This is a genomic window from Burkholderia sp. BCC0506 (genome assembly GCF_902833145.1).
Classification (GTDB): domain Bacteria; phylum Pseudomonadota; class Gammaproteobacteria; order Burkholderiales; family Burkholderiaceae; genus Burkholderia.
Genome location: NZ_CADFEN010000007.1, coordinates 323,127 through 380,797 on the forward strand (window position 1 = coordinate 323,127; position 57,671 = coordinate 380,797).

General features: G+C 68.6%; 46 protein-coding genes (2 of these 46 cut by a window edge). 22 read left to right on the forward strand and 24 right to left on the reverse strand.

Annotated features, from left to right (window positions below; translation table 11 throughout):
- Nucleotides 1-1,465, forward strand: the 3' portion of a protein-coding gene (asnB, locus tag HWX62_RS18845) for an asparagine synthase (glutamine-hydrolyzing) (protein ID WP_175931788.1). 503 nt of this gene lie to the left of the window's left edge; the window shows 1,465 of its 1,968 coding nt (coding positions 504-1,968); its start codon lies beyond the left edge, outside the window; the stop codon is at nucleotides 1,463-1,465.
- Between the two features lie 28 nt (nucleotides 1,466-1,493).
- Here asnB and HWX62_RS18850 read toward each other — a convergent pair whose 3' ends face one another.
- The 7 genes from HWX62_RS18850 to HWX62_RS18880 form a co-directional block, all read right to left on the reverse strand.
- On the reverse strand, nucleotides 1,494-13,085 hold the full coding sequence (locus HWX62_RS18850; protein WP_175931789.1) for an LWXIA domain-containing protein: 11,592 nt from the start codon (nucleotides 13,083-13,085) through the stop codon (nucleotides 1,494-1,496).
- Nucleotides 13,086-13,295: 210 nt separating this feature from the next.
- Complete coding sequence (locus HWX62_RS18855; protein WP_175931790.1) at nucleotides 13,296-14,084, reverse strand: lytic transglycosylase domain-containing protein; 789 nt, start codon at nucleotides 14,082-14,084, stop codon at nucleotides 13,296-13,298.
- Complete coding sequence (gene sctR, locus HWX62_RS18860; RefSeq protein ID WP_006480865.1) at nucleotides 14,081-14,755, reverse strand: type III secretion system export apparatus subunit SctR; 675 nt, start codon at nucleotides 14,753-14,755, stop codon at nucleotides 14,081-14,083. Before sctR ends, HWX62_RS18855 begins: the two co-directional genes overlap by 4 nt.
- A 3-nt stretch (nucleotides 14,756-14,758) precedes the next feature.
- Nucleotides 14,759-15,913: a type III secretion system cytoplasmic ring protein SctQ gene (gene sctQ / locus HWX62_RS18865; RefSeq protein WP_175931791.1), complete on the reverse strand. Its 1,155-nt coding sequence runs from the start codon at nucleotides 15,911-15,913 to the stop codon at nucleotides 14,759-14,761.
- A gap of 391 nt (nucleotides 15,914-16,304) precedes the next feature.
- Nucleotides 16,305-16,703: a winged helix-turn-helix domain-containing protein gene (locus HWX62_RS18870; RefSeq protein ID WP_175931792.1), complete on the reverse strand. Its 399-nt coding sequence runs from the start codon at nucleotides 16,701-16,703 to the stop codon at nucleotides 16,305-16,307.
- Nucleotides 16,704-17,292: 589 nt separating this feature from the next.
- On the reverse strand, nucleotides 17,293-19,497 hold the full coding sequence (locus HWX62_RS18875) for a xanthine dehydrogenase family protein molybdopterin-binding subunit (RefSeq protein ID WP_175931793.1): 2,205 nt from the start codon (nucleotides 19,495-19,497) through the stop codon (nucleotides 17,293-17,295).
- 2 nt (nucleotides 19,498-19,499) lie between these two features.
- Nucleotides 19,500-19,961 (reverse strand): (2Fe-2S)-binding protein, encoded by a 462-nt coding sequence (locus HWX62_RS18880; RefSeq protein ID WP_175931794.1) that lies wholly within the window; start codon nucleotides 19,959-19,961, stop codon nucleotides 19,500-19,502.
- 181 nt (nucleotides 19,962-20,142) lie between these two features.
- Here HWX62_RS18880 and HWX62_RS18885 point away from each other — a divergent pair, with 181 nt between their 5' ends.
- Complete coding sequence (locus tag HWX62_RS18885) at nucleotides 20,143-21,066, forward strand: AraC family transcriptional regulator (RefSeq protein ID WP_175931795.1); 924 nt, start codon at nucleotides 20,143-20,145, stop codon at nucleotides 21,064-21,066.
- A gap of 25 nt (nucleotides 21,067-21,091) precedes the next feature.
- Here the strand turns inward: HWX62_RS18885 and HWX62_RS18890 are convergent, their stop codons facing one another.
- Genes HWX62_RS18890 through HWX62_RS33105 form a run of 5 tightly spaced genes read right to left on the reverse strand, consistent with a single transcriptional unit; the run spans nucleotide 21,092 to nucleotide 27,429 of the window.
- A complete protein-coding gene (locus tag HWX62_RS18890) occupies nucleotides 21,092-23,749 on the reverse strand; it encodes a glycosyltransferase family 2 protein (protein WP_175985207.1) in 2,658 nt (885 codons plus the stop codon).
- A gap of 26 nt (nucleotides 23,750-23,775) precedes the next feature.
- Complete coding sequence (locus HWX62_RS18895) at nucleotides 23,776-25,179, reverse strand: UDP-glucose/GDP-mannose dehydrogenase family protein (RefSeq protein ID WP_175931797.1); 1,404 nt, start codon at nucleotides 25,177-25,179, stop codon at nucleotides 23,776-23,778.
- 39 nt (nucleotides 25,180-25,218) lie between these two features.
- Complete coding sequence (galE, locus tag HWX62_RS18900; RefSeq protein ID WP_175931798.1) at nucleotides 25,219-26,208, reverse strand: UDP-glucose 4-epimerase GalE; 990 nt, start codon at nucleotides 26,206-26,208, stop codon at nucleotides 25,219-25,221.
- Nucleotides 26,205-27,212 carry a UDP-glucuronic acid decarboxylase family protein gene (locus HWX62_RS18905; protein ID WP_175931799.1) on the reverse strand — a complete coding sequence of 336 codons (1,008 nt, stop codon included), beginning with the start codon at nucleotides 27,210-27,212 and terminating at the stop codon, nucleotides 26,205-26,207. Before HWX62_RS18905 ends, galE begins: the two co-directional genes overlap by 4 nt.
- Nucleotides 27,205-27,429, reverse strand: coding sequence for a hypothetical protein (locus tag HWX62_RS33105; protein ID WP_244136062.1), 225 nt, complete (start codon nucleotides 27,427-27,429; stop codon nucleotides 27,205-27,207). Before HWX62_RS33105 ends, HWX62_RS18905 begins: the two co-directional genes overlap by 8 nt.
- A 144-nt stretch (nucleotides 27,430-27,573) precedes the next feature.
- Between HWX62_RS33105 and HWX62_RS18915 the strand changes: the two genes are divergently transcribed.
- The 8 genes from HWX62_RS18915 (at nucleotide 27,574) to HWX62_RS18950 (ending at nucleotide 35,181) form a co-directional block, all read left to right on the forward strand.
- Complete coding sequence (locus tag HWX62_RS18915) at nucleotides 27,574-28,149, forward strand: hypothetical protein (RefSeq protein ID WP_208458652.1); 576 nt, start codon at nucleotides 27,574-27,576, stop codon at nucleotides 28,147-28,149.
- A 1,125-nt stretch (nucleotides 28,150-29,274) separates the two neighbouring features.
- Nucleotides 29,275-29,598: a hypothetical protein gene (locus tag HWX62_RS18920; RefSeq protein ID WP_175931801.1), complete on the forward strand. Its 324-nt coding sequence runs from the start codon at nucleotides 29,275-29,277 to the stop codon at nucleotides 29,596-29,598.
- Between the two features lie 111 nt (nucleotides 29,599-29,709).
- Nucleotides 29,710-30,300 carry a hypothetical protein gene (locus HWX62_RS18925; protein WP_175931802.1) on the forward strand — a complete coding sequence of 197 codons (591 nt, stop codon included), beginning with the start codon at nucleotides 29,710-29,712 and terminating at the stop codon, nucleotides 30,298-30,300.
- Between the two features lie 72 nt (nucleotides 30,301-30,372).
- A complete protein-coding gene (locus HWX62_RS18930; RefSeq protein ID WP_175931803.1) occupies nucleotides 30,373-30,654 on the forward strand; it encodes a hypothetical protein in 282 nt (93 codons plus the stop codon).
- Nucleotides 30,655-30,698: 44 nt separating this feature from the next.
- Nucleotides 30,699-32,273: a chemotaxis protein CheA gene (locus HWX62_RS18935; RefSeq protein ID WP_175931804.1), complete on the forward strand. Its 1,575-nt coding sequence runs from the start codon at nucleotides 30,699-30,701 to the stop codon at nucleotides 32,271-32,273.
- A gap of 155 nt (nucleotides 32,274-32,428) precedes the next feature.
- Nucleotides 32,429-33,013 carry a hypothetical protein gene (locus HWX62_RS18940; RefSeq protein WP_175931805.1) on the forward strand — a complete coding sequence of 195 codons (585 nt, stop codon included), beginning with the start codon at nucleotides 32,429-32,431 and terminating at the stop codon, nucleotides 33,011-33,013.
- A gap of 165 nt (nucleotides 33,014-33,178) precedes the next feature.
- Entirely contained in the window at nucleotides 33,179-34,546 is a 1,368-nt protein-coding gene (locus HWX62_RS18945; protein WP_244136063.1) for a sigma-54 dependent transcriptional regulator, read from the forward strand.
- A 128-nt stretch (nucleotides 34,547-34,674) separates the two neighbouring features.
- The gene (locus HWX62_RS18950) at nucleotides 34,675-35,181 is read left to right on the forward strand and encodes a hypothetical protein (RefSeq protein ID WP_175931807.1); all 507 of its coding nucleotides are present in this window, start codon (nucleotides 34,675-34,677) and stop codon (nucleotides 35,179-35,181) included.
- An 8-nt stretch (nucleotides 35,182-35,189) separates the two neighbouring features.
- Here the strand turns inward: HWX62_RS18950 and HWX62_RS18955 are convergent, their stop codons facing one another.
- Nucleotides 35,190-35,681: a hypothetical protein gene (locus tag HWX62_RS18955; RefSeq protein WP_175931808.1), complete on the reverse strand. Its 492-nt coding sequence runs from the start codon at nucleotides 35,679-35,681 to the stop codon at nucleotides 35,190-35,192.
- A gap of 372 nt (nucleotides 35,682-36,053) precedes the next feature.
- Here HWX62_RS18955 and HWX62_RS18960 point away from each other — a divergent pair, with 372 nt between their 5' ends.
- Entirely contained in the window at nucleotides 36,054-36,731 is a 678-nt protein-coding gene (locus HWX62_RS18960; protein WP_175931809.1) for a response regulator transcription factor, read from the forward strand.
- A gap of 22 nt (nucleotides 36,732-36,753) precedes the next feature.
- Here HWX62_RS18960 and HWX62_RS18965 read toward each other — a convergent pair whose 3' ends face one another.
- Nucleotides 36,754-38,307 (reverse strand): methyl-accepting chemotaxis protein, encoded by a 1,554-nt coding sequence (locus HWX62_RS18965; RefSeq protein WP_175931810.1) that lies wholly within the window; start codon nucleotides 38,305-38,307, stop codon nucleotides 36,754-36,756.
- Between the two features lie 248 nt (nucleotides 38,308-38,555).
- On the opposite strand from HWX62_RS18965, the gene panE reads away from it, so the two are divergent.
- From panE to HWX62_RS19005, 8 genes are all read left to right on the forward strand, one after another.
- A complete protein-coding gene (gene panE / locus HWX62_RS18970) occupies nucleotides 38,556-39,503 on the forward strand; it encodes a 2-dehydropantoate 2-reductase (RefSeq protein WP_175931811.1) in 948 nt (315 codons plus the stop codon).
- A 251-nt stretch (nucleotides 39,504-39,754) separates the two neighbouring features.
- Nucleotides 39,755-40,714 (forward strand): AraC family transcriptional regulator, encoded by a 960-nt coding sequence (locus tag HWX62_RS18975; protein ID WP_175931812.1) that lies wholly within the window; start codon nucleotides 39,755-39,757, stop codon nucleotides 40,712-40,714.
- A 120-nt stretch (nucleotides 40,715-40,834) separates the two neighbouring features.
- Nucleotides 40,835-41,776, forward strand: a complete 942-nt coding sequence (locus HWX62_RS18980) for a substrate-binding domain-containing protein (RefSeq protein ID WP_006485848.1) — start codon at nucleotides 40,835-40,837, stop codon at nucleotides 41,774-41,776.
- Nucleotides 41,777-41,838: 62 nt separating this feature from the next.
- Complete coding sequence (locus HWX62_RS18985; protein WP_175931813.1) at nucleotides 41,839-43,359, forward strand: sugar ABC transporter ATP-binding protein; 1,521 nt, start codon at nucleotides 41,839-41,841, stop codon at nucleotides 43,357-43,359.
- Nucleotides 43,346-44,353 (forward strand): ABC transporter permease, encoded by a 1,008-nt coding sequence (locus tag HWX62_RS18990; RefSeq protein WP_175931814.1) that lies wholly within the window; start codon nucleotides 43,346-43,348, stop codon nucleotides 44,351-44,353. The genes HWX62_RS18985 and HWX62_RS18990 overlap by 14 nt, the downstream gene beginning before the upstream one ends.
- 46 nt (nucleotides 44,354-44,399) lie before the next feature.
- A complete protein-coding gene (locus tag HWX62_RS18995) occupies nucleotides 44,400-45,488 on the forward strand; it encodes an alcohol dehydrogenase catalytic domain-containing protein (protein ID WP_175931815.1) in 1,089 nt (362 codons plus the stop codon).
- Nucleotides 45,489-45,517: 29 nt separating this feature from the next.
- On the forward strand, nucleotides 45,518-47,065 hold the full coding sequence (locus HWX62_RS19000) for an FGGY-family carbohydrate kinase (RefSeq protein WP_175931816.1): 1,548 nt from the start codon (nucleotides 45,518-45,520) through the stop codon (nucleotides 47,063-47,065).
- A complete protein-coding gene (locus HWX62_RS19005) occupies nucleotides 47,062-47,820 on the forward strand; it encodes an SDR family oxidoreductase (protein ID WP_175931817.1) in 759 nt (252 codons plus the stop codon). The genes HWX62_RS19000 and HWX62_RS19005 overlap by 4 nt, the downstream gene beginning before the upstream one ends.
- Before the next feature lie 51 nt (nucleotides 47,821-47,871).
- Here the strand turns inward: HWX62_RS19005 and HWX62_RS19010 are convergent, their stop codons facing one another.
- From HWX62_RS19010 to HWX62_RS19040, 7 genes are all read right to left on the reverse strand, one after another.
- Nucleotides 47,872-48,012, reverse strand: coding sequence for a hypothetical protein (locus tag HWX62_RS19010; RefSeq protein ID WP_175931818.1), 141 nt, complete (start codon nucleotides 48,010-48,012; stop codon nucleotides 47,872-47,874).
- Nucleotides 48,013-48,184: 172 nt separating this feature from the next.
- Nucleotides 48,185-48,769: a nucleotidyltransferase family protein gene (locus HWX62_RS19015; protein WP_175931819.1), complete on the reverse strand. Its 585-nt coding sequence runs from the start codon at nucleotides 48,767-48,769 to the stop codon at nucleotides 48,185-48,187.
- Nucleotides 48,770-49,080: 311 nt separating this feature from the next.
- Nucleotides 49,081-49,476, reverse strand: a complete 396-nt coding sequence (locus HWX62_RS19020) for a type II toxin-antitoxin system VapC family toxin (protein WP_175931843.1) — start codon at nucleotides 49,474-49,476, stop codon at nucleotides 49,081-49,083.
- The gene (locus HWX62_RS19025) at nucleotides 49,473-49,712 is read right to left on the reverse strand and encodes a type II toxin-antitoxin system Phd/YefM family antitoxin (protein WP_021158157.1); all 240 of its coding nucleotides are present in this window, start codon (nucleotides 49,710-49,712) and stop codon (nucleotides 49,473-49,475) included. The genes HWX62_RS19020 and HWX62_RS19025 overlap by 4 nt, the downstream gene beginning before the upstream one ends.
- Before the next feature lie 83 nt (nucleotides 49,713-49,795).
- The gene (locus tag HWX62_RS19030) at nucleotides 49,796-50,479 is read right to left on the reverse strand and encodes a Fe2+-dependent dioxygenase (RefSeq protein WP_175931820.1); all 684 of its coding nucleotides are present in this window, start codon (nucleotides 50,477-50,479) and stop codon (nucleotides 49,796-49,798) included.
- Nucleotides 50,476-51,231, reverse strand: coding sequence for a tetratricopeptide repeat protein (locus HWX62_RS19035; RefSeq protein WP_175931821.1), 756 nt, complete (start codon nucleotides 51,229-51,231; stop codon nucleotides 50,476-50,478). The genes HWX62_RS19030 and HWX62_RS19035 overlap by 4 nt, the downstream gene beginning before the upstream one ends.
- A 3-nt stretch (nucleotides 51,232-51,234) precedes the next feature.
- Entirely contained in the window at nucleotides 51,235-53,478 is a 2,244-nt protein-coding gene (locus HWX62_RS19040) for a TonB-dependent siderophore receptor (protein WP_175931822.1), read from the reverse strand.
- 321 nt (nucleotides 53,479-53,799) lie between these two features.
- On the opposite strand from HWX62_RS19040, the gene HWX62_RS19045 reads away from it, so the two are divergent.
- Nucleotides 53,800-54,039: an Arc family DNA-binding protein gene (locus HWX62_RS19045; protein ID WP_175931844.1), complete on the forward strand. Its 240-nt coding sequence runs from the start codon at nucleotides 53,800-53,802 to the stop codon at nucleotides 54,037-54,039.
- A complete protein-coding gene (locus HWX62_RS19050; protein ID WP_175931823.1) occupies nucleotides 54,036-54,455 on the forward strand; it encodes a type II toxin-antitoxin system VapC family toxin in 420 nt (139 codons plus the stop codon). Before HWX62_RS19045 ends, HWX62_RS19050 begins: the two co-directional genes overlap by 4 nt.
- Nucleotides 54,456-54,588: 133 nt before the next feature.
- Here HWX62_RS19050 and HWX62_RS19055 read toward each other — a convergent pair whose 3' ends face one another.
- Nucleotides 54,589-55,884: an aspartate carbamoyltransferase gene (locus HWX62_RS19055; protein ID WP_175931824.1), complete on the reverse strand. Its 1,296-nt coding sequence runs from the start codon at nucleotides 55,882-55,884 to the stop codon at nucleotides 54,589-54,591.
- A 233-nt stretch (nucleotides 55,885-56,117) separates the two neighbouring features.
- Here HWX62_RS19055 and HWX62_RS19060 point away from each other — a divergent pair, with 233 nt between their 5' ends.
- Entirely contained in the window at nucleotides 56,118-56,252 is a 135-nt protein-coding gene (locus HWX62_RS19060; protein ID WP_034204471.1) for an entericidin A/B family lipoprotein, read from the forward strand.
- A gap of 94 nt (nucleotides 56,253-56,346) precedes the next feature.
- Here the strand turns inward: HWX62_RS19060 and HWX62_RS19065 are convergent, their stop codons facing one another.
- Nucleotides 56,347-56,895: a permease gene (locus tag HWX62_RS19065; protein ID WP_175931825.1), complete on the reverse strand. Its 549-nt coding sequence runs from the start codon at nucleotides 56,893-56,895 to the stop codon at nucleotides 56,347-56,349.
- A 202-nt stretch (nucleotides 56,896-57,097) separates the two neighbouring features.
- Nucleotides 57,098-57,671: the 3' portion of a DMT family transporter gene (locus tag HWX62_RS19070; RefSeq protein ID WP_175931826.1), read on the reverse strand. It continues 359 nt past the right edge of the window; the window shows 574 of its 933 coding nt (coding positions 360-933); the start codon falls outside the window, past its right edge; the stop codon is at nucleotides 57,098-57,100.

The window sequence follows — 57,671 nt, forward strand, 5'->3', positions numbered from 1 at the left end:
GCTGAAGGCGCTGCGCGGCTATCCGGGCTTCGACGGCACGATCGACCGCGACGCGCTGTGCCTGTACCTGCGCCAGTCGAGCGTGCCCGCGCCTTACACGATCTACCGCGGCATCCGCAAGCTGCCGCCCGGCACGTACATCCAGTTCGAACATGCGCGCGACACGCCGCGCGTGCGGGCCTACTGGACGCTCGAGCAGGCGATCGAGGCGGGCCGCGCGCAGCCGTTCGAGGGCAGCCCCGACGAAGCCGTCGGCCAGCTCGACGCGATCCTGCGCCAGGCCGTCGCGCGGCAGATGGAGGCCGACGTGCCGCTCGGCGCGTTCCTGTCGGGCGGCATCGATTCGTCGACGATCGTCGCGCTGATGCAGGCGCAATCGGCGACGCCGGTCGACACGTTCACGATCGGCTTCCACGAGGCCGGCTACGACGAAGCCGGTTACGCGAAGGCCGTCGCGCGTCATCTCGGCACGCGTCATACCGAGCTTTACGTGACGGCCGACCATGCGCTCGGCGTCGTGCCGAAGCTGCCGACGATCTACGACGAGCCGTTCTCCGATGCGTCGCAGATCCCGACCTTTCTCGTCGCCGAACTGACGCGCCGGCACGTGAAGGTGAGCCTGTCCGGCGACGGCGGCGACGAGCTGTTCGGCGGCTACACGCGCTACTTCCTCACGCCGCGCCTGTGGCGCAAGCTGCATCGCGTGCCGGCGGCGGTGCGCGCGCGGATCGCGGCCGCGTTGCATGCGTTGCGGCCCGATCACGCCGACCAGCTCGCGGCCGTCGCGCAGGGGGCGTTCGGCGGCGTGGAGGCACGCGAATCCACGACGCGCATCGGCGATCGCCTGCACAAGCTCGGCCATGTGATGACGGCCGAGAGCCGCATCGGGCTGTACCGGCTGCTGATGTCGTCGGTCCATCATCCGGAGCGCATCGCGCTGTCGGGGCAGGAGCCGCCGACGCCGCTCGACACGGTGTCCGCGTGGCCCGCGAATCTGAGCTTCGCCGAGCAGGCGATGGCGATCGACACGCTCACGTACCTGCCGACCGACATCCTCGCGAAGGTCGATCGCGCGGCGATGGCCGTGAGCCTCGAGACGCGCATGCCGTTCCTCGATCATCACGTCGTCGAATTCGCGTGGCGCGTGCCGGCGGCGGTGCGCTTGCCGGAAGGGCAGTCGAAGGCGCTGCTGCGCCGGCTGCTCGACCGGTACGTGCCGTCCGCGCTGATCGACCGGCCGAAGCAGGGTTTCTGCGCGCCCGTCGACCACTGGCTGCGCGGCGCGCTGCGCGACTGGGCCGACGCGTTGCTGCGGCCGTCGCGCTTGCGCGAGGAGGGCTTCTTCGACGCGGCGGCGGTCGAGCGGCTGTGGCGCCAGCACCAGACGGGCCGGATGAACTGGCAGCACCAGCTGTGGACGGTGCTGATGTTCCAGGCGTGGCTGGAACATCAGCGGACGGCGTGACGCCGGCGGCGCGCGGCGTGCCGGCGCATCACCCGACGATCAGCGGGGTGCCGATCGTCAGGTTGCCGGGATCGCGCGCGACCGACGGATTGAGCTGCACGATCTCCTTCAGCGCACGCGCATCCTGTTCGCCGCGCGTCATCGCCTGCTGGTCCGCACGCGATACGTGCGCGGCGTCGAGCAGCGACTGGCGATGCTGGTCCGCGATCACCCACAGCGAATCGCCGTCGACGACGATGTAGGGCTGCGGGGTGTTCGACGGTGACGGCGGGTTCGACGGCATGCCTGGCGACGGCTGCGGCTGCGACGGCGACGCGCTCGCCGAAGGCGATGGCGGGGCGCTCGGCGACGCACTCGGCGAAGCATTCGGCGACGCACCCGGCGCGACGTTCGACTGCGACGATCCACCGCCGAAAAGCCAGTTGAAGAAACCGCCGACCACCGGCGCGATGCCGATGGCGAACTTGTAGCCGTAGGCGGCGACCGGAATCATGACGACCGCGGTCGGAATCTTCTTGACGAACGACGTCGCGTTCGGGAAGTGCGTATTGAGCCGGCCGGCGAGCAGCAGCGAGGTCATGGTGCCGGTCGCGATCGCGAGATCGTAGTCGCCTTGTCGCCACTGGGACACCGCGGAGAGCCCGCCGAGCGCGACCGACGCCAAGTCGCCCGTCGAATCGAGCAGGCGCACGACGCGACTGCGCTTGTCCGCGTTCACGCGTCGCGACACCATCAGGAGCGACGTACCGGCGTAGGCGGTGCCGATCACGCCGCTGGCGATGGCCGTCCAGCCCGTCGCGACGTCGAGTGCCGTGAGCGGGTGGGTCGGATAGAAGGTCTTGAGGACGCCGCTCGCGACGGTCGCCACCGACGCGACGGTCATGCCTGCGCGCGCCGTGATGCCCAGCCTGCTGCGCGGATTGCCGGCATGCAGTTGCTGCAGCGACGTGCCGCCGACGAACCCCTGCATTTGCGTGAGCACGTCCTCGGCGAGCGCGGTGATGTTCGTCTTCGCGTCGTCGAAGCTCATCGTTCCCTGCCGGTATTGCTCGACGTATTGCGTCGCCTTCGCCTGCGCATGGCGTACCGCGGCCTCCAGCTGGGCGAGCCGATGCGCGCCGTAGTCGTGCGTCGTGGAGTTGAACTGGCGCGCGAGCGTCGTGCCGAGGCTCGTGAGGGCGGCCACCGCGGCCCTCGGGTCGCCCGACTGCAGGCTGCGGATGGCGCCCTGGTGCATCACCTGGAACACGCGTCCGAGGCGCGACGCGAGCAGGAACGACGCCGATGTGTTGCCCAGTGCGGTCGTATCCAGCCGATGCACCCAGGCGCCCAGCCCGATCGCGCCGGATGCGCCCAGGACGATCCCGCCCGCGATCTTCGCCTTGCGCAGGTCGGCCGGGTCTTTCGACAGCCGGTGCACGCGCAGCGCGTTGACCCGTGCGCTGGCCTCGTCCATCGTGGCGCTCGGCGTATCGGGCTGCGCGATGGCCTTGCGGGCGGCGCCGATCGGCAGCGACGCGTCGTACTGCAACGCTTTCCGGCCGGTGACGGATGCCCAGTATTCGTGACTGTCGGCCGCCGACACCGATGCAAGCGGCGGTCGTTCGGGAACGCTGTCGCGATAGCGGTCGAGCCATTGCCGGCCGGCTTCGTGCGCGCGCTCGGCGAGCCGGTTGTGGGGCGCCTTGTCGTTCCAGTGCGTTTGCGACGCCTCGTTCGTCGCCCGGCGTGCCAGATTCAGCAGCGTCGACGTGTTGCCTTCGTACAGCGCGTCGCGCAATTCCGCGATCTCGGCGTCGGACATCCGGTGCGCCTGTTTCGCGATGCGCTCGATTTCCGAGAACAGGAAGCGCTGCTGGTTCGCGAAATCCTGCGCGCCGACCGGTTCGAACACACGTGTCAGCGCATCGCCGCCGTGCAGTCTCGCGAATTTTTCAGGGGCGTTTTTCCTGTAGTCGGCGATCTTCGCCGCCAATGCGCGCGTCAGGTCCGCATTCGCGATGAAGTCGTCGCCGTGCGTGCCCCACGACAGGCCGACATGCACCCAGTCGAGCTGCTCGCGGCTCAGGATCGCGTCGAGCAACGCGGCGTGGCCTTCGCCCGGCACCGGCTCGAGCACGGCGTCCGACCCGTGGAAGGTCAGCAGCACGAGCGGTGACGGTTTGCCGCCGTTGTGCTCCGCCCACTGTTCGAGCGCCTCGCCGATGCGCCGCATTTCCGCGTAGCCGTTGTTCGTGCCGGCCATCGCATGCCCGTCTTCCAGCGACACGCGCGGCCGCGACGGCGCCGCTTCGATGCGCAGCAGGAAGCCGTATTCGGAGGCCGCCGTGAGCCACTTGTGCAAGTGGGCGAGATCGTCGAGTTCGAGCGTGTGCTGCGTGCCGTCGGCGGCCGTGCGCGTGAGCGTCGCCGTCTCGTCGTCGTAGCGCGCGCCGGCCGGATCGCCGAAGCGCTTGGCGCGCTGGATGAACCCCGGATCCTGCAGCGCGCCCATCGCGGCGGCGAGCGAATACGGATCGACCTGCAGCGCGACCGCCGGCAGCGCGCCGCCGTACCGCTTGATGTAGCGCTTCATCTGCTCGGGATCGTCGCGCAGCGAGAACGAGCGCGACATCGGGACGAAGCGGTCGGAGAGGTCGGTCAGCGCGGCATGCGCGGCCAGCTTCACGTATTGCCTGATCAGCTTTCTGTCCGTGCTGCGCGCCGCGCCGATCCACTGCGCGCCCCGCATGAACAGGTTGTGGCGGGCGGGGACCCGGGTGAACGCGCCGTGCGGGTGCAGGCTCGATGCTTCGCGCCACATGTGCAGCGTCCCGAAGATCTTCTTGGCCAGCACCGCATCGGCGAGGATGGCCTTCGGCGGATCGGTGAACGTGAGGCCGTTGCCTTCCTTGCGCCCGACGTCGCGCTTGCCCCATTCGGTGAGGCGCTCGAGCGTCGACGCGAAATCGGCGATCTTCGCGTTGCCGTAGCGCGTGACCGCTTCGACGATCGAGCCCGACACGTACGCGGGCTGGTACGGCGCGAGTGCGATCGGTTTGGGCGGCGGCGCGGCAGGCGCGGCGGCGGCCCTGGCCGGTGCGCCGGCGGCCGGCTGCGTTCGCTGGGTGCCGCGCGCGGCCTGCCTGCCTTTGCGACCTTTTCGGCCAGCCTTGCCGCCTTTGCCCGCTTGCGGGCCGGCGCCGCTTGGGGGCGCGGCGGGCGGGGACGCCGCCGCTGCCGGCTGCGCGGCTTGCAGCGCGGCCGCCTTGAGCGCGGCCGCGCGCGGCTCGAATACGTCGGGGGCGAGCCTCGACAGCAGGAAATGCTGATTGCCGCCATACGGCCCGCGGCCGATCGTCGCCCGCTCCAGCGGCAGGCCGGCGTTGTCCGGGTCGCGAAACTGGCCGACGTCGTCGTACCAGCGCACCGTGCCGTTCTCCACCGCGATGAGGCCGGTCAGCGACCCGGTCAGCACATCGGTGACCGTGCCTTCGTGGTCGTACACGTACACGTAGTGCCCGTCGGGAATCTTGCCCATCTCGAGCGCGCGTTTCAGCTCGTCCGCGTGGTGCGCGTTGAAGTCGAGCGCGCTGTCCGCCGTCGTCGGGAGGATGTCGGGCAGGTCGGCCTCGGCTGCCGCGCGGTTCTGGCGCCGCAGCGACGGATGCAGGCTCCCGAGCCAGCGCTGCACGTACGCGTCCGGCTTCGACAGCGGTGCCTTCGGCTTGCCGATCGGGCGGCGCATCTTCGCGGGCGCGAAGCCGCCGTAGCTTTCGACGACGTCGTGCGCGACCCTCGTGACGAAGAACTTCACGCCGCGCCGCCCGCCGGGCAGCGCCCGGAAGCGGCGCCGGAACGCGGCGGCGAGCTCGCGCGATTCGATCGTGGCGTCGCCGAGCGACGTCGTTTCGACGTAGGTCCATTTCCCCGCGGCGTCGCGTGTCGCGTAGCCGAGCACGGTGCCGGTCTCGCATTCGACCGCATAGACCGTCGTTCCCGCATCGGGATCGTGTCGCGCCGCCGGCTTCGGTCGGTAGAAGCGCGGCGCGCTGTCGAGCTGGTGCACGTTGTCGACGACCTGCGCGTCGACACCCGCATCCGACGGCTCGACGTCCCACGCGCGGCGTTCGCCGAAATACGCGTCGATGCGCGCGGCGCCGCCGAACTTGCGCAACTCGGCGAGCGCGACGGGCGACACGTAGTAGTCGTACTTCGCGCGGCTCGCGGCGCCTTTGTCCTTCAGCGCGAGAAACGCGTCCTGCAACAGGTGCGGATCGACGTCGTCCGATGCCCCCGTCTTGTCGACGAACTTGCCCTGCGCGTTGGTCCGGAAGCTCGCGATGAATTCGGGCTGCGGGTGGATCGCGTCGCGCCGGTCGGCGGGGCGGTCGGTGCGCAGCGCGATCAGCACGTGCGCGTCGGGGCCGAACGCCGCCTTCATCGCGTCGATGCTGTCGAGCTGGTCGCCGTCGACGCGCAGCAGGTCGCGCTTGCCGTGCGACGCGAGCAGGTCGAGCGCGCGCTGTTCGCGCTTGGCGGCCCGGCGCGCGGCGAGCCCGCGCGCGGGCCGCGGCGCGGGGGCAGCCGGCGCGGCCATTTCGCGCGGTACGCCGCCGGCCTGCATGCGCGCGATCCGGCTCGCGTAGTAGTCGCGATAGGTCGCGTAGCCGGGCACCGACGGCTCGGCGTCGCCGAACGCATCCGCGAGCCGGCGCAGGCCGGCTTCGTCGCCGGGCATCACGCGATCGGCTTCGCGCGCGATCGCGTCGGGCAGGCGCACATCCTTCGAGATGTCGATGCCCGTGTCGTCGATCAGCTCGCGGCGCACCGCGAACGCGTTCGCCTGCGCACGCGCTTCGGCCGTCAGCGCGCGGTCGACCAGCGTATCGCCGGGCGCGCCGTCGAGCAGCAGGCGTCCGGCGATCGCGTCCACCGCGTGCTGCGCTTCGTGCGCGAGCGCATACACGAGCGTACCGGTGTGACGCATGCGGCCGTCGAGCACGATGCGCTGCTTGTCCGTGTCGATCCGGCTGCCGCGCCCGGGCCGAACGACCACGACGGTCCAGCCGGCGGCCTGCGCGTGCGCCAGTTGGCCGCTCAGCAGCGTCGAGCGGTCCACCAGCGCGAGCGCTTCCTTCGACAGCGGCGCGCCGCCGAACCACATCCGTATCTGCGTGATGACGGACGGTTTCTGCACGAACGCGTCGGGCGGCAGCGTGTCGGCGATGAGCGGGCGCGCGACGGCGATGTCGCCCTGTTCGAGGCCGTGCGCGAGCAGCCGTTCGAGTTCGGCGAGCTTGTCGAGCGTGCTCAGGTGTTCGACCGGGTCGCGCGAGACCGGGCCGGGATCGCTCAGCAGGAAGTCGCCCTTGCGCGTGAAGATCCCCTGCAGGTCGAATGCGAGGCCTTCGCGTTCGACGACCGCGCGAATCGTGCGGATGTGCTCCAGCGCGGCCCGCGTGACGACGCGCGGCAGCGTGCCGGTCTCGACCATCGTGTGCGTATGCAGGACGCCGAGCGGGCGGTACAGGACGCCGACGCGGCCGAGCGCCGAAAACGGGCCGCTCATCGTGACCGTCTGCAATCCATACGAACGCAGGTCGTCGAGCGCGAGCCGTTCGTCGACGGCCGCGCGTACGTGACCGTCTGCCGACTGCGCATGGCGATCGTAGAGGCCGAGCGCGGCGTCGTCGCCGAGCGCGAAGACGGTCTTTTCGCCGCCGGCGCCGAGCAGCTCGCCGGCTTCGCGCGCGACGTCGACACGCGCGTTGCGGTCGCCGCGCGCATAGACGCCGAGCGGGTCCGCATGCAGCGGGCCGAGATCGTGCGGCGCGGCGGGCGCGGGATCGAGACGCTGAAACGTGCCGGTATCGAGCAACGCGCCGTGTTCGCCGACCGCCTCCGCGGGCGCGGCATACACGGGCCGTTGCCACAGGTTCGCGAGCCGCGCCGCATGCGCGGCGCCGTCGTGCCGCGCGGCGAGCACGATCGCATAGCCTTCCTGCACGACGAACGGCGGCGCCATCTCGAGCAGGTATTCGTGCGCGCCGACCGGCTGGCCGTCGACGAGCAGGGTGCCGTCCGCGCGCGTGTCGGCGTGCAGCACGACCACGCGGCGCACCGGGTCGATCGTGAAATGACGCGTGCGCGCGGCGGCCAGCTCGGCGGCATCGGGGCGCTCGCCGGCGCGGTACGGCGACGCAATCTCGGCATGCGCGCGACTCCAGGCGACGCGCGCATCGAAGCGGGCGACGCCGCGCGGCGCGGCAGCGGTTTCGTCCATCCGCGGCGCGGGCATCCGGCGCGGCATGCCGCCGCGCCCCTTCTGGCGCGACCACGCGTCGTTGTAGAACGCGCGATAGGTCGGGCCGTCCGCGCCCGACGTCGGCACGCTGCCCAGCGTGCTCGCCAGCCGGTCGACCGTGCCTGCGTAGTCGTGCGACCGGCCACGCCAGTTCGCGCCTTCGCGCGCGATTGCGTCCGGATGAACGAGGTGCGCGGCAATGTCGATGCCGGTTGCCAGCTTGATTTCGTAGCGGGCCTCGAACGCGCTGATCTGCGCGCGTGCCTCGGCCTCGAGCGCCTTGCGCGTGAAGCCGCCGCGCGGCCCGTAGTCGTGATCCAGCACGCCGGCCATCGCCTCGACGGCCTTGCGCGATTCGCGCGCGAGCGCGTACGTGATGCTGCCGGCATCGCGCAGGCCGCCGTCGATCGTCACGCGGCGCTTGCGCGTATCGACGTGGCTGCCGCGGCCGCGTTTGCCGATCGTCACGCGCCAGCCGGCGTCCTGCAGCATGCGCAACTGCGTCGCGAGCGTGCCCGACTGCAGCGCGAGCGCCTGTACGGCTTCCGGCAGCGACGCGCCGCCCAGACGCATCTGCATCCGCGTGATCCAGCCGGGATGCGGGGCGGCGTAATCGGGCGGCGCGGTGCCGGGCGCTTCCGCGGGCGCCGGATCGTCGGTCGTCACCAGCGGGCGCTCGTCCCCGGCATGCGTGCGGACGGTCTTGTCGCCGGTGGCTTCGGCAGGCGTCTCGTCGCGTGGAGTGGATGCGGCCGACCCGCGATCGGCTGCGGATTCGCCCGCTGCCTCGGCAATGGCGGGGTGGTCGGGCTTGACCACCACGAGCACGCGGTTCGGCGCGCTGAAGATGCCGTCGTGCGCGGTGACGGGTTCGGGCGTCGCGACCGCGCGCGGCATCGCCGGCTCGTTCGGGCCGCGCTTGCCGGCGAGTATGACCACCGTTTCGTCGGGCGCAGCGGGGCGCGACGAGGCCGGTGGTGCTGCTTCGGCCGCGGCGGCGGCAGGGCCGCGTTCCGCCGCCGCCGTTTCCGGCGCCGGATCGAAGCGCAGCACCCGCGCATCGGCGCGCAACTGTCCATCGGCGCCGAATGCGTCGGGCGTGGCCGCGTAGACGGGTTTCCGCCAGCGGTTCGCCAGCTCGGGCGCGAGTGCCGCGTCGTGCTCGCCGGCGACGACGATCACGGGCTCGTCGAGATCCTGCGGACGCGGCGCAGGCGCGGCCGGATCGCGGTGCGCGCCGTTGCGCACGAGATAGACCGTGCGCTCGCCGACCTGCATCGGCTCGATACCCGGCCCGCGCGGTACCGCGATGCCGGCCGGGGCGGATGTCGCGGGCCGCGTCGCGGGCGCTTCGTTCGTCAGGTCGACGACGCGCACATTGACGCGCGGCGGCGTGCCGTCCGGCTGCTTGCGCGTGCCGGCGCCGGCCGGTTCGTCGATATCGGCGACGCGTGCCGCGGCGCCGCGGGTGGCCGTCGTGCGGTCCGCGTCGATGTCGTCGTGCTGCCGGTCGGCCTGCGCGCGCGCCTCGCTCGTGCGCTGCGTGCTGCGGGCATCGTGGGCCGCATTCGCGCCTTCGCCTTCGGCGGCGGCCCGCTGGACGCGGCGCGCCTCCCTCGCGGCGGTGTCGCGCAACTGGCGGTGCAGGTCCTTGCCCTGGTCGATGACCTCGTCCAGCCGGTCGAGCCGCGATTTCGCGACGATGTTCGACGTCGTGCCGATGGCGCCGTCGGGGCCGAACGTCATGCGCTCGCCGGTGTCCGTCACGCTGTCGATCCGCGTGCCGTGGGTCCAGGCCTTCGGTGAGGCCGACACGACGGACAGCGTGCCGTCCTGGCCCAGCACCACCGACTTGCCGGGCGGCATTTGCCTGGCCGATACCTTGTCGAGCACGCGGATCGGCTGGTCTTCGTAGGTCAGCACCTTGTCGCCGACCATCAGGGTCCCGTCGGGCGCGACCTTCACGGCCTCGCCGTCGAGCGTCGCGCGCGTGCGGTCGGCCGACAGCGACGCGGCGCCGTCCCTGTTCAGGATTTGCCCGATCGTCCGGTCGTCGACCTTGACGACGTTGCCGTCCGTCGTATGCGCGGCGATCGGCCGTCCGGTGCGGGTGCGGATGCCCGTGACCGCGCGTTGCTTCGCGACGCCCGCGCCCATCAGCGCGGTATTGATGACGCCGGACTCGAACGCTTCGCCGGCCGCCTTCGTATTGCCTTGCAACAGGTCGACACCGGATTCGACGAATGCCTCGCCGGCGCCGGCGACCCCGGTCACGAACGCCGTGCGTTGCGCACCCTTGGCGACGACCGACGCGACCCGGGTCGTGACCGCGCGCTCGAACAGCTTCGTGCCGGCGAGTTTTGCGGCGCCGCCGGCCGCCATCGGCACGAGGTTGATGTAGTCGGCGCGGGCGCCGGCGTCGAACGGACTGATGCTCTGGTCGTGCTCGACGCGGTTGGCGAGATCGAGGCCGGCCTTCGTCATCGCGGAACCGATCGCCGTATACGTCATGCCCGCGCCGAGAATGTTCAGCGGCACGCCGATCGCCGCGCCGATCACCGTGCCGTCGAGCGCCGTGCCGATCACCTCGAGCGCCATCCCGCCGAGCAGCATCCCCACGTTGACGCCGGTGCCCGTGAAGAAATTCAGCACGGAGTCGGCTGCGCTGTCGTGGTGCGCGGCCTTCTGCACGAGCTGCGGCGAGCCGTCCGCGTTGTGGCCGGTCAGGATGTCGACGGTGCCGTCCGACGACAGCTGGTTGCTGTCGAGATAATCGTCGATGCTGTCGTAGTTGCCGGCCGATTCGTCGATGTAGTGCGTTTTGCCGTCCTGGTCCGTGACCTTGAACAGCGCGCTCGTCATCGTCCCGGTTTCCTTCGCGGCATACACCATCGGCAGCACGCTGATCTTCGTGTCCTTGCCGCCGCCGACCGACAGCAGCTTGTCGCGCACGCTGTCGATCGCCGACAGCTTGTCCTTGTCGACGAAGCGCGCGGTCGAATCGTCGGCGGCCGACAGGGCGGGCGACGAGGGATCGGCCGGCACGTCCGGCTGTTGCCCGAGCGCGATGCCGATCAGGTTGCGCTGCTGGTTCTCGTTGAGCGAGCCGAACGCGATCGTGCCGCCGTTCTGCGTACTCAGGCTCGCCGCGTCGAGCATCGAGTTCGACATTTCGGTGCGATGCGCTTCGTAGAAGTCGTGCATCGCCTTCTTGTAGTCGTCCGCCGCGTTGGACTTCTCGTCGACATAGCGCAGCCGCTCGTCGAGGCTCGCGTCGAACTGGTCGAGCAGGACCTGCTGGCGCGACGTGTCGCGCAGCAGCTGCAGTTGCGGCACGGCGTTCTCCGCCTTCGTGACGGCGGCCCGCGCGTCGTTCAGCTCGGATTGGTACGGGTTCGCGCGATACGACGGCGCCGGTATCACGTCGCCGTCCGGCAACGTGCGCAGCCGTACCGGCGGCGGATTGGCGGCGGCCCATGCGTCGTACTGCTGCTGTTTGGCGGCGAGCGCGCTCCTGGCGTGATCGACGTCTTCCTGCGCGTTGCTCAGTGCGACGCCGGCTGCGCGCGAATTGACGTCGTCCGCCAGCCGGTTGCTGGCCATCCGCAGCGCGCCGGCGACCACCTGCAGGCGCGTGGCGTCGAGTTGCGTGGGGCCGCTCGGCGCGGCGGGCAGCGGCAACGTCGAGCGCGACGGGGCGGTCAGCGGGAAGATCGGCGGCGACGACGCGGCAGGCTGGCCGGCCGGTAGAGGGGCCGCGAACGCCGAGGGCAGCGACGGGCTCGTGCCCGGCGCGGCGCCGGCGGCCGTCGACAGCGACGATGACGGGGCCGGCTGCGCGGCGTTCCACGTCGATTGCGGCGGTGGCTGGAAAAACGGCTTCAGCAGCGGCTGCCGCGCCTTCACCTGCGCGCTGATCTTCGCCGCCTGATCGTCGTACTGTTGCGCGAGCGTCGCACCGTACGCGGCGACGAAGCCGTCGTGCGCGATGCTCGCCTGCTGCTTCGCGTTGGAGAGCTTCCCGTACGCGGCGGCGAGATCGAGATCGACCTGCGCGTCGACGGGCGGCAGGTGCGGCGGCCGCGGATTCTCCCGGTGCCACTTGTCGGACGCCTGCTGGGCGGCCGTGCAGTCGGCCTGCGCCTGGTCGACCTGTTGCTGCGCGGCCAGCATCTGCAGATAGCCGCCGCTCGTGTTGGCGGCCGTCTGCGCGCGCTTGAGCGCGGCGTTCGCGTCCGACACCGAATTCGGCGCGACGATCACCGTTCCCTGCCTGCCGGCGACCACGTCGAATTTCTGCTGCGCCTGCGCGAGCGCGATGGCATCGTTGGCCGCGGCGAGCGCCGCGTTCGTGGTGTTCGCCGCTTTCGCCGCGGCCGTGACGGCCTTTTGCGCGGCGTCCGGCGAGTCGGGCGCCTCCGGCAGGTTCACCTGCAGATCCTGCTCTGCCAACGCGTCGTTCAGCCGGCCGATGCCCGCGTCGAGCGCCGCCTTGTAGTCTGGATCGACGAGGTATGACTGGAGCTGCGTACGGGCCAGGTACGCATTCGACAGATCCGAAAAGTATTTCGCGGTACCGGCGGCCGCGTGCGCGTCGGCGCTTCGCCACTCGTCGTAAAGCTTCGATTGCGCCGCGGTCTTGCAGTCGCCCGGCTTCGGTATCCACGTCGGATCGTTCGCGTGGTCGGGAAACGCGGCCTGCAGCGTCTTGAGCTTGTCGTTGGCCGCGTTCTGCGCGTCGCCCGGATTCGTCACCTTGCCGTCGGCGTCGATCTGGATGCCTGACGGCTTGTCGGCGTCGGCCTGTTCGCCGTACAGGATCGTGTAGCCGGCGTCGGTCGTCACGTTCAGCTCGCGCTGGGCCGTGTCGGCCGCCGTGCGCGCCTTCGCGTAATCGGCCTGCGCGGCCTGGCGGGCCTCCGGCGTCGATTCGGGATCGCGGTTGACCACGTGCAGCACGTTCTGCGCGCCCTGCAGCGATTTCGACGCGTCGTCGTATTTCGTCTGCGCGTCCTGGATGGCCTGCCGCACGGCCTGTGTCGTCTTGTTTTCGACGGTGATGTCGGGCGGCGGCGCCGTGTATTGCGCGGCCATGCGCTGCATCAGCGACGTCGCGTCGGCGATCTCCGCGTTGGTCGGCTTCGACGGATCGGTGAACGACGACGCGTTGACGGGAATCGGCGGGGCGACGACCGGGTTCGCGGGGCCGGCTGCCGGATCGTCCTGTTTCGGCGGCGGAGGCGGAGGGGGCGGCGGCGCGACGACGGGATTGAGCGTTTCCGACAGGAAGCGCTGCCAGTTGACGCCCAGTCCCATTCCGTCGATCAACAGCATGCTCGTCTCCGTTGAGCCGCGCGACGCGCGGGGCACCCGGCGCACGGGATGCCGCGCCGCGAGCTTTCAAGTGTAAGGAGGCGCATCGCGGCTGGCATGCCGCTGTTTCGTAGCGTGGCGGCGCGGCGAGGACGCGCGCGCGACGCGTGCTACGAGGCGTGAGCGGCCGCGCGTTCGAGCGGCGCGCCGCGGCCCGTGCACGTCGTCACGTCACTGATCGAGACACCGCACGCACAGCCGCTTCGCCTGGTTCGCCGGCAGCCCGCGGCACATCATCACGACCGGCCGCGCATGGCACGACGGCGCATCCGCGGACGCGGCGGGCAACGGCAGGCGGCGCGCGCGTTCGGGCGGCGTCGTGGCGGCCGCGGCCATGCGCCGCTCGCGCGCCTGCGGCGGCGTGTCGGTCACGACGGGAATCGGCTCGATGCCGCCTTCGCGCGCGTTGCGCTGCGCGCTCGCGACGACGCGGCTCACGTAGCCGCTCGAAAAGCCGGTCGTGAAGTTGCCGCTGTAGTAGCACGACAGCGCCGCGCGCAACGCGGCCTGCGTCGCGCGGCCGGTGCCCGACGAGCGCGCGAAGCATTCGGTCAGGATCGCGCCGCCGGCCCGCAGGTTGCGGCACGGCTCGAACATCGTCGCATCGTCGAGCCCGTATTTCGCGAAATTGCGTTCGTTCACCTGCGCGAGGCCGACGCTGTAGCTGAAACCGCGCGACGCCAGCTCGCGCGCGGTCGCGCGTGCTTCGTCGAGCGACGCGGGCTGGCGCGCCAGGTGCCCCCCGACCACGCCGATCGCATACGGATTGAAGCCCGACTCGGTGCGCACGAGCGCGGCGAGCGTCGCCGGGTCGACGTTCGGCGCGCAGGCGCGCGCCAGTTGCGCGAAAGCGGCGCCGCCGCCGGCCGCCAGCGCGACGCGCGGCGGCAGGCACGCGAGCGCGAGCAGGGCCAGTGCGCCCAGGCACGCGGCGAGTGTTCGCAGGCGGCGCGCGTTCATCCCGCACCCGCCACGCGGTACGACAGCACGAGCCCGTGCACGAGCAGCGACCAGCCGTCGAGCGCGACGAACAGGAGCAGCTTGAACGGCACCGAGATCGTCGTCGGCGAGATCATCTGCATGCCGAGCGCCAGCAGGATGTTCGCGACCAGCAGGTCGACGACGATGAACACGATGTAGATCACGAAGCCGATCTGGAACGCCTTCGTCAACTCGGCGAGCGTGAAGCTCGGCACCAGCACGAGCAGGTCGTCGTCCTTGATGCCGTCCGCGCGGTTCTTCGGCCACACCGACGTCGCGGTGCGCACGAAGAACTCGCGGTCGCGCTGGCGCGTATGCGACACGAGGAAATCCTTGATCGGCGGCAGCGCGGCATCGGCGAGCGCGCCGATGTCCGAGGTCGACAATTGCCCCGACGCATCGAAGTGGCGCGCCTGCAGCGCGTCGCGGATCGACATCCCGACGGGCGCCATGATGAACAGCGACAGGATCAGCGCGATGCCGTTCAGCACGAGGTTCGGCGGCACCTGCTGGATCCCGAGCGCGGAGCGCAGCAGGCCGAGCACGACCACCAGCTTCGTGTAGCTCGTCACCATCAGCGCCGCGAACGGCGCGATGCCGAGCGCGGCGATCACCGCGATCAGCGCGACCGGATTCGGCAGGTTGCCCATCGTTCAGCGCTCGCGCGGCGCGGGCTGCGTCAGCGTGACGACGCGCACGCCGAGCTTCTGGCCGACCGCGATCAGGTGGCCGGTGCCGATCAGCATCCCGTTCGCGACGAGATGGATCACGCTCTGGTTGATCCCCTGCTGCAGCTCGATCACGGCGCCCGGCTGCAGCGCGCTCAGCTCGCCCAACGGCATCGACGTGGGCGGCAGCTCGAAGCGCAGGTCGACCGCGAGGCCGTCGAGCGAGCGCGGTGCGTCGGCGGCCGGCGCGTCGTGCGTCGTCGGCGGGGCGGAGTCGGTGCGGGTCGGTTCCAAAGGCATCTCCCTGATTCGTTCGACGGTCAGCCGGTTGCCCGACGGCCGTCCGGTGATCTCCCACGCCGGCGCGGCCGGCAGCCGCGCGACGCACAGCAGGTTCTGCTCGTGCGCCTGCCAGCGCTCGATCGCGATGATGTCGCCGGCGACGACGTCGGCCAGCTCGGCTGTCGTCAGCTCGGTGCGGCCGATCTCGAACACGAGCGGCACGGGCAGGCTCGCGTAGGCCGCGCGCGCGTCGGCGAGTGCGGGCGGTGCGGCCGCGAAGAACACGGCCAGCGCATCCGGCGCGTCGAACAGCAGCGCGCCGTGGCAGCGCCATGCGGCGTCGGCGCGCCGCAGCTCGAAGCGCAGCGCGGCCGGCGATGCGTGCCAGGCGCGTGCGCCGTCGGGGGGCGGCAGCAGTTCCACGCGCTGCCGCGTCGCCGCCCGCAGCACGGCCGCGAGCGGCGCGCACAGATCGGCGAGCAGCGCCGCGCGGATCACGGCCGGAACCGCCGGGTCGGCCGCGTCGCCGAGCCATTCGGTTTCCGCGACCGGGTCGATCCACAGCGTGCCGGCGGCCGGGCCGACGACGAAGCGGTACGCGTGCGCATCGGCGGCCGGTTCGGCGTCGACGCGCCAGCGCACCTCGTACGCGTGTTCGCCGAGCGTGATCGGGACGGCGGCCGTCGCGCCGTACGCATGCGACAGCCCGCGCGCGGCGGCGGCGGACAGGCGCGGCAGGTAGGGCGACGCGTCGAGCGCGACCGCGGCCGGCGCGGCGGCGGGCGGTTCGGAAGCGGCGGGCATGGCCCGGTTCGCGGCGTCGCCGGCGTCGGCATTCGTCAGGAACAGCGCAGGCACGGCGGGATCGGGGCGGATTCGGCGTTGGTTCGACGGGTTGTTCCGGGGCCGGCGGCGCCGAGGGGCGCGCGGCTGCTGCGTCGATTGTAGGGACGGCGATGGCCGCGTGCCGCGCCGGAATCCGTAGTCGCGGCCACCGCCCGGAGGCGGCGGAAGCGGGGCGCTACGAAGCGTGCCGCAGTGCGGCGCAGCGGCGGCGGGCGCGACGCGACGCCCGGCGGTCAAAAGCAACCGCCGCCCGGAGGCGGCGGTTGGAGCGCGACTGACTGGCGGGCCGGGCGGTGTGCAGGCCGCATCCGGCTGGCAGGTCGCGAGGGGCTGCGAATCCGCGCAGCGCGGCGAGGGGGCGCGTGGCCGGCGTGCCGCGAACGGGCGGCGCGCCGGCGCAGCGTTACGCGTAGTCGGCGGCCACCGCGGCGTGCGGCGCCGTGCGCGGCATCGGCGCCGCGTCGTGGCGCTCGACGTGCGTCATCGCGGCGCCGAACAGGACCAGCCGATAGCCGACCGCGTAGATCGGGATGATTCGCAGGTTCTTGTCGTGTTCGAGCTGCAGCTTCGAGCGGATCCGCGAGATATGGGTGTCGAGCGTGCGCGACGACACGCCGAGCTCGCGGCCCCACACGGCTTCCTGGATGGCCTGCCGTGTCACGATCTTGTTCATGTTGTCGAGCAGGAATTCGACCACGTCGAATTCGCGCGGCGTAACGTCGACGACCTTGTTGTCGATTTCGATCGTGCGGCGCACGAAGTTGATTTTTATGTTGTCGATGTACAGGTATTTGCAATCCATGGTGGCCCTCGCATGTCCGTAAAGGATTGGTTGCGGGCCCTGTGCTGCAACTTCCGGGCCAAGGGGGCGGTTGTCAGGTAGCAATAGCGGGCGGTAGGGGGGGCGGACGGCGTGACAGCCTTGAATTCAAAAGAATTTTTAATGGGAACCGCCGGACGATCGATGAAAGGGCCCGACCAATATTGAAGGATTGTTACGTAGCATCGAATGGCGACGTTACGGGACGTTACGTCCGACGTAACGTGAGGCAAGGCGCCGGTAACAGCGCTCGCCCCGGACTGCCGGCGGGCGGTGGAAACGCTACATGGAACCGTACAACGAAGCATGACGACCGTCACTGCCTTCGAACCTCGGGTTGCGCGCTGCCGATCCGACCCACGGTCTCTGGTCGCCGCTTCGAGGGTTGGCGCGCGAGCGTGAGCAGTGTTACGCGAGGCGGGGCGAGGCCGATCAACGAAACCGTGCTCATGATGGTCCCCAAAAAGAACAATCCCCACTCAGCGTAGTCCGCTAAGAGGGGATCGGGCTGACCATCTCGTTAACGCCGGCCGCCGGGTACCCGTCGCCCCGCAGCCGGCGTCCCGCCGCATCAAGCCTTCGCGCTATCCGCCGAATCGAACGGCAGCACGTAATGCCGCTTGCCCGTCGCCGCGAAGATCGCGTTCGCGACGGCCGGCCCGACCGGCGCGACGCCCGGCTCGCCGACGCCGGTCGGCGCTTCGGCCGACGGCACGATATGCACCTCGACCTTCGGCATCTCGGCCATCCGCAGCACGTGGTAGCCGTCGAAGTTGCGCTGCTCGACCTGCCCGCCCTTCAGCGTGATCGCGCTGTGCATCGCCGCGCCGAGCCCGAAGCCGATGCCGCCCTCCATCTGCGCGGCGACGATGTCGGGATTGATCGCGATCCCGCAGTCGACCGCGCACACCACGCGCTCGACCTTCACCTTGCCGTCCGCATCGACCGAGACCTCGGCCACCTGCGCGACATAGCTCTTGAACGCCTCGGCCACCGCGATCCCGCGCCCGCGGCCCTTCGGCAGCGGCTTGGCCGGATCCCAGCCGGCCTTCTGCGCGGCCAGATCCAGTACCGCGCGCATGCGCGGCTCCTTCGCGAGCAGGTCGCGGCGGAACGCGTACGGGTCCTTGCCGGCCGCGTGCGCAGCTTCGTCGATGAACGCCTCGACCGCGTAGGCCGTGTGCGAGCTGCCGACCACGCGCCACCACAGCACCGGCAGGCCGACCTTGGTCGTCGTGAGTTCGACCGACACGTTCGGTACCGCGTACGGCAGATTCGCCGCGCCCTCGACCGACGTCGCGTCGATGCCGTTCTTGACCATGAACGCCTCGAACGGCGTGCCGGCGAGGATCGACTGACCGACGATCCGGTGGCGCCAGCCCACGAGCCGGCCGTCCGCGCTCAGGCCCGCGTCGAGCTTGTGGAAGTACATCGGCCGGTAGAAGCCGCCCTGGATGTCGTCCTCGCGGGTCCATTGCAGCTTGACGGGCGTGCCGTCCGCGCCGAGCGCCTTCGCGATCGACACGGCCTCGACCACGTAGTCCGACCACGCGTTCGCGCGCCGGCCGAAGCTGCCGCCTGCGTACAGCGTATGGATCTTCACCTGTTCCGGCTTCAGCCCGGCCGTCCTGGCCGCGTTGCCCTGGTCGACCGTCTGGAACTGGTCGCCGGCCCAGATCTCGCAGCTGTCCGCGGTCAGCTTGACGACCGCGTCGAGCGGCTCCATCGGCGCATGCGCGAGATACGGGAATTCGTACGTCGCGCTGATCTTGCGCGCCGCGCCGGCGATCGCCGCATCGGCGTCGCCGTCCTTGCGCGCGGATGCGCCCGGCTTCTCGGCGAGCTGCCGGTATTCGCGCATCAGTTCGGCCGAGCCGCGCTTTTCCGCCTGCGTTTCGTCCCAGTCGACCTTCAGCGCGTCGCGGCCCTGTTTCGCGGCCCAGAAGCCCGTCGCGACGACCGCGACGCCGCCCGGCACCTGCACGACCGAGACGACGCCCGGCACGGCCTTCGCGGCCGTCGCGTCGAACGATTTCACCGTCGCGCCGAAGCGCGGCGGCCGCTGCAGCAGCGCGACGCGCATGCCGGGGAAGGTCGTGTCCAGCGTGAAATGCGCGGTGCCGTCCGATTTCGACGACGCGTCGACGCGAGGAATCCGGTGCCCGATCAGCTTGAAATCGGCCGGCTGCTTCAGCGTGACCTTGTCGGGCACGGGCAGCTTCGACGCATCGGCGACGAGCGTGCCGTATGCGGCCGTCCTGCCGCTCTTCGCATGCGAGACGACGCCGTCGGCGGTGGTCAGCTCGCCGGCCGGCACCTTCCAGCGGGCCGCCGCGGCCGACACGAGCATCGCGCGCGCCTTGCCGCCCGCTTCGCGCAGTTGCTGCCACGAGTTCGACATGGCCGAGCTGCCGCCCGTGCCCTGCATCGTGCCGAACGCGAGGTTCGCATAGCGTTTCGCATCGGCCGGCGCGCTTTCGACGCGCACGCTCGACCAGTCGGCGTCGAGCTCCTCGGCGACGATCGTCGCGATGCCCGTATACGCGCCCTGGCCCATTTCGACGTGCTTCGCGATGACCGTGACGGCGCCGTCGGGCGTGATGCGCAGGAATGCGTTCGGCGCGAAATCGCCGGCCGGCGCGGTCGCGGCGAGCGCGCGGCGGCCGAGGCCGGCCCAGTCGAAGCCGATGGTCAGGCTGACGGCGGCCGCGGCCCCCGCGGCTTTCAGGAACGTGCGGCGCGACGGGCGCACCGTGTTGTCGAGTTCGATCGTCATGGTCAGGCTCCCAGCGTCGCGGCCGCGTCGTGGATCGCGGCCCGGATGCGGGCGTAGGTCGCACAGCGGCACAGGTTGCCGTTCATCGCGGCGTCGATGTCCGCGTCGGTCGGCTTCGGGTTCTGTTCGAGCAAGGCCGTGGCCGACATGATCTGGCCGGACTGGCAATAGCCGCATTGCGGCACCTGCAGCTTGACCCACGCGGCCTGCACGGCCTGCGCGGGCTTGCTCCGTAGGCCTTCGATCGTCGTGACGTGCTTGCCCGCGATGCCGGCGAGCGGCAGCACGCACGAGCGGACGGCCTGGCCTTCGAGATGCACCGTGCACGCGCCGCACTGCGCCATGCCGCAGCCGAATTTCGTGCCGGTCAGTCCCGCGTGTTCGCGAATCGCCCAGAGGACGGGCATCGACGGATCGGCGTCGAGCGTGACGTTCTTGCCGTTCAGGACAAACGAGGTAGGCATGTTGGTTGTCTCCGTGGGGAAAACCCGCCACACGGGCAGGTTAGCCGGGAGTGTGCGCGAGCCGCCGGTTTTTGCGTCTACCCAATCCTGCAAATTTATTGAACAATCCTGCAAATTCCCCGCACGCGGCAAGCCGTTTCGCTATGCTCGCGCGACACGGGAAATCATTCGAGGATGCGTCATGGACATGACCGATATCGTCGCGTCGCGCGAATCCGGGCGGCGCGAGCTGGCGTCGCTGATCGGCCGTTTCGCGCCGACGGACGGCTCGCATTCGACGGCCGTGCCGGGCCTGATGCTGCATCGGCACACGCGGCCGGTCGATCTCGGCTGCGCGGTATCGCGCGCCGCGCTGGTGATCGCCGCGCAGGGCGCGAAGCGCGTGATCGTGGCCGGCCACGCTTACGAATACGACGCCCACAATTGCCTGATTACGTCGATCGACTTGCCGATCCTCTCTCGCGTGACGCGCGCGTCGGCGGACGAGCCGTACCTGTGCCTGTCGCTGACGCTCGACCCGCAGCGCATCGTCGAGCTGGCGGCCGAGATGCGGCTGCCCGAGCCCGACGCGGGCCCGGAAGGCGAGGGGATCGCGCTCGCCGAGCTGACGCCGCCGCTGCTCGATGCGGCGTTGCGCCTGCTGCGCCTGCTCGATACGCCGGCCGACATCGCGGTCGTCGCGCCGCTGATCGAGAAGGAGGTGCTGTACCGGCTGATGACGAGCGGGCAGGGCACGCGGCTGCGGCACATGGCGATCGCCGGCAGCCAGACGCACCGGATCGCGCGCGCGATCGAATGGATCCGCGATCATTTCGCGGAGCCGATGCGCGTCGAGTCGCTCGCGCAGGCGGTCAACATGAGCGTGTCGTCGCTGCACCATCATTTCAAGCACGTGACGACGCTGAGCCCGTTGCAGTACCAGAAGCAGCTGCGGCTGCACGAGGCGCGGCGGCTGTTGCTGCGGCAGGGCGGCGACGTCGGGTCGGTGGCGGCCGTCGTCGGCTACGAAAGCGCGTCGCAATTCAGCCGCGAATACAGCCGGCTGTTCGGCGCGCCGCCGATGCGCGACGTCGTGCATCTGCGCAAGAAGGAACTGCTCGGCTGACGGGCGGCCGGCCGCCGGCCGCGCATCATTTCGCGACGACCGTCGTCTGCAGGAACGCGGGCGCGATCCGCCAGTCCGGCACATAGTGCGCGGGCCACGCGCCGGGCGTATCGACGGCGTTGAAATAGACCACCGCGTTCAGCAGCGGATAGCGCCACAGCGAGCGCTGGAATTCGTCGAGTTCCGCACGCTTGCGCGCATTCGAGCCGTCGACGCCGAGCTCCGCGACCATCACCGGCAATCCGTAGTCGGCTACCCGTTCGTATTTGGCGCGCAGGATGTTCGCGGCCGAGAACGGGCCGCCGAGCGGCCAGATCGCGCAGCGCGGACAGTCGAACACCGACAGGCCCACTTCGTCCACATAGCCGCGCCCCGGGAAATAGTCGTCGAGATTCCGGTTGCCGGCCGGCGACCACACGAAGCGGATCCGGTCGGTCATCGCGCGGCACGCGGTGACGACGCGCCGGTACGCGGCGACGTAAGCCGACGCGTCGCCGACGGCCCACGGATAGCGTCCGGTGTCCGTCTCCATCTCGTGGCCCCATCGCACGAACACGGGCCCTTTCAACGCGGCGAGCGCTGAACAGGTCGCGGCGATTCGCGCGTCGTAGCGCCCGTGCGCGATATCGTCGAGCAGCGCGCCCGGGCGCGTGCCGTCCGCCGCCCACGGCTCGACGGTCAGCAGCAGCGAGCGGTTGTGCGCTTGCGAGGCACGGTACGCGTCGCCGATTTCCGCGTCGATATCGGGTGCGTTCCACGACACGAACACGTGGTCGAACGCGATGCCCGGCATGGCCGTGAACACCTTGCCGGGATCGTACGCGCCGAGCGCGGGCTGCTTCACCGCCGCGCCCGGCGCGGGTTCGGCCACCGCGACGGCCGGCACGCCCGAGCGCCACACCATCGCCTGCCAGCCTTTCGGCGCGCGCAGCCCGATGCCCGTCAGCAGCATCGCCAGCGCGAAGACGAACAGCGCGTTGCGCACGGGCAGGCGGCTCGCGAACATCTGCCTGAACGTCGACGCGCCGAGCCCTTGCTCCTTGCCGTGCTGCACGGCGATGACGGCTGCGATCACCAGATACAGGATGCTCGTGAGCGTCGAGAACAGATAGAAGCCGGCCGCGTTGCGCGGGTTGTCGATCGCGACCACCGGCAGGCTGCAGAACAGCGAGATCAGCAGGTAAGGCGCGACGACGCGCAGCGGCGCGTCCAGCTCGACCGTGCCGCCCTTCGGCGTGACCTTGAACGGAAATTCCCGGCCGCGCACGCAATCGAGCAGCGCCGACACGCAGCCGAGCACGACCCACGGCCAGCGCGCGAACACGAACGTGAGCCCTTCCCACGACAGCAGCTTCGTGTTCAGCGGCCGGCACGACTGCGTCGCCTGCGTGGCCCAGGTCACGACGCAGAGGATCAGCACGGAGAGCGGCAACGCGTAGGTGAGGTACGTGAGGTAGTCGACGTGCGCCCACACGCGGCCGGTCAGCAACGCGACGACCGGAATCGCGACGCTGCCGGCCATCGCGAGCGCGCACAGCGGGTACCACAGCTGGCAGAACAGGAACTGCGCCTTGAGCTTCGGCGGCAAGCCCATGAAATAGCGGCGCGTGTAGCGCAGCATGATGATCATCACGCTCCTGGACCACTGGAATTCCTGCGTGGCGAGGTCGCCGAACGTGCGCGGCCCTTCGCCGTTCGCGATCGCGTTCAGCGCGTGCATGCCGCGCCAGCCTTTCGCGTTGAAGATCATCGTGGTCGAGTGATCCTCGGCGAGTTCCGGCCCGAGCCCGCCGATCTCGCGCAGCGCGCGGCAGCGCACCGCGTAGTGCGAGCCGATGCAGAGCGGCGCGAGGCCGCCCGCGTAGCCGGCCTGCATCGTGCCGTGCAGCGGCCCCTCGACGTTCACGCGGCCGCGCGCGCTCCAGCTCCCGGCCGCGTTGCTGTCGCAGATGCTCGGGGCCGACACGTAGCCGATGCCCGGATCGACGAACGGCCGCAGCATCTCCTCGAGATAGGTGCGGGTCGGCACATGGTCGGCGTCGAGCTGCGACACGAAATCGTAGTGGTCGTAGCCGACCGTGTCGTAGAAGTACGCGAGGTTGCCTTCCTTGCAACGGGTCCGGCGCGGCCAGCTCGCGCGGTGATACGCGGCAATGCCGCGCCGCGTCGACACGAACACGCCGTGCGCGCGGCACCAGTCGAGCGTGGCGGGCGACGGGTCTTCATCGGCGAGCCACGTGTCGTGCGGATAGGTCTGGTCGAGCATTGCGAGCAGCGTCGTGCGCACGATGTCGAACGGCTCGGACGGCGCCTTGGTGACGACCATCGCGACGCGCCAGTCGCGCGGCACGGGCAGGGCGGGGTTCGGCACCACCGCCGAGCGGATGATGAAGATGAAATAGCCGGGGATGAAGGTGGTCCAGAACAGCACGAAGCCGTTGACGCCGAAGCGGAACGCGTCGACATAGTGCTCGTCGCGCAGCCACCAGCGCCAGAAGATGCCGAGCGCGACGAACCAGCCCAGCGCGAGGATCTGGAAGACGATCCGCGTGCCGCTGTCCATCAGCGGGACGACGAACGGAATCGCCGCTTGCCGCGCATCGCTGCGATCGGCTTCGGCGTCCGCGGTGTCGGCGGTAGCCGGCGCGTGCGCGCCGGCAAGCGATGCAACCAGCTTCTCCATGGTGCTCTCCCGTCGAGGTCGGACCGTCAGTTCTGAAGCAGGCCGCGGAGCAGCGGGGTGTCCTCGCTCGCGTCCGGCGGTGTCGTCGGCGGCTCTGCCGGCGCGCGTTCGCCGCACGAGCGGCCCACGCGTTCGTAACGGCGAAAGCCGCTGTCGGCGGCCAGCCGTTCGCTGAACAGGTTGCGCATGTCGAGCATCACGGGGTCGGCCATGTGATCGGCGAGGTCGGCGAGATCGAGCGTCTCGAACGCCTTCCATTCGGTCATCACGACGACGGCGTCCGCGCTGCGCACCGCGTCGACCGCGGAGCCTTCCATGAAGACCTGCGGCAGCAGCCGCGACGCCTCGTGCGGACGCGCGGGGTCGTACGCACGGATATGCGCGCCCGCGCCGACGAGCAACTGGATCACGTCGATGCTCGGGCTTTCGCGCACGTCGTCGGTCTGGCCTTTGAAGGTGAGGCCGAGCACCGCGATGCGCTTGCCCTTGATCGAGCCGCCGCACGCGTGCTCGATGCGTCGGAGGATCCGTTCCTTGCGCAGCGCGTTCGATTCGATCGCCGCGCTGACGATGCGCAGCGGCACCGCATGCTCGGAAGCCGTCGCCTTCAGCGCGCGCGTGTCCTTCGGGAAGCATGAGCCGCCCCAGCCGGGGCCGGCCTTCAGGAACGACGCGCCGATGCGCCGGTCGAGGCCCATTCCGTTCGCGACCAGCTCGACATCGGCGCCGACCGCTTCGCACAGGTCGGAGATCTCGTTGATGTAGCTGATCTTCACCGCGAGGAACGCGTTCGCCGCGTATTTGACGAGTTCGGCCGTCTCGATCTCGGTCGCGAGCACGAGATGGCCGGCCGCTTCCAGCGGCGCGTAGATCGCCTTCATGATCGCGATCGCACGCGGATGCTCGGCGCCGAACACGATGCGATCCGGATGCATGAAATCGTCGATCGCCGAGCCTTCGCGCAGGAATTCCGGATTCGACGCGATCGCCGCTTCGATGCCGTCCGGCGCGCAGCGCTCGACGATCCGCGCGACGATCCGGTTGGTGCCGACCGGCACCGTCGACTTGGTGACGATCACCGCGAAGCCGGCCAGGTTCGCCGCGATTTCCCGCGCGGCCGCCTCGACGTATTGCAGGTCCGCGCGATCGGTGCCCGGCAGCGTCGGCGTGCCGACCGCGATGAACACCGCGTCGCGGTCGCGCACGCTGGCGGCCAGGTCGCTGCTGAAGCGCAGCGCGCCGCGTTCGACGTTGCGGGCGACGACGGCGTCGAGGCCCGGTTCGTAGATCGGCATGCGGCCTTCGTTCAGCGCGTCGATCTTGCCGCGATTGTTGTCGATGCAGACGACGTCATGCCCGAGATCGGCAAAGCATGCGCCGCTGACCAGGCCGACGTAGCCCGTACCGACGATGGCGATCCGCACATTCATGGTTGTTCCCCTGGGTGGCTTGCGATGACGCTTGTGTCGTTACCTGCTTGATTCGAGTTGCCGCGCCTGCTGAAACCACGCCGCCGCGTGTTCGACCATCGGCTCGATCGCGGTGAAGCGCGGTCGCCAGCCGAGCACCCGCGCGGCCATCGTCGCGTCGGCATACAGGGCCGGTGGATCGCCCGGGCGGCGCGCGGCCAGCACCGTCGGCACGCGACGGCCCGTCACGGCCTCGACCGCGCGCAGCGCGGCGAGCACCGACGTCCCGTTGCCGGTGCCGAGATTCAGCGCGACGCTCGGGCCGCCGCCGCACAGATAGGCGGTCGCCTTCAGGTGGGCGTCGGCGAGATCGCTCACGTGCACGTAGTCGCGAATCGCGGAGCCGTCGGGCGTCGGGTAGTCGGTGCCCATCACGCGGAACGCGTCGCCGGTGCGCAGCGCCGCGCGGATCGCCAGCGGCAGCGCATGCGTTTCCGGCGCGTGACATTCGCCGATCTCGCCGTCCGGGTCCGCGCCCGCCGCGTTGAAGTAGCGCAGGGCGACCCATTTCAATCCGTAGGCGCGGTCGAAATCGGCGGCCATCCGTTCCATCGCGTATTTCGTGAAGCCATACGGATTGATCGGCCGCTGCGGCGTGCGCTCCGAGATCGGCAGCGCATCGGGAATGCCGTACGTCGCGCACGACGACGACATCACGATCCGACCGACGCCGGCCGCGTGCATCGCGCTCAGCAGCGTGCAGGTGCCTGTCAGGTTGACCGTGTAGTAGCGCTCGGGCGCGAGCACCGATTCGCCGACGTACGCGAGCGCGGCGAAATGGATCACGACGTCGGGCCGGTGCACGGCGAGCGCTTTCGACAGCGCGGTGCGGTCGAGGATGTCGGCCGCGACGAGCGGCCCCCAGCGGACCGCGTCGCGATGGCCGGTCGACAGGTTGTCGTACGCGACCGGCTCGTGTCCCGCTTGCGCGAGCGCCTTGCACGTATGGCTGCCGATGTAGCCCGCGCCCCCTGTCACGAGCACCTTCATGCGATCGCTCCGGTCCCGTGCAGCACCGGCGCGAGCCACAGTTCGCGGCTGAAATGGTCGACCGTGCGGCGCAGGCCTTCGTCGAGATCGATCGCGGGCCGCCAGCCGAGCTCCGTCGCGGCGACCGAGATGTCGGGTTTGCGCTGGTGCGGATCGTCGATCGGCAGCGGCCGGAACACGATCTCCGACGTCGAGCCGGTCAGCGCGAGGACTTGCTCCGCCAGCTCGATCATCGTGAATTCGCCGGGATTGCCGAGATTGACCGGCGTGCCGACGTTGCGCGGGGCATCCATCAGGCTGAAGAAGCCGTCGATCAGGTCGCTGACGAAGCAGAACGAACGCGTCTGCCGGCCGTCGCCGTAGATCTCGAGCGCGGCGCCGTTGAGCGCGGCGACGATGAAGTTCGACACGACGCGGCCGTCGCGCGGCGACATGCGCGGGCCATAGGTATTGAAGATGCGCGCGACGCGCACGTCGACACCGTGCAAACGGTAGTAGTCGTAGCACAGCGCCTCGGCCGCACGCTTGCCCTCGTCGTAGCACGCGCGCGGGCCGATCGTGTTGACGTTGCCGCGATAGGTTTCCATCTGCGGATGGACGCCCGGGTCGCCGTAGATCTCGCTGGTCGACGCCTGGAACACGCGCGCACCGGTCTTGCGCGCGAGCGCGAGACAATGGTTCATGCCGAGCACGTTCGTCATCATCGTGTGGACGGGATCGATCTGGTAGGTGGGCGGCGACGCCGCGCACGCGAGATTCCAGATTTCGTCCACCTGCAGTTGCGGCAGGCCGAGCGACACGTCGCCGTTCACGAATTCGAAACGGCCGGACGCCTTCAGATCGGCGACGTTGAGCTTGCGTCCGGTCAGCAGGCTGTCGACGCAGGTGACGAACGCGCCTTCCATCACGAGGCGCTCGCACACGTAGCTGCCGAGAAAGCCCGCGCCGCCCGTGACCAGTGCGTGCCGGCCGGCGCGCGCGTCGATCGCGACCCGGTCATTCATGGCTTTCTCCTTCGTCGAGCATCTGCAGGAACCACACGTCGATTGGCTCGACGGCGTCGCGCACGCGTGCCATCCCGCTGCACGGGTATCGCGTCGGCAGGCGCCGGTCCGCCTGTGCCGATGTCGACGAAGCGCCGCGACAGGCGCTCCGGTTTCGCTGACAACCCCGTTGATGCTTGAACGACGCAAGCGTCGATCGATCGGTGGTGATCTTCATCGCCTTTTCCCCGACACGCTGATTGACGAGCGGCCGCCGCTTGGTTTTCGTGTGCCTGGGCGTGCCGCTCGGTGAGAGCCGGACATCAGGCAATCGGCATGCCATGACCGACGCAGTCCCGCTGCATGCGGGCGTGGCCGTGCAATGGCCGTTCGGCCCGCGCATTTGTGTTTCACGCGTGAATCGTGGGGACAGGGAAGCGCCCGTGGCGAGCGCGGGATCGATACGGTTCGATACGACGAAATGCGCGATAAATCAGGCTTTTACAGGATTGAAGGTGTAAAAACCGTTTTTAATCGGCATGTTTCAGTGATGAGAATTGGGCAGGTAAAGGATCGAACATGTCTCTTCAATGAATTGATCGTCCGTGGCTCATGGATGAGGCGTGAATCGAGTGAAAACGAAAAGAAACGATGCGCTCGCTTGCGACAGGATCGCGTTTACATTTGTTTTAATTATTACGTCCGCAGAGCGCCGGATGACAAGGCTTTTTACCGCGTGATCGTGTCGGTATTTTCACGGATGAATCAAATTCGTTTCGAGTTTTGGGGTGAATCGGTGTTCCGGCCTTGTCGGCAGCCGTGCGACGTGGGGCAACGGACGCCAGGAACCTCGTTCGCCGGGGGAATGGACGGCATGCCGGCATGCGGTAACCCGCTGTTTGTCAGCGGAAACGCGCGAACCGCGGGCCATGCGACGAGGAACGCTTCTCAAGTTTGAAACACCGGTTCGCACGGGCGTCCGGCGGGCTTCGGCGGGCCGGATTCGTCCGTCAAATCACGGGATTGCGTCGCAATGTTCAATGATCGCCCCGAAGTGCCCCTCGTTATCGCGATACATTCCTGAAACAAAAAATGTCGTTCCAGGCGAAATGATCAGGCCACGCGGGCGCATGCCGCGCGCAGCGTCCGGTGGAATATCGCATGGCATGTGGTTTGCGACATTGGACGCACCGGCGAGCGGTCGACACGATGCAACAACGATGTGGGGGCGGCCAGTTCGTCATGAGCCAGTCGGGGAAGCGGCGATGAACACTATAAGCAGTGGCTTGATCCGCGCGTTTCTTGCGCACCATAGGGGTAGTCGGCACGATCGGGGTGTGGCTTGCGGCGCAGTGCCAGCGTCGCCGGTTGCGCCTTGCCCATTTCCCGCCCTCCGCGCGCGCCGCGTGCTGGAGCGACTGTCATTTCGCGCGACGACCGGTCGACAGCGGTGCTCGACTGCGTTCAGCGTGCGCGGAAGGGCTAGGTTGTTCGTGCTGGACAGCGTGGCGCCGATTCCGCTTCAACCGTGCAGAGCCGTTTCGATCGCGCCGGACCAGTGCCGGCGCCGGCCGGATTAGATCGAACGCGCATCGGCCGGATTATCCGGAAGGCCTTTCTTCGATCGCTCAGGGAGCAGACATGCCGTCTGGCTGCAATGCACGCCAGTTATCGCCCGGCTGACGGGCGCGTGACGAACGGCCGCTGCATTTTGCGGTAACGAAACCATTCGCGAATTTTCGATTCCGGAAATGGACGCCGGTGCCGGCGCCCGTTTTAGAAGGGGTATTGAAAATCGCGAAATGGAAGGCTGCATGCAGCATTTCGGTTGATTTTATTTGGGTGTTTTTAAATTGGCTCAATGTTCATAAAAATAATAGAAAACACCTACCAATAAATTTTGGACAACTTAAAAACATAAAACTAGACTTCGGCTGGCCAAAAGCAGAAGCGACAGTTCTAGATCCGGAAATAATTTCTCTATTTGATAGTGATCCTTATTTTTAAGGATTGCTCGAGGCAGGAAGATCGATGGCGTGCGGTCTTCCATGCTCATTCTGTCCACGCCGTTTTGGAGTCGACCATGAAGAAGCTTCTGATTGCAGCAGCAGTTCTGGCGGTTTCGGGTGCAGCGTTTGCCGGCAGCGGCACGGTGTCGAGCAGCAACTCGTCGAGCGGTGGCCAGACGATGGCCGGGGTCGTCGGGTTCGGCCACTTCTCCGCGACCGATTCGGGCTCGGCACTCGGCGCAGCCGGCGCAACGGCCGGTGGCGGCAGCAGCGGTTCGATCTCGTACACGAACCACACTCAAACGTCGACGGTCGGCGGCTTCGGCTTCGGCGGCGCACAAGCGGGCGGCAGCAGCGGTGCGAACGCCGGCTCGATCGGCTGGACGTATCACCACTAAGCCGCGACGCGTAGCGTTCGTCATTGGCTGGCGGTGCGGATGCCGGGCCTTGCCCCGTGCGGGCAGGCCCGGCTCCGCCGCCGTCGAACTTCCTCACAGCAAGGAATTGCTATGAAAGCCAAAGTCATTTTAGCGACAGCGCTCACCGTCATTTCGTCCGCTGCGTTGGCGGCCGGTTCGTCCACGACCAACCAGACGCAATCCGTTGCGGCGGGTGTTTCCGGTTCGGTGCTGGTCGGCTCGGGCAGCTATACCAGCAATTCGACCTCGACGGCCGGCGCGAATGCAGGCAGTACCGTGACACCCGCCGGCTCCGCCGGCACGGCGTCCGCGTATCACAACTCGACTTCGACGGCCAGCGGTTCGGGCACGAACGGAGGCGCGTTCGCGGCAGGCGGCGGTATCGGCGCCGCAGGCTCGTTCGCCGGCAACAGCAAGACGAACGAGAACGCGAATGCGCTGTCGGGAGGGGTGACTGCCACGATCGTACTCGGCGCGAACCACTACACCGCCACGGGTGCGAACGACAACGGCAATGCCAACGCGGGTGCCGTGGGACTGACGGGCAGTGGCGGGTCGGGCGCGATCGCGGGCTCGAATCACTACAACGCGTCGACCGTGTGGAGTACCGGTCCGGCCGGTTCGCCGTCCGCATCGGGCGGAAGCCAGGCCGACTCGAGCGCGACCGGGAGCAGTCATTAGTCAGGTGTGGGGGGACCAGTATCCCAGCGACGCTGGTCTCTTTTCCGCATTGTTGTCACGTAAGGAGTTGGCATGAAGCAGAACCTGATTGCCGCCGCTCTGATGCTCGCGTCTCTGACGGCGTATGGCGCCGACCGTGCCGCCGATGGTGGGCAATCGACTATGCAGACGTCAAACAACCCTGACCAGACAACCAAACCGTCAGAACAACACACGCTTTCGTCGGGCAGTGCCATCGGCGGACCGGACGCCCAGCAGTGGCAGGGCATGTCGGCCGGCTCGTGGTCCCAGCTGGGCAGCGGCTGGAAGCAGTTCGGGGAAGCAGCGAAAACTGAAGGCATTCAGGGGAATTAGTACGGTTGCCTGGGTGGGAGGTCAAACCTCGTCCGGAGAGTGAAATGAACAGCAACAGGATCAAGGTGGCATGTGCGGCGATGTTCGCGATGACCACGATCGGTGCCCAGGCGCAAACCGCCGATTCGACGTCGAGCGCGCAGTCGTCGACTTCGTCGACGGCGATCAGCCAGGGCGGCGGCTCGAGCATGAACACGAACACCACGAGCTCGCGCGGCGGCAATGCCACCAGCAGCAGCGGCGTGCGCGGCAGCGGCAATTCGAGCGTGAATGTCAACGTGACGATGCCGTCCGGCACGGCCGGCGGCAACGTGACGCCGCAGAGCGTGAACTCGCTGCAGTCCGCCGGTGCGCCCGGCACCAATCCGTACAACACCCAGATTTCGGAAAACGTCAACTACTCGGGCACGCAAACGATCAAGACGAATCCGTCGATCCAGGCGCCGGGCCTCACGACCACGCTGTCCGATACCTGCATGGGCTCGGTGAGCGTCGGCGTGTCGTTCCCGGGGTTCGGCGCGACGGGCGGCACGACGCTGGTCGACCAGGCCTGCGTGCGGCGTCTCGATGCGCGCGAATTCCGGGCGATGGGGCTGACCGACGTGGCGCTCGCGCTGCTGTGCCAGAGCGACGCGAACCGGCGCGCGGTCGAAGCGACCGGGCACCTGTGCCCGGGCACGACCGCGCCGCTCGCGCGTTCGAACGTGGCGCCCAGCGTCGAAGCGACCGTCGCGGACGACATCAAGTATCGCGATCCGATCGTGCGCGACCGGATGGGCCTGCCGCCGCTCGGCTCGGCGGCGCCGGTATCCGCCCCGACGCGCCCGATCGAGACGGCGTCGATGCGTGCCGCGCCCGTTTCGGTGCCGGTGCCCGTTCCGGTTCCGGCGCCCGCGCCGGTCGCCGTCGCGCCGGCAGTCGCGACGCCGACCGTTGCCGCGGCCGCACCGGCTGTCGCGGCGCCGGCCGCTGCCGCCGCCGTCCCGGCCGCCGCGGCACCTGCGGCGTCGGTCGCACCGGCCGCCGCGATGGCTGCCGTGCCGGCGGCAGCGGTCATCGCCGCGCCGGCCGTGGCGGACAAGGCATCGCCGGCGCCTGCCTCACCGATCGCCGATACGAAGGCGCCGGAGCCCGCTCAGCCGGTCGCCGACAAGGCGCCCGAGCCCGCGCCTGCCGTTGCCGACAAGGCGCCCGAGCCTGTCCAGCCCGTTGCCGACAAGGCACCGGAGCCGATGCCGGCCGCGACCGACACCGCGCAGGCCGCCGGCGAGCCGGTTGCCGAACCGATGCCGGCGGCGGCCGTCGTCGCGGCACCGGCATCGGCACCGGTAGCCGACGCGAAGGCAACCGAGCCGGCGCCGCAGGCAACGGCCGTAGCGCCCGCACCGGAAGCCGCGCAGCCTGCCGTTGCCGCGGCGCCGGCCGACGTGCCGGCAGCCGAGGCGAAAGTGCCCGACGCGGTCGAGCCCGCGGCCGCGGCCGCTGCGCCGCCCGCCGACATGCCGGCGTTGACCGATCCGGCGCAAGCATTGCCGCCGGCCACGGTCGACCAGCAGGCCGCCCCGGCCGCACCGGTCGCGCCGGCGCCTACCGTCATCTCGACGAGTACCTCGTCGTAGGCATGCGGACCGGTCTGCCGTGCGACCGGCGCGCCGGTCGAACGGCAGGCGGTCGGCCCGATGCCCGACAGTCTTTTCCTGTTTGACGGGTGTTGCTCCCATCCCCGAGGTCAACACCTCTTTTTGCGTGACGAGGATGCAAGGAGGCCTCAATCATGAGGATCTTTTTGGTCGCTTTGCTGCTGGTCGGCGTGCAAGCCGCCGCGCAGTCGGTTTTCCAGAATCCCGCGGTCTTCGTCATCCTGAACGAGCAGACGCTCGCGAACGCCGCGAGCGTGCAGCAGGCGCTGTCGACGCTCGGCCGTCCCGACAACACCGCGTGCGCGCCGATGATGATGATCGGCGACCCGCAGATGGTCTACATGATGCCGGAAGCGGGACACGCGCCGTCGTGGCAATCGCCGGCGTACGGCCGCGGTGCGCCGTTCGACGCGCAGAGCGGGCCGAAGCCGACCGGCAAGACGGTCGGCGCGATGCAGCACACCGAGGACATGCGGACGCAGCCGTGGAGCGACGGCAGCGCGATCACGCAGAAGATCGCCGGCGAGTCGAGCATCGCGGCGTCGGACCGGGTGAACGAATGGCGGCACGCCGGGCTCGACAGGATCGAGACGGCCCGCGCGTCCGACGTGACGGTGAACGGCAAGACCTACCGCGCCTATCGCGACGATCTCAACGGATCGGCGCAGCCCGTCGTCGAGCCGCAGATCTACACGCAGCGCGTCGTGTTCTGCCGATGACGCAGCATCGATTCGAGGACGGAGCGGCGGCGTGCCGCGCGGCCACGGGCCCCGCCACGCGCGACCGGACAACGGCCGCTCCGATGGACAACCTTATGCGGCGAGGCGAACGTGAACCATTGCTGTCAGCTCGGCATGTCGGGCCCGCAGGATGTGGAACGGGAGATGAGCGCGCTGCCGCTCCTCGCGGTCCGGCGCAATCATGTCGCACCGTCGCGGCCGCTCGTCTATCTGTCGCAGCAGCACGATGCCGCGCTCGTCGATGTGCTCGCGTCGCGCGGCTGGGAGGTTTGGCGTGCGAAAACCGTCGCGGACGCGCTGAATCTCGTCAAGGTGAACCGTCCGCATGCGGGCATCGTCGATTTCGGCAGCTTCGCGTCGCCGGACGTCGCGTCGTTCGAGGCGCTGCTGCGTGACCCGCGCGTCGGCTGGGTCGCGCTCGCCGACGGCGAGCGGCTGCGCAATATCACGATCGCGCGCCTGATCCGCCATTGCTGCTTCGACTACGTGCGCAACGCGACGGCCTACACGACGATCGGCTATCTCGTCGGCCATGCCTACGGGATGCTCGAGCTCGCGGACGACGACCCGGCCGCGGATGCTGCGCCGCCCGGCGGCGCGATGATCGGCGCGTGCGACGCGATGCGCCGGCTGTTCGCGACGATCCGCAAGGTCGCGAACACCGAGGCGGCCGTGTTCATCGCCGGCGAATCCGGCACCGGCAAGGAGCTGACGGCGGCGGCGATTCACCGGCAGTCGTCGCGTGCCGACGCACCGTTCGTCGCGGTGAACTGCGCGGCCATCCCGACGACGCTGCTGCAGGCCGAGCTGTTCGGCCACGAGCGCGGCGCGTTCACGGGCGCGCACCAGCGCAAGATCGGCCGCATCGAGGCCGCGCACGGCGGCACGCTGTTTCTCGACGAAATCGGCGACATGCCGTTCGAAAGCCAGGCGAGCCTGCTGCGGTTCCTGCAGGAAGGCAAGATCGAGCGGCTCGGCGGACATGCGTCGGTTCCGGTCGACGTGCGGATCGTGTCGGCGACCCACGTCGATCTCGAGGCCGCGATGCAGGCCGGGCGATTTCGCGCCGACCTGTACTACCGCCTGTGCGTGCTGCGGATCGACGAGCCGCCGCTGCGCATGCGCGGCCGCGACATCATGCTGCTCGCCGATGACGTGCTGCGGCGCTATCGCGGCGACGGCTCGTACCGGATTCGCGGCTTCACGCCGTGCGCGATCGAGGCGATCCACAACTATCCGTGGCCCGGCAACGTGCGCGAGCTGATCAACCGGATCCGCTTCGCGGTCGTGATGACGAACGGCCCGCTGATCTCGGCCGCCGATCTCGAATTGCATCCGTACACGTCGCTGCGGCCGCCGACGCTCGCGCAGGCGCGCCGGCAGGCCGAGCGGCACGCGATCGAGGAAACGCTGCTGCGTCACCGCCACCAGCATGCGGACGTCGCGGCGGAGCTCGGTATTTCGCGGGCGACGCTGTACCGTCTGATGATCGCGCACGGACTGCACGGCTGACGCGCCGCGGCGCGCGCCCGCTCAAGACCGCGCGGCGGCTGCCGTTAAAGCACGCAAAGGCCCGGCCGGAACGCGCGATCGATGCGCGCGCAACCGGCACGCGGCGCATCACGCTAATCGAGGTCATCGTGGCAGAGTGCAGTCAGTGCGGCAGGACGTTCCTGGTCGGCGGGCAGTCGATCGACGGCCGCCGCTATTGCAGCCCGGTGTGCGCAGAGGCGCATCCGGTCGTCGTCGAGGCGGAACGGATGCCTGACGCGAAGGTGCGGCAGTACGTCGACGACTGGCGCTACGGGCCCTGTCCGATCTGCTTGCGCGAAGGGCAGCCGGTCGACGTCCATGCGTCGCATCGCATCGTGTCGCTCGTGTTCGTCACGCGCTGGGCGACGCGGCGCCACGTGTGCTGCCGCCGGTGCGGCCGCAGGAAGCAGGCGCTCGCGCTGCTCGCGTCGGCCACGCTCGGCTGGTGGGGGCTGCCGTGGGGCATCGTGCTGACGCCGATCCAGCTCGCGCGCAATCTGCTGGGCCTGGCCGCGCGCGACCCGGAGGTCGCGACGCGGCAGTTCGAGGAACTCGTGCGGCGCAAACTGGCCGCCCGCCGGCTCGCACGCGCGCAGCGGGGCGCCGGCGCCTGACGCGGCCGTTAAGCCGGCCGTTCGAAGCCCGATGCGACCCAGCGCTCGGCGCTGGCCTTGTTGAGCTTGAAGCCGGCCGACACCTTCGCTTCGGCCAGCAGCTCGCCATACGGATCGCATGCCTTGAGCTGCGCATACGGCTCGAACTCGTCCGGCACGATGTCGAGCGTCACCGACACATCCTGCCCGGCTTCGTCCTGCACCGTCACTTCCTTGTGCAGCATCGCGCGCCGCTGCTGCTCGTGCCGCATCAGCACTTCGGTCGCGGTTTTCACGAGCGTGCGGAACGCGTTCGCGTCCATCGGCTTCGGGTTCTTCTTGTCGCGGCCCATGGTCCACGGCCCGACGAGCGCGGGCTCGGACTCGCCGTCCTTGACCATCTCGACGGCCCAGCCGTCGTCGTCTTCGTTCTTGATGATGCGGGCCGTCCAGCCGTTGTCGCGCCAGAGGCCGTCTTCGTGGATGGAGGTGTCGTCGGATTGCAGGTCGGAATCGGTCATGAGGAAAGCGGGCAGTACGGGCAAGCCGGCGAAGGGCGGGGCGCGCGGCCGGCAGCGGCGCGTCGCTCGCCGCCGGCGGGCCGGGATGGCATGCAAAGGCGCAATTTTACCTGCTGGCCGGCCGCGCGGCGCGCCACGCTGGCCGTCCGGCCGATGCCGCTGCACTCGAGCGCCGGCCGCCGGACGTCGAACCGGTGCAAATATCAAACCCGTATTACGGCTCCGGCAGCCAATTCGTACGCTGTCCGATATCGCGCTCGCACAGACGTTCATAGAATCGATATTCAGGCTAAAAATAGCCTGAGCATCCTTTCAACGCCCAACCGGCCGCCCCATTTCGCAGGATGGCCGGTGAACCACCAGGAACCGCGCATGAGGAAATTCAATGTTCGCATCGTCTTCGCATACGACTGGCCGCTGACGCTGGCCGGTATCGAGCAGATCGCCGGCAGCCGCTGCGCGATCGAGCTCGTCGCGGTCTACCGGAGCGCGGCCGAACTGGTTGCGTCGCTCGGCGGCGTCGACTGCGACATCGTGCTGGTCGACTATGCGATTCGCGGCGACGAGCAGATGGACGGCCTCGCGCTGTTCGACTGGCTGCGCCGCACGCGGCCGAACGTCGGGATCGTCGCGCTGGTCGCGAACGAAAACCCGCTGATCTTCCGGTCGATCCTTGCGAGCGGCGGCGTGAGCGTCGTCAGCAAGTACGACGAGGTCGGCCATATCGTCACCGCGATCCATTCGAGCTACAGCGGCGGGACCTACCTGTCGCCGTCCGTCCGGCGCGCGGTCGATGCACTCGGCTCGCGCGGCGACGCGCCCGTGAAGCTGTCGGCGCGCGAGATCGAGGTGATTCGCCTGTATCTGTCGGGCGTGCCGATCAAGACCATCGCGCAGCGCCTGAGCAAGGGCAAGCAGACGGTCAGCGCGCAGAAGATCAGTGCGATGAAGAAGCTCGGCGCGAGCAACGACGTCGAGCTGATTCACCGGGCGGCGGGGCTGGGGCTCGGCAGCGGCGAGGCCGCGCTGCGGGCGGGCGGCGCGGCGTGAGTGCGGGACAGGCGGGGCGGCGTCAGGCCGGCAATGCGAATCGCGTCACCGCGTCGCGCAGCGCCTCGGCCTGATCGCGCAGCGAATGCGCGGCCGCCGCGGCCTGTTCGACGAGCGCCGCGTTTTGCTGCGTGACCTGATCCATCTCGCCTACCGCGCGGTTGACCTGCTCGATTCCGGCGCTCTGCTCGCGCGATGCGTGGCTGATTTCGTCGAGGATCTCGTTCACGCGCCGCACCGACTGCACGATTTCGGCCATCGTCTCGCCCGCATGCGTGACGAGCGTCGCGCCGTGCTGGACCGTCTCGTTCGACGACACGATCAGCGACTTGATCTCCTTGGCCGCTGTCGCCGAGCGTTGCGCGAGCGAGCGCACTTCGGCCGCGACGACCGCGAAGCCGCGGCCCTGTTCGCCCGCGCGGGCCGCCTCGACGGCCGCGTTCAGCGCGAGGATGTTGGTCTGGAACGCGATTCCGTCGATCACGCCGATGATGTCGCCGATCTTGTGCGAACGGTCGGTGATTTCATTCATCGTGCGCACGACGTCGTCGACCACCGCGCTGCCGCGCGTCGCGACTTGCGCGGCTTGATCGGCGAGCGACGCGGCCTGCGCGGCGCTGTCCGCGTTCTGCTTCACGTTCGCGGTCATCTGGTCCATGCTCGACGCGGTCTGCACGAGCGCGGCCGCCTGTTCCTCGGTGCGCTGCGACAGATCCGTGTTGCCGGACGCGATCTCGCTCGCGCCGACGTTGATGTTCTCGGTGCCGGTCCGGACACGCGACACCATGTCGATCAACCCGCTCTGCATCGTGTGCAGCGCATGCAGCAGGCTGCCGCGATCGTCGTGCTTCACGACCACGCGCGCGGTCAGGTCGCCCTGCGCGATGCGTTGCGCGGCGTCGAGCGCCACTTCGAGCTCGCCGCCGAGGTTCGCGCGCACGCTTTTCAGCACCAGCACCATCACGGCGGTCGCGAGCGCGCCGAGCACGGCCGTCATCGCCAGCCAGCGGCCGACGCTCGCGAGCACCGCCGAGCGCACGTCGTTCATGTACATGCCGGTCACGAGATACCAGTCCCACGGCGCGAAGCGCTGCACCGCGCTGGTTTTTTCCTGCGGCTTGTCCGCGCCCGGCTTCGGCCACAAATATTCGACGAAACCCTTGCCGCCTTCCGCGTTGCCGGCCTTCACGATCTCGATGAACAGGTGCTTGCCGTCCGGGTCGGTGAAATTCGACACGTCCTTGCCGTTGAGGTCGGATTTGATCGGATGCATCACGATCACCGGCTTCGAATCGTTGATCGAGATGTAGCCGTCGGCACCGTGGCGCATCGCGGCGATCGCCTCGATTGCCTTCTGCTTCGCATCGGCTTCAGGCATCACGTTCTGCTGCGACAGCTTGTAGTAGTGGTCGGTCACGCTCGCGGCCTGCGCGACCAGCGACGCGAGCTGGTCGCGGCGGTCCGCGATCATCGACGCGCGGGTCTGCCATGCGCCGAGCCCGGCGATCACGAGCAGGCCGAGCCACAGGATGACGATCATCGAGGCGAGTTTCTGATTCAGGGAAAGATTGCGCATGGTATGAGATCGGTCAGTCGAGAAAGCTTGCCGGGACGGCGTGACGGGATATGTGTCTTGACGGCGCGCCATGCGCGGCGCCGTAGACGGGAAATCCCTTAGAAGCCGCCAGGTCCCTATGCCCGCGACACGGGCACGGCCATCTATGCATATGCATAACAGCGGCCGCTATACTGTCGGGCGATGGTCGGCGTCGCGCCCGCACGGGCGGCAGCGCGAGCACCGAACGAAACCGAAAGGAGGCAACGATGCGGATTCTGGTGGTAGGGGCCGGCGCGGTCGGCGGATACTTCGGCGGCCGGCTGGCCGCGGCGGGGCGCGACGTGACGTTCCTGGTGCGCGACGGCCGCGCCGCCGCGCTCGCGCGCGACGGGCTGCTGATCCGCAGCCCGCGCGGCGACCTGACGCTCGCGAACGTGCAGACCGTGCGCGCGGCCGACGCGGGCGCCGGCGCCGCGCCGTTCGATCTCGTGCTGCTGAGCTGCAAGGCGTACAGCCTCGACGATGCGATTCTGTCATTCGCGCCGTTCGTCAGGCCGCGGACGCTGATCCTGCCGATGCTCAACGGGATGCGCCACCTCGACGTGCTGCGCGAGCGCTTCGGCGCCGCGCAGGTGCTCGGCGGGTTGTGCGTGATCGCGGCGACGCTCGATCGCGAGCAACGCATCGTGCACCTGAACGACACGCACGGCGTGTCGTTCGGCGAGCTGGCCGGCGGCGAATCGCCGCGCGTGCGCGCGGTGGCCGACGTGCTCGGCGGCGCGGGTTTCGACGCGACGCTCAGCGACGACATCGCCGCGCGGATGTGGGACAAGTGGGTGTTCCTCGCGACGCTCGCCGCGAGCACGTCGCTGTTTCGCGGGTCGATCGGCGACATTCTCGCCGCGCCGGACGGCCGCCGCCTGCTCGAAACGATGCTCGCCGAATGCAGCGCGATCGCCGAATACAACGGCCACCGGCCCGACGCGGCGGCCAGCGAGCGGATGCAGCGGATGGTGCTGACGCCGTCGCCGCTGACCGCGTCGATGCTGCGCGACGTCGAAAACCACGCGCGCGTCGAAGCCGATCACGTGATCGGCGACCTGCTCGCGCGACGCGACCCGCAGGCGGCCGATACGCTGTCGCTGCTGCGGATCGCGTACAACCACCTGAAGACGTACGAGGTGCGCACGGCGCGCGAGCACGCGGTGGCGTAAGCCGGCACGGGCGACCGGCGCGGGCGGCCCCCGCGCCCGTTCCGCGCTGCAACAAATTTGCCATCCGGCGCCATTTCGGCCCACGGGCGGCAAAAAAGTATCGAAAATCAGGCGTAAAGTTGGTGGAGCCGCGCGCTCGATCGACCTACATTGCTTCCCATGCGACCGGTCGCGGTGCCGCGCGAAATATGCGGCGCACGCGCGCACAGCCGAACAGGCCGCAAGAGAACCATGGGAATGGAGACGCCAACATGATGCACCCCGATCTCGAAGTGGTCGACGTGCGACGCGACGAGTCGTTCAAGGTCTGGTCGCACGGCTACCCGTATCGCACGATCCGCTGGCATTTCCATCCCGAATTCGAATTGCACCTGATCGTGGCGACGCACGGCAAGTATTTCGTCGGCGATCACATCGGCTCGTTCGGCCCCGGCCATCTCGTGCTGCTCGGCCCGAACCTGCCGCACAACTGGGTCAGCGACATGGCCGAAGGCGAAACCGTCGAGCGCCGCAATCTCGTGATCCAGTTCGATCCGTCGTTCGTGCGCCGCTGCATGGACGCGTTTCCCGAATGCCGCGATGCGCAGGCGCTGCTCGACGATGCGCGGCGCGGGGTCGGCTTCGATGCCGCGACGAGCGCCGCGATCGCGCCGCTGTTCGACGAACTGCTGACCGCGCGGGGGATGCGCCGCATCGCGCTGTTCATGACGATCCTCGAGCGGCTGTGCGGCGCGGCCGAACGCACGCTGCTCGCGAGCCCCGCGTACGACCAGGCCGACGTCACGCCGACGCGGCTCAGCCACGCGCTGTCGTATATCGGCAAGAACCTCGCGTCAGAGCTGCGCGAATCCGATCTCGCGCAACTGACCGGGCAGAGCGTGAGCGCGTTCTCGCGCGCATTCCATCGCCATACGGGCATGCCGTTCGTGCAGTACGTGAATCGTCTGCGGATCGAGTCCGCCTGCCAGATGCTGCTCGCCGACGACGCGAGCATCACCGACATCTGCTTCCAGGCCGGCTTCAACAACGTGTCGAACTTCAACCGCCAGTTCCGCGCGGTGAAGGGGATGGCGCCGTCCGAATTCCGCGCGCTGCAGCGCCTGAACGCACGCAGCCGCGAGCTGGCGCTGCATGCGGCGCCTACCGGCAATCCGCTGCCGCCGCGCGTGCTGACGCCCGGGGCGCCCGAGCTCGCACCGCAGCCCGGATGACCGCCGGGCCGTTGCCCGCCTGAGTTTTTCCAACCGTTTTACCCAGCCGATCGCGTCGTTTACGTCGCGAGGGGCGCATTCACCCACGAAAAAGCCGCACACAATTCCGGAGACACCGTCATGACGCACGCATCGCCCGCTTCATCCCCCCGTCGCGCCGCCCGCCTGGCGGCCGTTGCCGCGCTCGCCGTCGCGGCCCTGCTGCCCGCTGCCGCGCACGCCGCGCCGCTGCGGATCGGCATGACGTTCCAGGAACTGAACAACCCGTACTTCGTGACGATGCAGAAGGCGCTGAACGACGCGGCCGCATCGATCGGCGCGCAGGTCGTCGTCACCGACGCGCATCACGACGTCAGCAAGCAGGTGAGCGACGTGGAGGACATGCTGCAGAAGAAGATCGACATCCTGCTCGTGAACCCGACCGATTCGACCGGCATCCAGTCCGCGATCACGCAGGCGAAGAAGGCCGGCGCGGTGGTCGTCGCGGTCGACGCGAACGCGAACGGCCCGGTCGATTCGTTCGTCGGCTCGAAGAACTACGACGCGGGCGTGATGTCGTGCGAATACCTCGCGAAGGCGATCGGCGGCAGCGGCGAGGTCGCGATCCTCGACGGCATTCCGGTCGTGCCGATTCTCGAACGCGTGCGCGGCTGCAAGGCCGGCCTCGCGAAATTCCCGAACGTGAAGCTCGTCGATACGCAGAACGGCAAGCAGGAGCGCGCGACCGCGCTGTCGGTCACCGAGAACATGATCTCCGCGCATCCGAACCTGAAGGGTCTCTTCAGCGTGAACGACGGCGGCTCGATGGGCGCGCTCGCCGCGATCGAGGGTTCCGGCAAGGATATCAAGCTGACGAGCGTCGACGGCGCACCGGAGGCGATCGCCGCGATCCAGAAGCCGAACTCGAAGTTCATCGAGACGACCGCGCAGTTCCCGGCCGACCAGGTGCGCATCGCGCTCGGCATCGCGATCGCGCGCAAGTGGGGCGCGACGGTGCCGAAGGCGATTCCCGTCGACGTGAAGGTCGTCGATCGCGGTAACGCGAAGGGTTTCAGCTGGTGAACGACGTGCGACGCGACGCGAAGGGCGGCGGCGCGACCGATGCCCTTCGCACGGAGAAGCCGATGGACACGATACTCAGGCTCAGCCACATCACGAAAAGCTTTCCCGGCGTGAAGGCGTTGTCCGACATCGATCTGGAGATCGCGCGCGGCGAGATCCATGCACTGCTCGGCGAGAACGGCGCCGGCAAGTCGACGCTGATGAAGATCCTGTGCGGCATCCACCAGCCGGATGCCGGCACGATCGAGATCGACGGCACCGCACGCCGTTTCGCGGACTATCACGACGCGGTCGCGGCGGGCGTCGGCATCGTGTTCCAGGAGTTCAGCCTGATTCCGCACCTCGATGCCGTCGACAATCTGTTCCTCGGCCGCGAGCTGCGCAACCGCTGGGGCGCGCGCGACCGCACGCGAATGCGCGCCGCGGCGGCCGCCATCTTCGCGCGGCTCGGCGTGGCGATCGATCTCGATGCGCCGATCCGCACGCTGTCGGTCGCGCAGCAGCAGTTCGTCGAGATCGGCAAGGCGCTGTCGCTCGACGCGCGCATCCTGATCCTCGACGAGCCGACCGCCACGCTCACGCCGGCCGAGGCCGAGCACCTGTTCGCGATCATGCGCGAGCTGAAGCGGCAGGGCGTCGCGATGATCTTCATCTCGCATCACCTCGACGAGATCTTCGCGGTGTGCGACCGCATCACGGTGCTGCGCGACGGCCAGTACGTCGCGACGACCGATGTCGCGCGCACCGACGTCGAGCAACTGGTGCGCATGATGGTCGGCCGCCGGATCGAAAGCAGCTTTCCGCCGAAGCCGGCGCGTGCGGCCGATGCGCCGGCCGTGCTCGAGGTCGATGCGCTGCAGATCGAGCGCGACGGCCCGGTGAACCGCTTCGCGTTGCATGAAGGCGAGATTCTCGGCTTCGCCGGCCTGGTCGGTTCGGGCCGCACCGAGACCGCGCTCGCGGTGATCGGCGCGACGCGGGCGCACCGCAAGGAACTGCGCGTGCGCGGCACGGCGGCGAAGCTGGCCGATCCGGCCGACGCGCTGCGCGCGGGCATCGGCATCCTGCCGGAAAGCCGCAAGACGGAAGGGCTTGTCACGTCGTTTTCGATCCGCGACAACATCTCGCTGAACAACCTCGGCAAGTACCGGTCGATGCGCTGGCTGATCGACCGGCGCGGCGAGGCGCGCACCACGCTCGACGTGATGCGGCGCGTCGGTGTGAAGGCGCCGTCGATCCACACCGAGGTCGCGACGCTGTCCGGCGGCAACCAGCAGAAGGTCGTGATCGCGCGCTGGCTGAACCATCACACGTCGGTGCTGATCTTCGACGAGCCGACGCGCGGCATCGACGTCGGCGCGAAAGCCGAAATCTACGGGCTGATGCGCGAACTCACCGCGCGCGGCTACGCCATCATCATGATCTCTTCCGAATTGCCGGAAATCGTCGGCATGTGCGATCGCGTCGCCGTGTTCCGGCAGGGCCGCATCGAGGCGACGCTCGCCGGCGACGAGATCGATCCCGACACGGTCATGACTTACGCCACGGCCGGCACGCGAGGAGCGACCCATGAACCTGCCTGATTCTTCTTCCACGCCTTCCACGACGCTCGCGGCCACGGCCGGCGACGCGCCGCCGCCGCGCGCGATGTGGGCGCAGTTGCGCCGCTCGACGCTGTTCTATCCGCTCGTCGGCCTCGTCGTCGTGTGCATCGCGATGATGATCGCGAGCCCGAGCTTCCTGTCCGCCGCGAACCTCGAGAACGTGCTGCGCCAGGTCTCGATCAACGCGATCATCGCGGTCGGCATGACCTGCGTGATCCTGACCGGCGGGATCGACCTGTCGGTCGGCTCGGTGATGGCGCTGTCGGGCACGCTCGCGGCCGGGCTGATGGTCGCGGGCGTCAATGCGGTCGCCGCGCTGGCGATCGGCATCGCGGTCGGCGTCGGGTTCGGCTTCCTGAACGGCGTGTTTGTCGCGTTCGCCGGGATGCCGCCGATCATCGTCACGCTCGCGACGATGGGCATCGCGCGCGGCCTGGCGCTGATCTACACGGGCGGCTATCCGATCGACGGGCTGCCCGACTGGGTCGCGTTCTTCGGCAGCGGCAAGGTGCTCGGCATCCAGGCGCCGGTGCTGATCATGCTGGCGGTCTATGCGATCGCGTGGCTGCTGCTCGACCGGATGCCGTTCGGCCGCTACGTGTACGCGATCGGCGGCAACGAGCAGGCGACGCGGCTCACCGGCGTGCGCGTCGCGCGCGTGAAGCTGATCGTCTACACGCTGGCCGGGCTCACGTCGGCGCTCGCGGCGATCGTGCTGACCGGGCGCCTGATGAGCGGGCAGCCGAACGCGGGCGTGGGCTTCGAGCTCGACGCGATCGCGGCCGTCGTGATGGGCGGCACGTCGATCTCCGGCGGGCGCGGCGCGATCCTCGGCACGCTGGTCGGCGCGCTGCTGCTCGGCGTGCTCAACAACGGGCTCAACATGATCGGCGTGAACCCGTACGTGCAGAACGTGATCAAGGGCGGAATCATCCTGCTCGCGATCTACATCAGCCGCGAGCGATCGCGGTAACGGTCTATTCATCAGTGATCCAGATTAATCAGGAAAGAGACAACTCATGACGACACCCGAAAACCGGCCGCACATGACCGCGGTCGTCTGCCACGGCCCGGAGGACTATCGCGTCGAACAGGTCGCGAAGCCGCTCGCCGGTCCGAACGAGCTCGTGATCCAGATCGCCGCGTGCGGGATCTGCGCGAGCGACTGCAAGTGTTACACCGGCGCCAAGATGTTCTGGGGCGGACCGAGCCCGTGGGTGAAGGCGCCGGTAATTCCCGGCCACGAATTCTTCGGCTACGTCGAGGCGCTCGGCGACGGCGCGGCCGAGCATTTCGGCGTGGCGATGGGCGACCGCGTGATCGCCGAGCAGATCGTGCCGTGCGGCAAGTGCCGCTATTGCAAGTCGGGCCAGTACTGGATGTGCGAAGTGCACAACATCTTCGGCTTCCAGCGCGAGGTTGCCGACGGTGGGATGGCCGAGTACATGCGCATTCCGCCGACCGCGATCGTCCACAAGATTCCGCTTGGCGTATCGCTCGAGGATGCCGCGATCATCGAGCCGCTGTCGTGCGCGATCCATACGGTGAACCGCGGCGACATCCAGCTCGACGACGTCGTCGTGATCGCAGGCGCGGGCCCGCTCGGGCTGATGATGACGCAGGTCGCGCATCTCAAGACGCCGAAGCAGCTCGTCGTGATCGACCTGATCGACGAACGGCTCGAACTCGCGCGGCAGTACGGCGCCGACGTGACGATCAACCCGAAACGCGACGACGCGCGCGGAATCGTCCGCGCGCTCACCGACGGCTACGGCTGCGACGTGTACATCGAGACGACCGGCGCGCCGGTCGGCGTGAACCAGGGGCTCGACCTGATCCGCAAGCTCGGCCGCTTCGTCGAATTCAGCGTGTTCGGCGAGGATGCGACCGTCGACTGGTCGATCATCGGCGACCGCAAGGAGCTCGACGTACGCGGCGCGCACCTCGGGCCGTACTGCTATCCGGTCGCGATCGACCTGCTCGCGCGCGGGCTCGTCACGTCGAAGGGCATCGTCACGCACGGCTTCGCGCTCGAGGACTGGGACGACGCGATCCGCGTCGCGAAGTCGGCCGAATCGATCAAGGTGCTGCTGAAGCCGGCCCGCTGACGGCCGGCGTGCGCCTCACCGGAGACATCATGGAATACGTCATAGGCGTCGACATCGGCACGCAGAGCACCAAGGCGCTGCTGGTCGACCGGCACGGCACGATCGTCGCGCGGCGCTCGGCCGGCTACCAGCCCGATACGCCGCGCCCGCTGTGGGCCGAGCAGTGGCCGCAGGTGTGGTTCGATGCGGTGCTCGACTGCATCGCGGGCTGCGTGAGCGATGCGCGCGCGCAGGGCGTGCCGGCCGATGCGATCCGTGCGGTGTGCGTGAGCAGCCTGTACGGCGGCTCGGGCATCCCGGTCGACATCGACATGCGGCCGCTGCATCCGTGCCTGATCTGGATGGACCGGCGCGCGACCGCCGAAGTCGACTGGGTCAACGAACACGTGAACGTCGAGCGGCTGCGCGTGATCACCGGCAACGGCGTCGACAGCTACTACGGCTTCACCAAGATGCTGTGGCTGCGCGACCAGCGGCCGGACGTGTGGGCGAACGTGCGCTATTTCCTGCCGCCGAACGCGTACGTGATCTACCTGCTGACCGGCGAAGTCGCGGTCGATCACAGTTCGGCCGGCAATATCGGCGGCGTGTACGACGTGGCGCGCCGCGAGTGGTCCGACGCCGCGCTCGACATGCTCGGCATTCCGGCGACGATGATGCCCGAGCGCCTCGTCGATTCGACGGATATCGTCGGCGGCCTGCTGTCGCAATGGACCGCTCCGCTCGGGCTGCCGGCCGGCACGCCCGTCGTCGCGGGCGGCGTCGATGCGGCGGTGGCGACCTTCGCGGCCGGCGCGACGCGGGCCGGGCAGCATGTCGCGATGATCGGCACCAGCATGTGCTGGGGTTACGTGAACCGGCACGTCGATGCGCGCCACGCCCTCGTCAGCATGCCGCACGTGTTCGACGGCCAACGCGACCTGTACGTGTTCGGCGGTGCGATCACGGCCGGCGCATCGGTCGCGTGGTTTCGCGACCAGTTCTGTCACGCGGAAACCGATGCGGCCCGCCTGCTGCCGCACGGCGATCCGCACGTGCTGCTCGAGGAGGCGGCCGAGCGCGTGCCGGCCGGTGCCGACGGCGTGTTGTTCCTGCCGTATCTGATGGGCGAGCGCAGCCCCGTGTGGGATGCGAAGGCGAGCGGCGCGTTCGTCGGGCTGAGTCTCGCGCATACGCGTGCGCATCTATATCGTGCGGTGCTCGAAGGCGTCGCGTTCGCGTTGCGCCACAACATCGAGGCCGGCCGCCGCGGCGCGGTGGCGCTGGACGACCGGCTGATCGTCGTCGGCGGCGCCGCGCATTCGGCGCTGTGGATGCAGATCATCGCGGACGTGACGGGTTTTCCGGTGTGGACGATCGAGCAGGATGTCGAAGCGGCGATGGGTGCCGCGCTGCTCGCCGGTGTCGGCGCAGGGCTCGTGTCGCGCGACGACGCGCAGGGCGGCTGGGTTACGCTCGCCGAGCGCGCACGGCCCGATGCCGATCGCGCGAAAACCTACGACGCGCGCTTCTCGCTCTACACGGCGCTGTACCCGGCACTCAAACCGATCATGCACAGGCTCGGATCATCATCATGAACACACGATTCGATTTCGGCGGAGCAACGGTGCTCGTCACGGGCGCGTCGAGCGGAATCGGCCGCGCGTGCGCGGTCGCGCTGGCGCAGGCGGGGGCGCGCGTCGTCGCGGCAGCGCGCGACGGGGTCGCGCTCGATGCGCTCGCCGGCGAGATCGCGTGCGATACGGTGCGCATGGACGTCGGCGGCGACGAACACGCGATCGATGCCGCGCTCGCCGCCTACGATGCGTTCGACGGCCTCGTCAATTGCGCGGGGATCGCGTCGCTCGAACCGGCGCTCGATGTCGGCGCCGCGCAGTTCGATCGCGTGATGGCCGTCAATGCACGCGGCGCGGCGCTCGTCGCGCGGGCCGTGGCGCGCAAGATGATCGATCGCGACGGGCGCGGTGCCGTGCACGCACGGGGCAGCATCGTCAACGTGTCGAGTCAGGCCGCGCTCGTCGGCCTGCCCGCGCATCTGAGCTATTGCGCGTCGAAGGCGGCGATGGACGCGATCACGCGCGTGCTGTGCATCGAACTCGGGCCGTACGGCATTCGTGTGAACAGCGTGAACCCGACCGTCACGTTGACGCCGATGGCGCAGTTCGCGTGGAGCGAACCGGAGAAGCGCGAGCCGATGCTCGCTGCGATCCCGCTCGGCCGATTCGCGCAGCCGGACGAAGTCGTCGAGCCGATCCTGTTTCTGCTCAGCGATGCGGCGTCGATGATCAGCGGCGTGTCGTTGCCGATCGACGGGGGATACACGGCGCGCTAGACCGCCATCGCGGAAGTAGCGGGTCGAATTCGCGCAGCGGCCGGCGCGCGGCTAGACCGGATCCTTGCTCGGCGGTCCGTCCGGCTGCTGCGGGTTGTCGTGATGACCGGGCGGCGACGAGAACGGATCGTCTTCCGGATCGCGGTTCGGATCGGCTGGTGGCTCGGGCGTCGGGATCGTATGGTCGCTCATGGAGAACTCGCGCGGTGCGTGACGGCGGTGGCGCGGCGAACGCGCCTCGTCTCCGTTATAGCCAATCGGGCGCGCGTTTGCAGCCGGATTCTTGCGGCAGGGTTGCCGATCGTCGGCGAAATTCGTCCATTGGCGATGTTCGCGCGCGATCTCGCGGGCCGCGCAGTCGACGTCAGCGCAAGTCCGCCGGCGTATCGACGTCGCGCAGGATGCCGGGATCGTCGACGTCGAGCAGGGTGACCGGCGCGCGGGCGAACAGCGCGCGGGCGCCTGTGTCGCCGTCGAGCGCGGCGAGTGCATCGAAGTGGTGCGCGGCGAAACCGACCGGATGGCCGCGCCCGCCGCGATACGCGGGCGCGACGATCGATGCGTTCTCCGCTTCGAGCGCGCGTGCGACCGTTTCGTACGTGGAAGCGGCGATCCACGGCATGTCGCCGAGCGCGACGAGCCAGCCGCTCGCGTCGGGCGTGGTGCGCACGCCGGCCGCGAGGCTCGCGCCCATGCCGCGCAACGCATCGGGCGCATAGACGACCTGACAGCCGGCTTCGTTCAGCAGAATCGCAAGTTTTTCGGCGCCGGGACGCACGACGGCGATCACGTCGGCGGTGGCTGCCGCGAGACGGCGGGCGGCGGCGACCGCCACCGGCGTGCCGTCGGGAAGCCGGGCGAGCAGCTTGCTGTGCAGGCCGCTCGGGTCGAAGCGTTGACCAAGGCCGCCGGCGAGCAGGACGCCGGTGGCGAGTGACGCATAGGACATCGGCGCGCAGGGGAGTGAGGCAGGTGCTGCGATTGTGCGGGAGCCCGCGGGGATCGGCAAGTGAGGATGTTACCGGGTCACGCGTGCGCGATCGGGAAATCCGTCATCGCGACGCTACGTCGAGCAGGCTTTCCTCGACGGGACCGTAAATTGCATGCGATTCGTTCTGCATGACGGCCCCATAGCGATCGCCGAACCTTGCGGGCCGCTGGCCAATGTAGAACGGGGCGGTCGCTTTGGTCAGACGAATCGCCAATCTGCCGGAGTCCGGGGAAGGTGCGCCGCGGTTCGATCCGACGGGCGGGCCACGCTTACCAGAGCGTCTTGACGTGCGCGTACGCGCGGATTTTTTCGTCGCGCGTGACGAGCGGCGCGCCGAGCCGCCGCGCGGTCGCGACGATCATGCGGTCGGCCGGATCCTTGTGGAACGCGCCGGGCAGGTCGGTGGACTTCGCGGCGATGTCGGCATCGACAGGAACGAAACGCATGCCGTCGATCTGCGCGACGGTGGCGAGCCACGCGTCGACATCCATCGTCAGGGCGAGGCGGTCGTTGCGCACCAGCATCGCGATTTCCCACGCGGAAATCGCGGAGGCGGCGAGCGCGCCTTCGCTCCGTGCGCGCTCGATCGCGCTTCGCGCCTTCTTGCTGAGCGCAGGGTCGCCCGCTACCCACCACACCAATGCATGCGTATCCAGCACGATCACCGCGACGCCTCCCAATCATCTTCCGCAATCGGATCGAGAGGATTGTCGTAGCGCATGACCGACCCGCGCAATATGTCCAACGGCTGAGCTTCGCGCGAGCGATAGGGCCGGATCTCGAGCGTCGGCTTGCCGTGGTCGGTGACGATCAGGCTTTCGCCCGACGCCTCGACGAGCCGGAAGTATTCGAGTGCGCGAGCCTTGAATTCGGATTTCGATACGGGAGCGTGCGGCATCATGATATGAGCATGGTCATTTGACGCTGGTCATTTTAGACTCGTCTTTCGACACGGCGCAAGCGCCGGGGCATGACCGACGCACGCTACGCATCCGCCCACTTCCTCAACAGGTTGTGATAAATCCCGGTGAGCGCAATGACCATCGGATCCTTCGCGCCTTTCTCCGCCGACAACGCCTGAATCTGCGTATCGAGCTGAAACAGCAGCGTGCGATCGCCATCGTCGCGCACCATGCTCTGAATCCAGAAGAACGACGCCACGCGCTCGCCGCGCGTCACCGGCGTCACGTGATGCAGGCTCGATGCCGGATACAGCACGAGATCGCCCGCCGGCAGCTTCGCGCGATGCACGCCGTACGTATCCTCGACGCATAGTTCGCCACCGTCGTACGCTTCGGGTTCCTCGAGGAACAGCGTCGCCGACAGGTCGCTGCGCACGCGGAAATCCGTGCCGCGCAGCAGCCGGATCGCATTGTCGACGTGCGTGCCGAACGTCTCGCCGCCTGCATAGCGATTGAACAGCGGCGGAAACACCTTCAGCGGCAGTGCCGCCGAAAAGAACAGCGGATGGCGGGCGAGCGCATCCTGGATCGCGTCTCCCACCGCGCGCGCGGCTGGCGAACCTTCCGGCAATTGCCGATTGCGTTTCGCGAGCGCCGATTGCGCGCCGGACGTTGCGTTGCCGTCGACCCATTCCGCGGCATCGAGCAGCTCGCGGCATTGCGCGACCTGCGCCTGGGTCAGTACGCCGGGGATATGAAGCATCATGATGCGGATTCCGTTACGTGCGGCGCCAGTTGCATGGCCGCCGCACGAAACGCGTCGAGCGGCGACGACGCGAGATACGCGCGCATCTTCGCGATGAACGCGGGTGTCGCGGTGGCCGGCACGCGGGCGAGCCAGACGAGCGCTTCGTCGACGCGTCCGCGCTCGGCAAGCAGCCTTGCATAGTTGAACTGGCCGCGAAAATCGCCGGCCTCGGCTGCGCGGCGATAGTGGTCGAACGCGGCGTCGGTGTCGACCGATACGACCCAGCCGTCCTCGTAGAAGCCGCCGATCAGGTTGATCGATTTCGCGTGGCCGAGCGCGGCCGCGCGGCGGAACCAGTCGAGCGCGTCGGCACGGTTCTCGTCGACGCCGTGGCCGAGGGCAAGGGCAGTCGCGTAGTTGTACATGCCCCAGTCGAGGCCTGCCTGCGCGGCGAGCCGGTACCAGTACACGGCGACCGGTGCGCACGCGGCCGTGCCCCAGCCGAACTCGTAGCAGCGCCCGAGCATGTTCATCGCCATCGCGTGGCCGGCCCGCGCCGCGTGCCGGAACCAGTTGAACGCGGCGGCCGGATCGCGTGCGACGCCGTGTCCGTCGAGCAGGTATTGCCCGTAGACGGCCTGCGCGTCGACGATGCCGTTGCCGGCCGCCGCCGCGACCCACGCGGCGGCGCGCTCGGGCGGCCCGGCCAGGATGTCGGCGAATTCGCGCGGCGATACCGACGCGAGCGCCTTCAGCGACACGGCCTCCATCGATCAGTAGCGCGCGTTCAGCGTGACGAACGCCGAGCGGCCCGGCGCGATCGACGCATAGTGCGCGGGATACGCCTGATCGAAGTACGTGCGGTTGAACAGGTTGTTCACGTTCAGCTGCAGGTCGAGCTTCTTGTTGATCCGGTACTGCGCCATCGCGTCGAAGCGCCAGTACGACGGCACGGCGCGCAGGTTCGCGGGATCGCCGAACACTTCCGACATGTAGAACGCGCCGCCGCCGACCGTGAACTTCGGCGTCACGTCGTAGTTCGACCACATCGTGAGGCTGTGCTTCGGCGTGTTCGGGAAGCGGTTGCCGTTGTTCGCGGTGTCCTTGCCGTTGTCGCGCAGTTGGCTCTTCATGTACGTGTAGCCGCCGAATACCTGCCACTGCTTCGTGATCTGGCCGGCGAGGCCGAGCTCGAGACCCTGCACGCGCTTGTTGCCGACCATCGCGTACTGGTTGTTCGGCAGCGTCACGCGTGCGTTCGTCGTGTCGATCTGAAACAGCGCGGCCGTCAGCGACAGCTTGTCGTTCAGCACGTTCCACTTCGTGCCGAGCTCGATGCTGCGGTTCTTTTCCGGCGAAAGCTGATCGGCGTTCGGGCCGACGCCGCCGCGGCCCGGCGTGAGCGACTGCGTCTCGCTGCCTTCGCCGAGCAGCATGCCGGCCGGCGTCGACGACGTCGCATACGACGCGTAGATGCTGCCGTTCTGCGCGGGCTTGAATACGAGGCCGGCCTGCCAGTTGAAGAGCGTGTCGTCGCGCGTATACGTCTTGCCGCCATTCGCCTTGGTGTCGGTGAAGCGGGTCGAGTAGTCGTCGACGCGCACGCCGGCGTTGACCTGCCAGCGCGGCGTGATCTCGATCGTGTCGAAGCCGTAGATCGACTTCGTCGTGGTGCGCGCATGCGCATAGTCGTTGTTGCGCTTGATCGAGCCGGCCCACGGATCGTTCGGGTTCGGCGACCACAGGCTCGTGCAGTTGTAGCCCGACGCCGCGCCGATGCCCTTCTGGCAGATCTTGCCGGTGTCGGCCGCGACCGTATACGAATCGCGCTTGCCCCATTCTCGGGACAGCTCGATGCCGGTCGTGAAGCTGTGCTTGAACGGCCCCGTGCGGAATTCGCCGAACAGCTCGGTCAGGTTCGCGAGGCTGTTGATCGAGCTGTTGCGGTTGTTGTTGCGGCGCCAGACCTTGCCGTTGATGACGTTGCCCGCGCTGTCGTCGGGCTGCGTCCAGATGTAGTCCTGCGTCGATTCCGTGTAGCGCGTGGTGTTGCGCACCGTGAGGTTCGGCGTGATGTCGTGCTCGATCTTGATCGTGCTGATGTCCGACGTGGTCTTGCGGAAATCGCGATCGATCAGGCCGTAGAAGTTGTGGCGATCGACGGGCGCCGGATAGATCGTGCCGACGTTCGCGGGCTTGTTCGACGTCGTGTAGAAGTACGGGATGCCGCCGTCGGGCATGTCGTCCGTCTGCAGGTGGTAGTAGCTCGCGGTCACGCGCGTCGGCGTGCCGAGGCCGAACGCGATCGACGGCGCGACGCCCCAGCGTTCGTTGTTGACGGCGTCGCGGCCGGCGACGTCGTTGTTGTGGCTCATCAGGTTCAGGCGGAACGCGGCGTGATCGGCGAACTGCCAGTTGCCGTCGGCGGTGAAGCGCCGATAGCGGTCGGTGCCGAGGCCCGCGCTCGCGGCGGCCGTGGTGCCCAGATGCGGGGCCTTCGTGATCAGGTTGATGCTGCCGCCGGCGCCGCCGCGGCCGCCGTACGCGCCGTCGGAACCCTTGGTGATCTCGACGCGCTCGGTGTTGAAAATCTCGCGCGTGGTGGCGCCCGTGTCGCGCATGCCGTCGACGAACATGCTGCCCTGCGTGTCGTAGCCGCGGATGAACGGACGGTCGCCGAGCGGGTTGCCGCCTTCGCCGGCGCCGAACGTGATGCCGGGCACGGTGCGCAGCGCTTCGGTCAGCGTTGCCGCGCCGCTGCTCTGGATCAGTTCCTGCGGGATCACGGTGACGGATTTCGGCGTGTCGACGAGCGGCGCGGTGAATTTCGCGGAAGCGGAAAAGTCGGCCTTGTAGCTGTGCTCGGTCTTGCCCTGGATCTCGATCGGCGCGAGATGGCCTTCGGTGCTGGCGGGCGCCGCGGGCGGCGTGCCGTCGGCGAAAGCGGGACTCGCGGCGAGCACGCTGCACAGGGTGGTGAATTTACCGAGCTTCAGCTCGTCCGGACGGGATTTCATGGTGCGCTTCGACCTCGCGGTGTGGCCCCGGGGCAATGCATTGCGGAAATGTGCACGCCGTCGGGAATTATTACGATTTGTTTTCAGGTGGCATTCTATGTAATTTTTTCTTAAATGAGAAGCGTTCTTGTTCGCGTTTGTAAGGGAATTGTTGACGAATGTTGCGGGGTGGTTGTGGGGGCTGGCGGGGCGGGAGGATGGCCGAACGGCCGACTGGGAGAGGCGTGGCGCGTGGCTTACAGTGATCGAATCTTCATTCGACACAAATGACAGCAAGATACTAATATGACAGCATTGAAAGCAAATGCGACAAGGTGCATCATGCCCGTGATCACGGTTCGAAATCTGCCCGACGAGGTGCATCGCGCGCTTCGAATTCGGGCTGCACAACATGGCCGCAGTACCGAGGCCGAGGTGCGAGACATCCTCGAGCAAGCCGTTCGGCCGGGAGGGCGGCCGAGACTGGGAACGTTGCTCGCTGAAATCGGGCGAGAGGCTGGCGGCATCGATTTCGAAGTTCGGCGTGACAAGACGCGAACCGATCCGATGAGCTTCGAATGATCCTGGTCGATACCAACGTCATTTCCGAGCCGCTGCGGCGCGAGCCGAGCGCAACCGTGATCGAATGGCTCGACGCGCAGAACGTCGAGACGTTGTTTCTAGCCGCAATCAGTCTGGCGGAGATTCGATTCGGCGTGGCCATGTTGCCGGTGGGGCGCAGGCGGGACTGGCTCGAGCAAAGCATCGAGCAGCGGGTCGTGCCGTTGTTTCGCGGCCGGATCCTGCCGTTCGACGATGCGGCCAGCAAGGCGTATGCGAGCCTTCGCGCGAAGGCGCGTGGTACGAGCAACGCGATGACGTCGGCCGATGGCTTCATCGCTGCAATCGCCGCTGCGAACGGCCTGATCGTGGCCACGCGCGACATCGCGCCATTCGAAGCAGCGGGCCTGCGCGTGATCGATCCGTGGGCCAACTAACGCGGGGTTGGCTGCGCCTGCATCGAAAATGAAAAACGCGCCGTGCAAGTCGGCGCGTTGCATGCGTGACGTCTGCGCGCGGCCCTTGAATTGGAGCAATTTCCCGTTCAACGCGCGCGACACCGGCCGCGGGTCAGTCGATCCCGTGAAACACCGCATCCTCCGGCCCGAGGTACGCCGGCGGGCGCCACGTCGCGTCGCGCATCGAATGCTGGACGAGATTCTCGACACCGAGCAGCACCGCGAAGATCGCCATGCGCACCGGAATGCCGTTGTCGGTCTGCCGGAAAATCGCGAGACGCGGGTCGCGGTTCAGGTCGACCGACAGGTCGTTCGCGCCGGGCCGGCTGTCGCGCGGCAGCGGGTGCATGATCAGCGTGTCGGGCTTGCACACCGAGTCGACGAGCGCCTGGTTGATCTGGAAATCCGGTGTGTACCCTTCGAACGACTCGTCGGTGAAGCGTTCTTTCTGGATGCGCGTCGCGTAGACGACATCCGCGCCGCGCAAGCCCGCCGCGAGATCGTTCGTCTGCTCGACCACATGGCCGTTCGTCGCGATCTGGTCGACGATGTACGCCGGCATCTCGAGCGTCGGCGGCGACACGAGCGTGAACTTCAGGCCGCGGTACAGCGCGAGCAGCTTGACGAGCGAGTGCACGGTGCGGCCGTACTTCAGGTCGCCGACCAGCGCGATGTGCGCGCCGTCGACGATCTTGCCGAGCCGCGAAAATTCGCGCTGAATCGTATAGAGGTCGAGCAGCGCCTGGCTCGGATGCTCGCCGGGGCCATCGCCGCCGTTGATCACCGGCAGGTTGGTCGCGCGCGCGAATTCGGCCACCGAGCCTTTCTCCGGATGGCGGATCACGAGCGCGTCGACGTAGCCGGCCATCACGCGGCTCGTGTCGTAGATCGATTCGCCCTTGGCCATCGACGAGAACGTGAAGCCGGTGGTGTCGCACACCGAGCCGCCGAGCCGGCAGAAGGCCGCACCGAACGACACGCGCGTGCGCGTGCTGGCCTCGAAGAACAGGTTGCCGAGCACGGCGCCTTCGAGCACGCGCGAAATCTTGTGGCGTCGCGCGATCGGCTGCATGACGTCGGCCACGCGGAACAGCGCCTCGACCGAATCCCGCGAGAACTGGTCGACCGAGATCAGCTGCGGCTTGCCTTCGAACAGGAATTGCTTCGCGAGCCCTTGTTTGTCTACGCTTTGCGTATAGTTTTCGCCGTCCGGCGCCGAGCGGTCGACGATTTCCGATACGAAGCGCTCGACGATCTCGGGCATTCCGCGCGATTCCTGCGAATCGTCCGGAAGCAGCCAGGTATCCAGCGCGCGCCGGCTGACGCCGATGCGATTCGCGAATGCCTCGCGGGTCATGTTGAGGCGGCGCATCGCGTCGCGGAGGAAGGCTTGCTGGGGAACGGTCATCGGCGGCTCCTGGGCGAAAAATATACGCGATGCGTATATTAGTTTCTCGCGCCATGAAGTCAAGAGAAATCTGTGTGCCCGCGTGGTGTGGCGCGCATGACACTCGGCGGGGCCGTACTGGCGCGCCGCGTGCGTCTCCGTATAATCAGGTCAGGCCCCGTGTCCGGCAGCGTGCCGGGCGCCAGCCCACACGATTCGCCCGGTCGGGCTTGTTGATTCGAAGGAGAATGAGAATGACGCGTACGATTGCTGCAATGCTGCTGGTGGTGACCGCCGCGCTCGCCGGTTGCAATACGGTCGCCGGCATGGGCCAGGACATTTCGAAGGGCGGCCAGGCGATCAGCGATTCGGCTGAAAAGGCCAAATAAGCCGACCGGTTCCGGCATGCAGAAGGCGCCGGGCCTTCCCGCGATGGCGGGGCGGCCCGGCGCCTTTTTTACGCCCGGGTCGACGCTGCCGGCGTCACGCGCGTTCCACGAACGCGTAGCGGCCCTCGACCTTGCGCGGCGTGAACCAGCCGTAGTCGGGGAACAACCGGTTACGGACGAACCAGACATAACCGACCAGCACGACCGTGACCGCGAGGCTCGGCAGCGCGGCCGACGGATCGCGGCCGAGATCGGCGACGGTCTTCGGCACCTGCAGCAGCGACAGCAGGATGAACGCGTGATACGCGCCGACGCGATGGGTCGCGAAGCCCCAGACGAACAGCAGCGACAGCGGTACGGTCAACGCAAGGAAAACGGTGACGAGGACGCCGCCGGCGCCTGACGCGAAGAAGTAGTACGCAAGCATCAGGCTGATGACCAGCTGCGCGACGCCGAGCGCGATCAGGACCCGGATGTGCAGCTTGTTCTTGCGGCAGCGTTCGGGGTCGGGGCGCGACGCGATCAGGTGCGCAAGTACGCGATCCTTGAGCCCCTGTCCGGACAGTTCGGCCAGTGCGTCGGCTTTCCTCGTTCCCGCGGACAGCAGCACCGCGATTCTTGTTTTGGCTTCCTTCCTGTTCATTGCGTGGCGGATTGTTGTTCGATGGTTGTCAAAGGGTCCGGCCACGCGAATATTGCATCTTGCGCAGTCGTGCGCAACGGTTTTGCGGTGCGCGGACACATTCCTACAGTCGCCGGCCGTGTTGTCGGAGGGCGGGGATCGACGGGCGATGTGGTGGGACGGCGCCGTTGCTGTTTCCGCCGCGAGGCAACGAGCACGCGAGTCAGTCGCTGGCCGTCCGCGCCGCGAGCGTAGCGCCCGGCTCGACGGGCGGTTCGCGCCGCCGCGTCGCGCCGACGAGCATGCCGCCGACGACGAGCGCGATGCCGGCGACACGCGTGCCGGTCAGCGTCTCGCCGAACAGCGCAACCGCGAACAGCACGGCCGAAACCGGCGCGACCGCCGTGAACAGCGCCGCTTCGGTGCCGCTCGTGCGCGCCGAGCCCGCATACCAGCACAGATAGCCGAGCACGGTCGGTACCAATGCGTAGTAGGCGACGGCCGACACGGCGCCGACGGTCCAGCCGCTCGCCACCGCACGCCATTCGAACGCGGCCGGCACGAGTGCGAGCACGAAGCCGAGGCCCGACATCGCGGTGGAAAGCGCAAGCGGCGGCAACGGCGCGGCAAGCCGCCGGTTGAGCAGGATGAAGACCGCTTCGCATGCGACGGCCGCCAGCACCAGCGCGTCGCCCGCAAGCGTCTGCAGCGACGGCAGCGCGTGGCCCGGCGCGAACGTGACGAACAGCACGCCGGCCGTGGCGAGTGCGGCGGCCAGCCAGTCGCGCGGCGTCTGC

Bases quoted from the DNA above. Each gene is read 5' to 3' on its own strand.
- HWX62_RS18850 (WP_175931789.1), bottom strand. From the start codon at position 13,085: ATGCTGTTGATCGACGGAATGGGACTGGGCGTCAACTGGCAGCGCTTC.
- HWX62_RS18855 (WP_175931790.1), bottom strand. From the start codon at position 14,084: ATGAACGCGCGCCGCCTGCGAACACTCGCCGCGTGCCTGGGCGCACTG.
- sctR (WP_006480865.1), bottom strand. From the start codon at position 14,755: ATGGGCAACCTGCCGAATCCGGTCGCGCTGATCGCGGTGATCGCCGCG.
- HWX62_RS18870 (WP_175931792.1), bottom strand. From the start codon at position 16,703: ATGGATTGCAAATACCTGTACATCGACAACATAAAAATCAACTTCGTG.
- HWX62_RS18875 (WP_175931793.1), bottom strand. From the start codon at position 19,497: ATGACGATCGAACTCGACAACACGGTGCGCCCGTCGCGCCGCACGTTC.
- HWX62_RS18880 (WP_175931794.1), bottom strand. From the start codon at position 19,961: ATGCCTACCTCGTTTGTCCTGAACGGCAAGAACGTCACGCTCGACGCC.
- HWX62_RS18885 (WP_175931795.1), top strand. From the start codon at position 20,143: ATGGACATGACCGATATCGTCGCGTCGCGCGAATCCGGGCGGCGCGAG.
- HWX62_RS18890 (WP_175985207.1), bottom strand. From the start codon at position 23,749: ATGGAGAAGCTGGTTGCATCGCTTGCCGGCGCGCACGCGCCGGCTACC.
- HWX62_RS18895 (WP_175931797.1), bottom strand. From the start codon at position 25,179: ATGAATGTGCGGATCGCCATCGTCGGTACGGGCTACGTCGGCCTGGTC.
- galE (WP_175931798.1), bottom strand. From the start codon at position 26,208: ATGAAGGTGCTCGTGACAGGGGGCGCGGGCTACATCGGCAGCCATACG.
- HWX62_RS18905 (WP_175931799.1), bottom strand. From the start codon at position 27,212: ATGAATGACCGGGTCGCGATCGACGCGCGCGCCGGCCGGCACGCACTG.
- HWX62_RS33105 (WP_244136062.1), bottom strand. From the start codon at position 27,429: ATGAAGATCACCACCGATCGATCGACGCTTGCGTCGTTCAAGCATCAA.
- HWX62_RS18915 (WP_208458652.1), top strand. From the start codon at position 27,574: ATGGCCGTTCGGCCCGCGCATTTGTGTTTCACGCGTGAATCGTGGGGA.
- HWX62_RS18920 (WP_175931801.1), top strand. From the start codon at position 29,275: ATGAAGAAGCTTCTGATTGCAGCAGCAGTTCTGGCGGTTTCGGGTGCA.
- HWX62_RS18925 (WP_175931802.1), top strand. From the start codon at position 29,710: ATGAAAGCCAAAGTCATTTTAGCGACAGCGCTCACCGTCATTTCGTCC.
- HWX62_RS18930 (WP_175931803.1), top strand. From the start codon at position 30,373: ATGAAGCAGAACCTGATTGCCGCCGCTCTGATGCTCGCGTCTCTGACG.
- HWX62_RS18935 (WP_175931804.1), top strand. From the start codon at position 30,699: ATGAACAGCAACAGGATCAAGGTGGCATGTGCGGCGATGTTCGCGATG.
- HWX62_RS18940 (WP_175931805.1), top strand. From the start codon at position 32,429: ATGAGGATCTTTTTGGTCGCTTTGCTGCTGGTCGGCGTGCAAGCCGCC.
- HWX62_RS18945 (WP_244136063.1), top strand. From the start codon at position 33,179: ATGAGCGCGCTGCCGCTCCTCGCGGTCCGGCGCAATCATGTCGCACCG.
- HWX62_RS18955 (WP_175931808.1), bottom strand. From the start codon at position 35,681: ATGACCGATTCCGACCTGCAATCCGACGACACCTCCATCCACGAAGAC.
- HWX62_RS18960 (WP_175931809.1), top strand. From the start codon at position 36,054: ATGAGGAAATTCAATGTTCGCATCGTCTTCGCATACGACTGGCCGCTG.
- HWX62_RS18965 (WP_175931810.1), bottom strand. From the start codon at position 38,307: ATGCGCAATCTTTCCCTGAATCAGAAACTCGCCTCGATGATCGTCATC.
- panE (WP_175931811.1), top strand. From the start codon at position 38,556: ATGCGGATTCTGGTGGTAGGGGCCGGCGCGGTCGGCGGATACTTCGGC.
- HWX62_RS18975 (WP_175931812.1), top strand. From the start codon at position 39,755: ATGATGCACCCCGATCTCGAAGTGGTCGACGTGCGACGCGACGAGTCG.
- HWX62_RS18980 (WP_006485848.1), top strand. From the start codon at position 40,835: ATGACGCACGCATCGCCCGCTTCATCCCCCCGTCGCGCCGCCCGCCTG.
- HWX62_RS18985 (WP_175931813.1), top strand. From the start codon at position 41,839: ATGGACACGATACTCAGGCTCAGCCACATCACGAAAAGCTTTCCCGGC.
- HWX62_RS18990 (WP_175931814.1), top strand. From the start codon at position 43,346: ATGAACCTGCCTGATTCTTCTTCCACGCCTTCCACGACGCTCGCGGCC.
- HWX62_RS18995 (WP_175931815.1), top strand. From the start codon at position 44,400: ATGACGACACCCGAAAACCGGCCGCACATGACCGCGGTCGTCTGCCAC.
- HWX62_RS19000 (WP_175931816.1), top strand. From the start codon at position 45,518: ATGGAATACGTCATAGGCGTCGACATCGGCACGCAGAGCACCAAGGCG.
- HWX62_RS19005 (WP_175931817.1), top strand. From the start codon at position 47,062: ATGAACACACGATTCGATTTCGGCGGAGCAACGGTGCTCGTCACGGGC.
- HWX62_RS19010 (WP_175931818.1), bottom strand. From the start codon at position 48,012: ATGAGCGACCATACGATCCCGACGCCCGAGCCACCAGCCGATCCGAAC.
- HWX62_RS19015 (WP_175931819.1), bottom strand. From the start codon at position 48,769: ATGTCCTATGCGTCACTCGCCACCGGCGTCCTGCTCGCCGGCGGCCTT.
- HWX62_RS19025 (WP_021158157.1), bottom strand. From the start codon at position 49,712: ATGATGCCGCACGCTCCCGTATCGAAATCCGAATTCAAGGCTCGCGCA.
- HWX62_RS19030 (WP_175931820.1), bottom strand. From the start codon at position 50,479: ATGATGCTTCATATCCCCGGCGTACTGACCCAGGCGCAGGTCGCGCAA.
- HWX62_RS19035 (WP_175931821.1), bottom strand. From the start codon at position 51,231: ATGGAGGCCGTGTCGCTGAAGGCGCTCGCGTCGGTATCGCCGCGCGAA.
- HWX62_RS19040 (WP_175931822.1), bottom strand. From the start codon at position 53,478: ATGAAATCCCGTCCGGACGAGCTGAAGCTCGGTAAATTCACCACCCTG.
- HWX62_RS19045 (WP_175931844.1), top strand. From the start codon at position 53,800: ATGCCCGTGATCACGGTTCGAAATCTGCCCGACGAGGTGCATCGCGCG.
- HWX62_RS19050 (WP_175931823.1), top strand. From the start codon at position 54,036: ATGATCCTGGTCGATACCAACGTCATTTCCGAGCCGCTGCGGCGCGAG.
- HWX62_RS19055 (WP_175931824.1), bottom strand. From the start codon at position 55,884: ATGACCGTTCCCCAGCAAGCCTTCCTCCGCGACGCGATGCGCCGCCTC.
- HWX62_RS19060 (WP_034204471.1), top strand. From the start codon at position 56,118: ATGACGCGTACGATTGCTGCAATGCTGCTGGTGGTGACCGCCGCGCTC.
- HWX62_RS19065 (WP_175931825.1), bottom strand. From the start codon at position 56,895: ATGAACAGGAAGGAAGCCAAAACAAGAATCGCGGTGCTGCTGTCCGCG.